This window comes from Paenibacillus sp. P4_A7, from assembly GCF_056402455.1.
This window is the reverse complement of sequence record NZ_JBFUHJ010000001.1, coordinates 1-57,671: the sequence shown is the minus strand read 5'-3', so window position 1 is coordinate 57,671 and position 57,671 is coordinate 1. Positions and strand designations below refer to the sequence as shown.

General features: G+C 46.3%; 43 protein-coding genes, 3 pseudogenes and 2 riboswitches (1 of these 48 running past the window's edge). Of the genes and pseudogenes, 36 read left to right on the top strand and 10 right to left on the bottom strand.

All coding sequences use genetic code 11. The annotated features are described in order from the left end of the window. The 10 genes and pseudogenes from AC1DWN_RS00230 to AC1DWN_RS00185 all read left to right on the top strand — a co-directional run. Nucleotides 1-5,945: the 3' portion of an RHS repeat-associated core domain-containing protein gene (locus AC1DWN_RS00230; RefSeq protein WP_477556934.1), read on the top strand. The gene continues 295 nt to the left of window position 1, outside the view; the window shows 5,945 of its 6,240 coding nt (coding positions 296-6,240); the start codon falls outside the window, past its left edge; it ends in the stop codon at nt 5,943-5,945. Nucleotides 5,946-5,976: 31 nt separating this feature from the next. Further along, nucleotides 5,977-6,327 (top strand): hypothetical protein, encoded by a 351-nt coding sequence (locus AC1DWN_RS00225; RefSeq protein WP_477556933.1) that lies wholly within the window; start codon nt 5,977-5,979, stop codon nt 6,325-6,327. A gap of 541 nt (nt 6,328-6,868) precedes the next feature. Next, nucleotides 6,869-6,979, top strand: a pseudogene (locus AC1DWN_RS00220) (RHS repeat-associated core domain-containing protein); the annotation flags it as partial. Then, complete coding sequence (locus AC1DWN_RS00215) at nt 6,953-7,606, top strand: DUF3238 domain-containing protein (protein ID WP_477556932.1); 654 nt, start codon at nt 6,953-6,955, stop codon at nt 7,604-7,606. The pseudogene AC1DWN_RS00220 and the gene AC1DWN_RS00215, both read left to right, overlap by 27 nt. A 5-nt stretch (nt 7,607-7,611) precedes the next feature. Further along, complete coding sequence (locus AC1DWN_RS00210) at nt 7,612-8,007, top strand: DUF6843 domain-containing protein (RefSeq protein ID WP_477556931.1); 396 nt, start codon at nt 7,612-7,614, stop codon at nt 8,005-8,007. A gap of 340 nt (nt 8,008-8,347) precedes the next feature. After that, nucleotides 8,348-8,827: a HEAT repeat domain-containing protein gene (locus AC1DWN_RS00205; RefSeq protein ID WP_477556930.1), complete on the top strand. Its 480-nt coding sequence runs from the start codon at nt 8,348-8,350 to the stop codon at nt 8,825-8,827. Nucleotides 8,828-9,181: 354 nt separating this feature from the next. Continuing rightward, nucleotides 9,182-9,868, top strand: coding sequence for a hypothetical protein (locus AC1DWN_RS00200; protein WP_477556929.1), 687 nt, complete (start codon nt 9,182-9,184; stop codon nt 9,866-9,868). A gap of 329 nt (nt 9,869-10,197) precedes the next feature. Beyond that, complete coding sequence (locus tag AC1DWN_RS00195) at nt 10,198-11,565, top strand: extracellular solute-binding protein (RefSeq protein ID WP_477556928.1); 1,368 nt, start codon at nt 10,198-10,200, stop codon at nt 11,563-11,565. A gap of 337 nt (nt 11,566-11,902) precedes the next feature. Further along, complete coding sequence (locus AC1DWN_RS00190; protein ID WP_477556927.1) at nt 11,903-16,570, top strand: OmpL47-type beta-barrel domain-containing protein; 4,668 nt, start codon at nt 11,903-11,905, stop codon at nt 16,568-16,570. 694 nt (nt 16,571-17,264) lie between these two features. Beyond that, on the top strand, nt 17,265-17,426 hold the full coding sequence (locus AC1DWN_RS00185; RefSeq protein WP_477556926.1) for a hypothetical protein: 162 nt from the start codon (nt 17,265-17,267) through the stop codon (nt 17,424-17,426). Nucleotides 17,427-17,976: 550 nt separating this feature from the next. On the opposite strand, the gene AC1DWN_RS00180 is transcribed toward AC1DWN_RS00185, so the two are convergent. The 3 genes from AC1DWN_RS00180 to AC1DWN_RS00170 all read right to left on the bottom strand — a co-directional run bounded on the left by AC1DWN_RS00180 (nt 17,977) and on the right by AC1DWN_RS00170 (nt 20,910). Beyond that, nucleotides 17,977-18,957, bottom strand: coding sequence for a phosphotransferase (locus AC1DWN_RS00180; RefSeq protein ID WP_477556925.1), 981 nt, complete (start codon nt 18,955-18,957; stop codon nt 17,977-17,979). Between the two features lie 137 nt (nt 18,958-19,094). Beyond that, nucleotides 19,095-20,462 (bottom strand): dicarboxylate/amino acid:cation symporter, encoded by a 1,368-nt coding sequence (locus tag AC1DWN_RS00175; protein WP_477556924.1) that lies wholly within the window; start codon nt 20,460-20,462, stop codon nt 19,095-19,097. Between the two features lie 292 nt (nt 20,463-20,754). Then, on the bottom strand, nt 20,755-20,910 hold the full coding sequence (locus AC1DWN_RS00170; RefSeq protein WP_475812392.1) for a DUF1540 domain-containing protein: 156 nt from the start codon (nt 20,908-20,910) through the stop codon (nt 20,755-20,757). Nucleotides 20,911-21,180: 270 nt separating this feature from the next. Next, nucleotides 21,181-21,281, top strand: a riboswitch (purine riboswitch). 120 nt (nt 21,282-21,401) lie between these two features. On the opposite strand from AC1DWN_RS00170, the gene AC1DWN_RS00165 reads away from it, so the two are divergent. The 4 genes from AC1DWN_RS00165 to AC1DWN_RS00150 all read left to right on the top strand — a co-directional run bounded on the left by AC1DWN_RS00165 (nt 21,402) and on the right by AC1DWN_RS00150 (nt 25,437). Then, the gene (locus AC1DWN_RS00165; protein WP_477556923.1) at nt 21,402-22,787 is read left to right on the top strand and encodes an NCS2 family permease; all 1,386 of its coding nucleotides are present in this window, start codon (nt 21,402-21,404) and stop codon (nt 22,785-22,787) included. Nucleotides 22,788-22,884: 97 nt separating this feature from the next. Then, the gene (locus AC1DWN_RS00160) at nt 22,885-23,652 is read left to right on the top strand and encodes a LamB/YcsF family protein (protein WP_477556922.1); all 768 of its coding nucleotides are present in this window, start codon (nt 22,885-22,887) and stop codon (nt 23,650-23,652) included. Nucleotide 23,653: 1 nt separating this feature from the next. Next, nucleotides 23,654-24,421 carry a 5-oxoprolinase subunit PxpB gene (gene pxpB, locus AC1DWN_RS00155; protein WP_477556921.1) on the top strand — a complete coding sequence of 256 codons (768 nt, stop codon included), beginning with the start codon at nt 23,654-23,656 and terminating at the stop codon, nt 24,419-24,421. Continuing rightward, nucleotides 24,418-25,437: a 5-oxoprolinase subunit C family protein gene (locus AC1DWN_RS00150; protein WP_477556920.1), complete on the top strand. Its 1,020-nt coding sequence runs from the start codon at nt 24,418-24,420 to the stop codon at nt 25,435-25,437. The genes pxpB and AC1DWN_RS00150 overlap by 4 nt, the downstream gene beginning before the upstream one ends. A gap of 438 nt (nt 25,438-25,875) precedes the next feature. On the opposite strand, the gene AC1DWN_RS00145 is transcribed toward AC1DWN_RS00150, so the two are convergent. From AC1DWN_RS00145 to AC1DWN_RS00120, 6 genes are all read right to left on the bottom strand, one after another. Continuing rightward, nucleotides 25,876-27,045 carry an aminotransferase class I/II-fold pyridoxal phosphate-dependent enzyme gene (locus AC1DWN_RS00145; RefSeq protein WP_477556962.1) on the bottom strand — a complete coding sequence of 390 codons (1,170 nt, stop codon included), beginning with the start codon at nt 27,043-27,045 and terminating at the stop codon, nt 25,876-25,878. A 14-nt stretch (nt 27,046-27,059) separates the two neighbouring features. Beyond that, nucleotides 27,060-27,989 carry a D-alanine--D-alanine ligase gene (locus AC1DWN_RS00140; protein ID WP_477556919.1) on the bottom strand — a complete coding sequence of 310 codons (930 nt, stop codon included), beginning with the start codon at nt 27,987-27,989 and terminating at the stop codon, nt 27,060-27,062. A 12-nt stretch (nt 27,990-28,001) separates the two neighbouring features. Beyond that, on the bottom strand, nt 28,002-29,450 hold the full coding sequence (locus AC1DWN_RS00135) for an aminotransferase-like domain-containing protein (RefSeq protein ID WP_477556918.1): 1,449 nt from the start codon (nt 29,448-29,450) through the stop codon (nt 28,002-28,004). A 358-nt stretch (nt 29,451-29,808) separates the two neighbouring features. Then, nucleotides 29,809-30,732 carry a proline dehydrogenase family protein gene (locus AC1DWN_RS00130; RefSeq protein WP_477556917.1) on the bottom strand — a complete coding sequence of 308 codons (924 nt, stop codon included), beginning with the start codon at nt 30,730-30,732 and terminating at the stop codon, nt 29,809-29,811. Nucleotides 30,733-30,835: 103 nt separating this feature from the next. Then, on the bottom strand, nt 30,836-31,912 hold the full coding sequence (locus tag AC1DWN_RS00125; RefSeq protein WP_477556916.1) for a phosphodiester glycosidase family protein: 1,077 nt from the start codon (nt 31,910-31,912) through the stop codon (nt 30,836-30,838). Continuing rightward, nucleotides 31,909-32,340 (bottom strand): hypothetical protein, encoded by a 432-nt coding sequence (locus AC1DWN_RS00120; RefSeq protein ID WP_477556915.1) that lies wholly within the window; start codon nt 32,338-32,340, stop codon nt 31,909-31,911. The genes AC1DWN_RS00125 and AC1DWN_RS00120 overlap by 4 nt, the downstream gene beginning before the upstream one ends. Nucleotides 32,341-32,616: 276 nt before the next feature. Between AC1DWN_RS00120 and msrA the strand changes: the two genes are divergently transcribed. Next, a complete protein-coding gene (gene msrA, locus AC1DWN_RS00115; protein ID WP_477556914.1) occupies nt 32,617-33,603 on the top strand; it encodes a peptide-methionine (S)-S-oxide reductase MsrA in 987 nt (328 codons plus the stop codon). Nucleotides 33,604-33,719: 116 nt separating this feature from the next. Continuing rightward, nucleotides 33,720-34,289 (top strand): nitroreductase family protein, encoded by a 570-nt coding sequence (locus AC1DWN_RS00110; protein ID WP_477556913.1) that lies wholly within the window; start codon nt 33,720-33,722, stop codon nt 34,287-34,289. Nucleotides 34,290-34,343: 54 nt separating this feature from the next. Here the strand turns inward: AC1DWN_RS00110 and AC1DWN_RS00105 are convergent, their stop codons facing one another. Next, nucleotides 34,344-34,673 (bottom strand): hypothetical protein, encoded by a 330-nt coding sequence (locus AC1DWN_RS00105; RefSeq protein ID WP_477556912.1) that lies wholly within the window; start codon nt 34,671-34,673, stop codon nt 34,344-34,346. A gap of 174 nt (nt 34,674-34,847) precedes the next feature. On the opposite strand from AC1DWN_RS00105, the gene AC1DWN_RS00100 reads away from it, so the two are divergent. The 20 genes and pseudogenes from AC1DWN_RS00100 to AC1DWN_RS00005 all read left to right on the top strand — a co-directional run. Then, nucleotides 34,848-35,273 carry a MarR family winged helix-turn-helix transcriptional regulator gene (locus tag AC1DWN_RS00100; RefSeq protein ID WP_477556911.1) on the top strand — a complete coding sequence of 142 codons (426 nt, stop codon included), beginning with the start codon at nt 34,848-34,850 and terminating at the stop codon, nt 35,271-35,273. Between the two features lie 26 nt (nt 35,274-35,299). After that, nucleotides 35,300-36,934, top strand: a complete 1,635-nt coding sequence (locus tag AC1DWN_RS00095) for an MDR family MFS transporter (protein ID WP_477556910.1) — start codon at nt 35,300-35,302, stop codon at nt 36,932-36,934. A gap of 310 nt (nt 36,935-37,244) precedes the next feature. Beyond that, nucleotides 37,245-37,343: riboswitch (purine riboswitch) on the top strand. 290 nt (nt 37,344-37,633) lie between these two features. Beyond that, a complete protein-coding gene (gene purE / locus AC1DWN_RS00090; RefSeq protein ID WP_475812383.1) occupies nt 37,634-38,119 on the top strand; it encodes a 5-(carboxyamino)imidazole ribonucleotide mutase in 486 nt (161 codons plus the stop codon). Beyond that, entirely contained in the window at nt 38,116-39,303 is a 1,188-nt protein-coding gene (gene purK / locus AC1DWN_RS00085) for a 5-(carboxyamino)imidazole ribonucleotide synthase (RefSeq protein ID WP_477556909.1), read from the top strand. Before purE ends, purK begins: the two co-directional genes overlap by 4 nt. A 7-nt stretch (nt 39,304-39,310) precedes the next feature. Beyond that, nucleotides 39,311-40,606, top strand: coding sequence for an adenylosuccinate lyase (purB, locus tag AC1DWN_RS00080; protein ID WP_477556908.1), 1,296 nt, complete (start codon nt 39,311-39,313; stop codon nt 40,604-40,606). 16 nt (nt 40,607-40,622) lie between these two features. Next, nucleotides 40,623-41,519, top strand: a complete 897-nt coding sequence (locus AC1DWN_RS00075) for a phosphoribosylaminoimidazolesuccinocarboxamide synthase (RefSeq protein WP_477556907.1) — start codon at nt 40,623-40,625, stop codon at nt 41,517-41,519. A gap of 654 nt (nt 41,520-42,173) precedes the next feature. Beyond that, nucleotides 42,174-42,419, top strand: a complete 246-nt coding sequence (gene purS, locus AC1DWN_RS00070) for a phosphoribosylformylglycinamidine synthase subunit PurS (protein WP_477556961.1) — start codon at nt 42,174-42,176, stop codon at nt 42,417-42,419. Nucleotides 42,420-42,423: 4 nt separating this feature from the next. Beyond that, nucleotides 42,424-43,119, top strand: coding sequence for a phosphoribosylformylglycinamidine synthase subunit PurQ (gene purQ, locus AC1DWN_RS00065; RefSeq protein WP_477556906.1), 696 nt, complete (start codon nt 42,424-42,426; stop codon nt 43,117-43,119). Continuing rightward, the gene (gene purL / locus AC1DWN_RS00060; protein WP_477556905.1) at nt 43,097-45,343 is read left to right on the top strand and encodes a phosphoribosylformylglycinamidine synthase subunit PurL; all 2,247 of its coding nucleotides are present in this window, start codon (nt 43,097-43,099) and stop codon (nt 45,341-45,343) included. Before purQ ends, purL begins: the two co-directional genes overlap by 23 nt. Next, nucleotides 45,325-46,809 carry an amidophosphoribosyltransferase gene (purF, locus tag AC1DWN_RS00055; protein ID WP_477556904.1) on the top strand — a complete coding sequence of 495 codons (1,485 nt, stop codon included), beginning with the start codon at nt 45,325-45,327 and terminating at the stop codon, nt 46,807-46,809. The genes purL and purF overlap by 19 nt, the downstream gene beginning before the upstream one ends. Before the next feature lie 71 nt (nt 46,810-46,880). Continuing rightward, a complete protein-coding gene (gene purM / locus AC1DWN_RS00050; RefSeq protein WP_477556903.1) occupies nt 46,881-47,924 on the top strand; it encodes a phosphoribosylformylglycinamidine cyclo-ligase in 1,044 nt (347 codons plus the stop codon). Next, entirely contained in the window at nt 47,924-48,535 is a 612-nt protein-coding gene (gene purN, locus AC1DWN_RS00045) for a phosphoribosylglycinamide formyltransferase (RefSeq protein WP_477556902.1), read from the top strand. The genes purM and purN overlap by 1 nt, the downstream gene beginning before the upstream one ends. A 281-nt stretch (nt 48,536-48,816) precedes the next feature. Then, on the top strand, nt 48,817-50,364 hold the full coding sequence (gene purH / locus AC1DWN_RS00040) for a bifunctional phosphoribosylaminoimidazolecarboxamide formyltransferase/IMP cyclohydrolase (protein ID WP_475812375.1): 1,548 nt from the start codon (nt 48,817-48,819) through the stop codon (nt 50,362-50,364). Between the two features lie 183 nt (nt 50,365-50,547). Beyond that, a complete protein-coding gene (gene purD / locus AC1DWN_RS00035; RefSeq protein ID WP_477556901.1) occupies nt 50,548-51,813 on the top strand; it encodes a phosphoribosylamine--glycine ligase in 1,266 nt (421 codons plus the stop codon). Between the two features lie 165 nt (nt 51,814-51,978). After that, nucleotides 51,979-53,019 carry a polysaccharide deacetylase family protein gene (locus AC1DWN_RS00030; RefSeq protein ID WP_477556900.1) on the top strand — a complete coding sequence of 347 codons (1,041 nt, stop codon included), beginning with the start codon at nt 51,979-51,981 and terminating at the stop codon, nt 53,017-53,019. 37 nt (nt 53,020-53,056) lie between these two features. Continuing rightward, on the top strand, nt 53,057-54,505 hold the full coding sequence (locus tag AC1DWN_RS00025) for an FG-GAP repeat domain-containing protein (RefSeq protein WP_477556899.1): 1,449 nt from the start codon (nt 53,057-53,059) through the stop codon (nt 54,503-54,505). 23 nt (nt 54,506-54,528) lie between these two features. Next, a pseudogene (locus AC1DWN_RS00020) lies at nt 54,529-54,894 on the top strand (response regulator transcription factor); the annotation flags it as partial. Then, nucleotides 54,886-55,413 carry a winged helix-turn-helix domain-containing protein gene (locus AC1DWN_RS00015; RefSeq protein WP_477556960.1) on the top strand — a complete coding sequence of 176 codons (528 nt, stop codon included), beginning with the start codon at nt 54,886-54,888 and terminating at the stop codon, nt 55,411-55,413. The pseudogene AC1DWN_RS00020 and the gene AC1DWN_RS00015, both read left to right, overlap by 9 nt. Further along, on the top strand, nt 55,410-56,804 hold the full coding sequence (locus AC1DWN_RS00010; RefSeq protein ID WP_477556898.1) for a sensor histidine kinase: 1,395 nt from the start codon (nt 55,410-55,412) through the stop codon (nt 56,802-56,804). Before AC1DWN_RS00015 ends, AC1DWN_RS00010 begins: the two co-directional genes overlap by 4 nt. A 671-nt stretch (nt 56,805-57,475) precedes the next feature. Further along, nucleotides 57,476-57,671, top strand: a pseudogene (locus tag AC1DWN_RS00005) (selenide, water dikinase SelD); the annotation flags it as partial.

Here is a 57,671-nt window from a genome sequence, read left to right as displayed (position 1 = left end):
ACACGGGTAAGTATCCAACCGAAACGAACAATATTTATACCTGGGATGGGCAAGTGAACGGTGAGCCGGTCGAAGAAGGCAGCTATGATATTCGGGTCACGCCGACAAAGTTTCCCAATTACGGCAATTCGGGCGAAGTGCAAATCATAAATCCGGTGCCTCCGCAGCCCAAGGGGCTGGAGATCGTGCCCATTAAGGGAAGCGAAGAGTATACGATTAGAGGAATTGCGGAGATCGGTACCACGGTTGAACTCAAAATGAATCGAATCCGAAGAGTGGGCAACGATACAACCGTCGATGACGGAGTCATTGAATCACTTGTAAAGGGAATTAAAGTTAATCCAAGAGAATCGAAATGGGCACTGGCCATACCGGTTAATGCATCCTACTTCAAGGATTTCCCTTTCCCCGAACGGACAGATAACCAGCCAGAGGACTATGTTGGTGAATGGGAAGTCAAGGTAAAGCTCCCCGCGTATGAAATCGCTGAAATTCAAGCCATCGCAACGAGAAGTTTCGACGGGAAGCAATCGGTCAAATCGGAAGCGCTGAAGGTGCTGAGGTATAAGGCTCCAGCATGGAATATTAACTGGGCGGTTGTGGCCAGCTATTATTACAATGTGATTGAGAAAGAAGCTATCGTTGAGAAAATCGGCCAAATAGCCAGCTTCAACGGATTTCCTGTAGAGGATTGCAACGATCAAGTTTGCTATGGCAAGATCGATGAAGGTGTTAACCTGCTGATCATGAACCCGCGGCAAGCCGGTGAGATTGGCAGGGAAGACGACGATCGAATTCATGATGAATTTAAAAATCGCAATGGATATCCGATTCCAAAAGCGTTCGACCCTATCAACCTGGCAACAGGGGACTTCGTGTTCAGCCATTCGAATCTGAGCGTTCAGGCAGTCTTGCCGCTTGACCTTACGCTGACGTATCATAGCAGAGACAGCTATGACGGTGACTTTGGCGTAGGTTGGCATCATTCTTATGAGGGAAGATTGGAGTTCCGGGAGAACGGTATCATCTATGCGGTATCGCCGGAGGGTGCAAGCCATCTTTTTGAGTCAGTAGGAAATGGGCAGTACGCAGGGCAAAACGGCATATACGATACACTTGTAAAAAATCAGGATGGTACTTACATCCAGCAAACACCGCAGAGATGGTCCTACACCTATCGTAAAGACGGACTGTTGTACCGGATTGAAGATCCAAACGGTAATAGGATTCAGCTTACTTATTTGGGAAGCCTGCTTACTGATGTAGAGACGAATGGCGCAAAGCTGACGTTCACTTATGGCAACGGAGGGAAAGTCTCACGGGTGACCGATCATTCCGGACGCTATGCGGCCTATGAATATGATGCCGTTAATCATGATTTAACGGCGATGATTCTCCCGGATGGGGCAAAGATTGCATATGAATATGATGATGAGCACCACATAACCGGAATACAAAATCCGAATGAAACGGTCGCGCTCATTAATGAATACGATGAGCAGGACAGAGTCGTGCGCCAGCGGGATTTCGCGGGCATCTGGGGTAGCATCGAATATGACCCCGAACAGATGCAGACCGTGACGACGGATGCGCTTGGGCGGCAGACCGTCTATCATTATGACGAGCGTTACCGTAAAACGGCAATGACCTATGCGGATGGGACAACCGAGCGTTTCATGTACGACAAGCACGATAACCTGATTGTAATGACAGACCGGAGCGGCAAGGTCTGGGATTACATGTACGATCATTCAGGAAATCTGATTCGTGCCAAGGACCCGGAAGGCTACCAGACGGAAATCCGTTACAACGCCTTTAATCTGCCGGAAGAGATCGTCGATCCACTCGGACATAAGGCGTCGCTTGGTTATGACGGTAACGGCAACCTAATCGAGATTACTGACGCGCTAGGCGGTGTTTCCCGTATAGCGGTGGACGGACGAGGTATCCCTTTATCCGTTACGAACGCGAACGGCGAAACCACGAGTATCCAGAATGATGAGTACGGCTTTGCTCGCTTTATCACGGACCCGCTTGGCAATCGTCAAGAGATGATCCGCGATCCGCTTCACCGCGTCACTGGCTTGTTGGATGCGTTGGGACAGCGTTCGCAAATGGAATACGACCCGCGGGATAGGATCACCGCACAGATCGATGCACTTGGAAACACTGAACGGTTTGAATATGACAAGGATAGCAACCTGACCGGCTACACTGATGCGGCGGGATCACGCTCTGTCTACACCTATGACAGCTTCGCAAGAGTGATAGCAGTGACTGATGCTTTGGCTAATGTAACGCGATACGAGTATGATGCCGTAGGCAACCAGACGAAAGTAATCAGTCCGAACGGAGCCGAAACGGTCTACAGCTATAACGAGACCAATCGTCTTGAGTCGATCACCGAACCGGAGGGAAGTGTGAGCCTCTACGAGTATGACAATAACGGTAATGTGACACGATTCGTCGACCCGAACGGCGGTGAAACTAGAATCGAATACGATGGACGTAATCTTCCGCTGAAGGTGACTGATGCAGAAGGCGGCATATCGCTGATGAGCTATGATGCAGCCGGCCGATTGACACAGGAAACTGATCCGTTGGGCCACGCTGTCGGATACAATTACGACGCATTGGGGAGATTGCTTGAGCAGACAGATGCACTAGGGCAGAAGACGGCCTATACGTATGACAGCGCCAATCGCCTGATCCGGACCGTGAACCCAAGCGGCGCGATGTGGCAGCTCGATTACGACCCTCGCGGCATGCTTGTGAAGATAACAGATCCGCTCGGACAAGTATCCGAGATGACCCGGGATGAGCTTGGCCGGGTAACCGGCTCCATCGACGAAGCAGGGAAAACGACGACTTATCGCTATGATGCGCTCGGACGGGTGACCTCTTTGATCAATCCGCTTGGTCATTTAACAGAGATGGCCTACGACTCCCGAGGTTCATTAACGGTCCTGAAGGACGCTAAGGATCAGAAAACGGAATATGGCTACGATCCTCTCGGACAGCTTAATAGAGTGACCAATGCGCTGGGAGCTACGACGTTATACGGTTATGACGCCATGGGTAATATCGCGTCGAAGACGGATGCCCTCGGGCGCATGACGAACTATGAATATAACCTGAACAGCCAACTGATCCGGGAGATCGGTCCAGAGCAGCGCATGACAGAGCTGATGTACGATAGCCTTGGGAATATGTCGGGCATGAAGCTGCCAGATGGTGAAACAACCCAATATAACCATGACCTGTTGAGCCGCCTAACGGGCGTTCTCTATCCGGACGGTAAGCAAGTCGGCTACGAATACGACGCAGCCGGCCGCAGGACGCTAATGACCGATGAGCTGGGCACGACATCGTATACTTACGATGAGTTGAACCGTTTGACAGCAGTGACCGATCCGTATCAACAGACGGTTCAATACGGATGGACGCCTACCGGGCAGCGGAGCAAAGTCATATATCCAGACGCCACTACTGTCAGCTATCAATATGATTTGCTAGACCGAATGACGGCTGTCACGGATGCGGAGGGCAGAGTCACAAGCTACGCTTACGATGCACGGGGCATGCTCATCTCCAAGGGGCTGCCAACCATGGGGCAAAGCAACTACCGCTATGACGATGCAGGACAATTGCTTGAGCTGAGCCATCGGAATCAATTTGGTAAAGTGATGGAGCAATTAACGTACGCCTATGACCCTGTAGGCAATCGGATTCAGAGTGGGCGTCTCTCGGACGGCAATGATGAGGATGATGCAGGCGAGAACGACAGTCAGGAACGTGTAATAACGGACTATGCGTATGATGCGTTGAATCAACTAGTAGGCGTCCAGACGCAGAACGGCTTGGCAGCGGACCTATCGGTATCCACTAACTACCATTATGACGCGGTAGGGAATCGACTTGCTAAAACAAGCGTATGGGGGGATGTGACCGATACCGAGTCCTATACGTACGATACAGCGGATCGTCTCTTGCAATGGACGAATGGCAGTGAGATGAAAGACTACACTTATGACCCTAGGGGTAATCTGCTGCAGGTTATGCAGAAGAATCTACAACTTCCGGAACTGGACACGATGATGTCAGTAACGTCATCTGTGTATGATCCGGCAGAACCGGTCAATGGCAATGAGTCTGGTGATCCAAACTTGGCAGATGACTCATACATCGACTCTTTGACTGCTTTGAGTGAACCGCAATGGTCCGAATCAGAAGTAGTTGAGCGCTATGTATGGAACGGAGCAAGCCGACTAATTGAACAAATCAACAGCCAAGGCGACATGACGCGATATGCGTATGACGGTGACGGCAATCGGATGAAAATGACGATTGATTATGCCCATGGCCCTAACGGTAATGGTAACGGCAATGGTAATGGTAATGGTAATGGTAATGGTAATGGTAACGGCAACGGTAATGGTAATGGTAATGGTAATGGTAATGGTAATGGTAACGGTAACGGTAATGGTAATGGTAATGGTAATGGTAATGGTAATGGTGGCAATGGCAACGGAAACGGAAACGGAAACGGAAACGGAAATGGCAATGGCAATGGCAATGGCAATGGCAATGGCAATGGTAACGGAAATGGCAATGGTAACGGAAATGGCAATGGATCGGCTAATTGCCATGTAGTGCCGCCCGGGTTTGTTCCGCCGGGGTTAGCCAAGAAGTGCGGTCAGACCGATGAAGAGTATCCGGATATGCATCCGGGCGGTCCACGTGATGGTTGGGAGAAACAGCAAAAGAAAAAGCATTGGGAACTCTACTACACCAATGACGTCAGTTTAGCGCTGCCTGAACCGCTGCAAGTAACGGAGGCAGACAGCACGAAGTGGAAACAATCGCATGTGTATGGTGCAGGTGGCGAACGTCTGAGCATGACCTATCTGCCAGCGTATGATGCAAACAACGGTTGGGAGAAAACCCCAGGTGAGGGCGGTGCGGAACCGGGTACACAGCCTAAGACGCTCTGGTATCTGCAGGATGCCCTTGGCAGTACAATCGGACTTGCGGAAAAAGACGGACGTGTGTCTGCACGCTACCACTATGACGAATTTGGTGTTATGTTGGACAGTAAGAAGTCCGACTTGAACTGGCCGGGTCCAGACAGCTTATTTGGGTACACGGGTCTGGGTTATGATTATAGCAGTGGACTCACGTATGCAAGGGCACGTTACTACCAGCCGGAGTTGGGGCGGTTTATAAGTGAGGATACGTATAAAGGGGAACTGACGAATCCTCTCAGTCAGAATCTTTATACGTATGTGCATAATAATCCATTGATCCATACAGATCCCTCTGGTCACATGGCACATAAACTGCTAAATATGTTTCTATCGGATTTTATCGGTGGAAAAGAAGATGGAACGCAATACACTAATGCGGAACTTTCAATTGCAGTAATAGAAGCTAATGGTGATGATTCTATTTACACAGCATTTCATGAGATCGCTCAGATTCAAGCGGCTAAGCAAATTGCAGCCGCCACAGGAATGAATACGCAATTAGAATATCATATAGAGGAAGAAGTTAAATGGTTACCGAATAAGCATTACTGGGCGGATATTGTATCGGGTAGTCTGCTTTGGGAAGTGAAGCCCAAGAAATGGAGCAAGGGGCTTGGGGATAGTAGTGATGGAAAATACGAGAATGCAGAGAAACAATTACGGAAATATCAGTCTGTAAGGAGTGATCTCAAGAGGGGACATCAGATAAATGATATTGATAATATTGACGTTCATGGAAGTTTGAAAATGAAAGTGGAGTCAGTTGATAAAGGGAAAATTGTTTATTCATTCCACTATTATAAAGATGATAAAAGGATTAATGTAACTACGGCAGGTGCAAAGGCTTATATAGAGAAGGCGTATTTTGGAGATAATGGTATCAAGCGGATAAAGATTCCCGGCCGACGTATTAGGTAAGAGAGTTTACAAATAGGAAGGTGATAGTTTTGTGAAAAAAGTATTGATAATAGTCGCAATGTCAATTTTATTTGGACAAACGGGTAATGATTCAGATAAAAAATTTATAAAAAAGGCCGTTGAAATTATCGATATACTTGTGGATGCTATTGGACATGCTGATAGGTTTACAAAAGAGGAAACGATCAAATTAAACAAATTTTCCGATTTAGAGCTAACCGGAGAACCATCGAAGATACAGAAAAGTATTCTTGATGTGTATGTAAAGTACTTATTAAATGTTCGTCCTGAGAAAATAGAGAAAATTGACGATGAGCCACTGATTAAAGAATACCTCCGAAAATTGGAGGAAATGAGAGGGGAACTTAACTCTTTATCATAAAAAATATATTTGTGCAATTCTTGCCACATGCGAGTTTATACTCCATGTGGTTTCTTTTTGTCTTTTTTACTCCCACCCAGTGCTGAATGAAGCGGGCGGCTAAGCCCAATCGAACAGCCCTGTATGAAACTTTCTGTAAAAGGGCTGTACGCACATTTTACTTGAGATGTTTTTGGCAACGTTTATTTCAAGTGTTTTATCTGTAATTATATATTCAAAATTGTATTACTCTATTATGTTCGGTTTAGGCTTTTCACTTTTGTTAGGAATAGGCGTAATATTATGCGTCATTTCGAAAATAGTGTTAAATACAATGAAAATTACGAGAAAACCTGTTCTTATCATCGTTCATATTATTGTCAGTATCTCCTATATGATTATTTTGGGAGGTATTATGACGAAATCAATTATTATTGGATTGTTTATTGCTGTTAGAGTTTATATTTCCTAATTAATTGTAGATCGATTAATAAAGAATTGGAAATGATGTTGAATGAAAATATAAACCAGCGGGCTCTTCTATGCCTAAGCAAGATATTACCAGCCGGAGTTAGGACGGTTTATAAGTGAGGATACGTATAAAGGGGACACATGGAATCCGCAAAGTCAGAATACTTTTGCGTATGTGCATAATAATCCATTAAAATATATTGATCCTAGCGGTAATATAATTGTAGAGGTAACTTCAAGAACATACTTACCTTATAAAGAGATAAAGTCGCCAGTGCCTACTGAAAATATGTTTGGCAATACTACTTACTATCTTGGAGACAATCGTGTAATGACCGACTATAGTTCAAAAGCATTCCGTACCTCTCAGGAGTTTACGATAGACACAGAAAAAGGAACTGTAACAGTTGTGAATCAAATGGGCACCACCCATAAGGTTATACGTGATAACAAGACGGGTGAAGTTGAAAAAACTAAAGAAAAAACGCAGGTAATTAATTCGAAAACAATGGCAATGGAAAATGTTAAAGTGGATGCTAACGGTATTATTACGTTTAAAGCAACTATAAGTGCTTCAAACCCATTGGCCAAAATGTTTGGATTTAAGGTCGGACCGGACATAAACTATGAATATTATTTTAGTGTGAATCCCGAGGGTAAAGTGAATTTAAAAGGAACTAGAGATTTATTCCCTGCGTATGAGATATTTGTTAAAGTTGGAGAGGGGAAAGCTGAACTATATGATGACTCTAATCCATATGTACTAGGATCAAACCCGAATGATTTATTTGGTTTAACAAGAGAAAGCTTAATAATTACTGAATTCTGATGGAGGTGGAGGATATTAAGAAGGGGCTACTTTTTGTTTCAATTCTGATGATCGTCTTATTTCTAGTTTTTACAATTGTTAAATTAACTAAACCTAATCATGTATATTTTATTCCAAATGATTTTGAAGGTGAAGTTGAGATTAGATATAACCAACCTAACGGGGTGGAAATAAATTCGATTAATAGGAGAGTTTTATTTTATATACCTGTGAGCGGAGTATTATCTGTCTCAAACACAGAGCCTGAATATGGTTGGAGAGATGTTAATTATTATTATGTAAATAAACAGAATAAAATAATAAAAGAATTGTTCGTTAATCAAGAAATATTTGATGTTAGGCAGGAAAAAAGTGGAGGGAGCACACGTAAATTATTTACTGTAAATAATTCAGGTAGGTGAGTAAGGTGATGGTGGAAACTTTTATTTGATAATTAGAATTATTAATTATCTGTTGACTGTTGAGAGCGATAAGATAAATGATTAAAGCATTGACTTATTTGTAGGATGATAGGTCGGAATTTATTGAGGAGGAAGGTATGGGATATCAAACGTCCGAAACTGTCAGCATTTATCCAATCCACATTGGTAGCAGGTTATCATCAAATTGCTCAAGTAATTGCTGCTAAAGAGATATTTGCAAGAAAAGCATAATAATTTCGACAATAAGGATGAAATAAAAACAATCTATGATTACTGGACTTTAATTGGTAAACCTAAAGTTAAATAGGGGAGTGGTTTAGTGATAATTCAAAAATTAGAAAGTTATATCTATGAAGGTAATATTGAAGATGCTATCAAGATAGTTAAATTTATTGGTGAAACTAAAGATGAGGCATATTTGATTGTATTAATAAAGTACTTAAAAAATACAGAAGACAAATTATTAAGAAATGAAATTGCTATTGCTCTTTCTGATATTGGTAATAATGAAGCAGTTGATCCTTTGATTGAAATTTTAATAAATTCTAAAACTAAAGGAAGTAGGGGGACATTGTTATATGCATTAGAAAATCTTGATTATATTGCTCATATAGGGACTATAACAAGTTTTATTGATGACACTAGTATCGAAGTTAGTATGCAATCTTTTTTATTGTTTGAACTTGTTGCAGATAAACTTTCATACGATGAAAAAGAGGAATGTAGAAACATAATTGAATCGAAATTGAAGAATACTGAAAATGAACTTCTTGAAGAAGCACTAGAATTGTTAAAATAAGACTTATTTTTCTAGCCACATGTGAGTATATACTCTATGTGGTTTCTTTTTGTCTTTTTAGCAATAGCCCCACCCAGTGCCGAATGAATCGAGTGGCTAAGCTCAAAAGAACTTTTCATTTAGTTTGTACTTACAAAAAAAATAATTTTATAGCCTAAATAACGCAATAACGTTGCGATTAACAGGTAGATTATGGTCAGATACCACCATGATTGACCTGTTTTTTGTTATCTTCGTTTTCTTGCGTTATTTTCTATCTCAACTACCAAAAAGTTATTTCGCAACTAATTGGAAGGATAGCCCGACTATTATATTGTCAGGACTTAACTGAACATTTCACAAAGGGAAGGCAATGTGTTAAAGGTTAGCCACAGATTCCCTCGTCTCTATAATACAAGCGGCAAATCCGTCAAAAGTTGTAACGGTAATGGCAATGGCAACGGCAACGGAATCAGTAACAGTAACGGAAATTGGAACGGCAATGGTTCATCCAATTGCCATGTAGTGCCGCCTGGGTTTGTTCCGCTGGGGTTAGCCAAGAAGTGCGGTCAGACCGATGAAGAGTATCCGGATATGCATCCGGGCGGTCAACGTGATGGTAGGGAGAAACAGCAAAAGAAAAAGCATTGGGAACTCTACTACACCAATGACGTCAGTTTAGCGCTGCCTGAACCACTGCGAGTAACGGAGGCAGACAGCACGAAGTGGAAACAATCGCATGTGTACGGTGCAGGTGGCGAACGTCTGAGCATGACCTATCTGCCAGCTTATGATGCGAACAACGGTTGGGAACAAACCCCAGGCGAAGGCGGTGCGGAACCGGGTTTACAGCCTAAGACGCTCTGTTATTTGCTGGATGCCCTTGGCAGTACAATCGGACTTGCGGAGAAAGACGGACGTGTGTCTGCACGCTACCACTATGACGAATTTGGTGTTATGTTGGATAGTAAAAAGTCCGACTTGAACTGGCCGGGTCCAGACAGCTTATTTGGGTACACTGGTCTGAGTTATGATTATAGCAGTGGACTCTCCAGCGTATGAGGGATATATAAGTATAAATGGAGGAGCGTTTAACAACCTATATAAATTTAATCCAATTACAAAAAGCAAAGATGGAGTAGTTACCTCAGGAGATTTTAATGGTTTGTTTGGTGAATATACTCGTGGAATCTATTCAACAGGGGGCTGTCCCGAAGCAGAGTAATCTGCTAGGGGCAGCCTTCTTCGTTGAGAGTATGAGAAATGATAGACTCTGGTTTATATATTATGCGTTGTGGTAATCATTCTATCATTTTTGTATACTATATATGAACCAGGAGTTGTCAGGAATATAAAAGAGATTTTAAATCATGCTTTAAGGAGCAGGTAAGATGGCTAAACCGGACCGAAATACATTTCAGAATCGATTGAATGAGCTGCTGAGTTCCATACGTCGGAACATTGTGAGCGGAACTTACAAGCCCGGCGATTTTCTGCCAGCGGAGACGGCTTTGGCGGACCAATTCCAACTCAGTAAAAATTCCGTACGCATTATATTGGAGAAGCTGAGAGAGGAAGGGCTCATCATCAAGCTTCCTAGAGTTGGCACCCAGGTAGCTGCGAGGCCTCAGCAGAAGGTAGTTCGCTTCGGCGTTTACCCTTCGCTGTATGAGGAAGCGAATATAGGCGAGCTAATTGAAAGGTTCGAGAAGGCTCACCCTTCCATCAGGATAGAGCAGTTAAAGCTGCCATACTTTCAGGCAGAAAGCACGAAACAGCTGCTGCAGTCAGGCATTGTGGACGTGATTACATTGAATCACACGGATTATTTACATTTTCAAGAGTTTAAGAATCTGCATGTGCTCGAACACTTTACTCCTCAGCAAGAGGTGTATCCTTTCCTGAATGCCTTATTCGCAACCGATGAGGGAACAGTAGCCGTGAGGCCGTTTATCTTTTCTCCAGTAGTGCTTTGTTACAATAAAGAACATTTCCAGCAGCGTCGGCTGTTCGAGCCGGACAGCAGCTGGGATTGGCAGGATCTGCGCGAAGCACTGGGCAAAGTCGCTGCCCCCAACCGCTTCGGCTTGTACTTTCACATATCCTCCTATACGCGTTGGCCGATCTTCTTCTTGCAGAATCAAGCGAAGTTCCAGAGAGACGAAGAGGGGCTTCTGTCACTCACCGACCCGGATGCGCTTAGTTTATTGCGCTTCCTTCGTGAGCTGATTCATGAAGAGGGGATGTTCCCGCTCGTGATGTCGTTCGGGGAGCATGATGCGGAGAAACTGTTCAAGCAGCAAAAGGTCTCGGTTATTCTCACAACCTATTATCGTTTGAATCAATTAAGGGATGCAGAGTTTCCGTTCGATATTGCCCAGCTTCCCAAATCCCGCTCCCATGACACGCAGCTTCTGACCACTGGCATTGCGGTAGGAGCAATGTCCGCTCAAAAGGAGGAGGCCAAGTGTTTCGCGGAATTCCTGCTGTCCGAAGAAAGTCAGACCTTCATCCGACGTCATTCGTTCAGTCTGCCATCGAATAAATGGGTGACGGAGACGACTCAGCCTGAACTACCGAACAAGCCTGCACGACTCGAGCTCCATAGGGAGCTTATTCCCCACTATGCGACTCATGATCGTCTGCAGCTGTCTTTTGATGAGATACAGATACTGGGCGGTTGCTTGGGACAGTACTTTTCCGAATTGGTCGATGAAGAGGGATTAATTCGTTTATTCAATAAACAGTTGAAGTTGTAAAAGGAGCTTATTTGATGCAGAAGTAAGCAAAAAAAGGCCTGGGCGAAGGTGTATTCCTTCACTCAGGCTTTTTTTTTATTTTTTTTGGAACTACAAAAAACCAATTGACCTTAAAAAAATGCATATGCTATTATGAATACAAAGTTACATATACTACATATGAACCACGATGAAATCGTTTTCAGTCAAGACGGACACTAGGGAGGATGATTATAAGGACGTGGTTGCAGTAGATCCCGGATTCGTTCCCGTAATTTGAGGAAGGACGTATAAAAAACCGTCTCGTTCTGTAAGCGTCACCATTCAGTGTTAGATCTTTATATAAGGAGCTGAGAAAATGTTATCCAAACAGGTCGTAAAAAAGTCGCGTAAACTGATGACCAAAATGTTGGTCGCTATTTTAGGAATATCATTATTCGTTCCCATCTTGCCCCAAACAACGGTCGAGGCGGCACCAACTCCCGTAGTTCCGTTGCTATTCTCTTCGCCAGAAGATATTGGTCCAATGGTCACCTCACCTAAAGCGTCAGATGCTGTTTTTGGAGTAGAGGATGGCAAGCAGGTTATGTACACAACCGTAACAGGTGATCCGGGACTATTTAGCGTAGTGGATATGGAAAATTACAGCTTGATCCGCACTGTTCCGTTACCTGAAGGGGGCAGTTCAAACAGTCATGTGATCGATTCTAAAGGGCAAGTATATATGGGTTCAAAAAATGGACTATACCGCTACTCCCCTGTCACTAAACAAGCAGAGAGACTAGCAGGCATAGCAGGTGCAAGCGAATTATACGGACTCTCAGTTGATGAACATGACAATATTTACGGAGGTACATTTCCGACAGCCAGTATTTTCAAATATGACACTACCGCAAACAAGCTCACCGTATTTGGCCGGATTTCAGAGGGCAAGGATTATATAAGAGCGGTAGCTTACTATGATGGGTATCTGTATGCAGGTACTGGAGCCGTCGGTGAATTGTATAAAGTCAACCCGAACGACGGCAGTAAAGTACTCATTCCTTTTCCAAACGTTCCGCAGTATACAGAAGAAAAAGTTATGCAACTTTATTCCATTAGTATCGTGCGAAATTATATGTTTATTCTATTGAGTTCACAGAGATTGCTCATTTATGATTTGGATGCTCAAGCTTGGCTGCCCGAGTGGTCATCGGTGGAAGATCTCGATAGATATTACCGAGGGATGCACGTCTCGCCAGAGCTGGATGGAAAAGTGTATTTAGGCATGGAAGGGAAAATTCAGACATTCGATCTGGAAACGCGAGAAATTACACCGACTAATCTTGAATTCTCTACGTACCTTCGCCAACCGGGATGGGTTGAGATGAATGATCCTGAACTTCCCGGTAAATCACTTGCTACGGTCTTAACTAATGGCGGGATTTCGGTACTGAACTTTACGACCAATACTGTAAAAACTTTTGAACCCGTTGTACCTGGAACACCCGTATCTATACAATCCTTGGAGTTAGGTCCTGAAGGTTTGTTATACAGTTCTGGTTATCTGGGTGCTTATGGAGCGCGCTATAACATCGAGACTGGTACCAAAGAGTTGTTCAGTATGGGGCAAGCTGAGGGAATGGCTCCATATGGTAACAAAATGATGTTTGGAGTATACCCGGCTAGTTTTATACATGAGCTAGATACAACTCTTCCACTAGAACTGAATATTAATCCGAAGATCATTCATCATATTGAGGATCAACAAGATCGTCCATTCGTGATGGTAACGGGTGATGATTTGTTATTCAATGGAACCATCCCGAAACTGGGTGAACTAGGTGGTGCTCTTACGATCTACGACGGTTCGACCTGGGAAACTCATCGAAATGTCGTACAGAACCAGAGTATCATGGGGCTTGCGTACAGAAAGGGTGCGGTCAAAGGCGAGGGTTTATTGTATGGATCTACCACGGTATGGGGTGGCTTAGGAATAGAACCAAGCGCGCCAGAAGCAAAAATGTTTGTTTGGGATGTTAAAACGAAGAAAGTAATAAAAGAGTTTACTCCACCTATTCAGCAGGCAGGTGGGGTAAAGCCAAAGGCAATAGGCGGATTGTCGTTCGGTCCGGATGGATTATTATGGGGGGCTGCCTATGGTACCCTGTTCGCAATGAATCCAGATACTTATGAAATTGTTAAACAGAAAGAGATTATTTCGACCAATTGGGTATTCGGTCACTATTGGGTTCCGGTGAAACTGCGTTGGGACAAAGATGGCTTCTTGTACACGACTCTAGGCAGTACCGTAACGGTTGTGGATCCCAAAACAATGGCGCATGTAACCATTCCTGGAACCAAGACCAACCTTATGGTCGTAGGAAAAGATGGCAACATTTACTACAACGAAGCAGCCATATTGAAGAAAATTACTGTAACTCCAGGTAATCCACCAACTTACGTCGATGTGGAGGTTCCTGTAGTGAATGGCAACTTCGAGGAAGTAAATCAAGATGGTACAATTCCAGGTTGGGAACGGCTTGCATCTCATACGAGTGCTGCAAATTATGAAGTAACGAACGAGAAATCGAACGAAGGTACCCGCAGCTTGAAGATCACGGATACTTCGATTGAAGCAGAAACGGGTGTTATCTCTATTCCGTTTCCAGTCACCCCGGGTTTGGAGTATAAAGGGAAAGCTGATATTTACCTGAACAGCGGACGAACCATTTTTGCGATGAGATATTACGATTCGGAAGGGAAGGAAATCAAATTAACGCCGGCACCAGCGAACTACTTCACGTCCCCGAGCGGGCAGTGGGCCCAAGCAGAATTCAGTTCGATAGCGCCAGAAGGCGCGGTGACAGGCAAATTGGTCTTATTCTGCTCACTAGCTTGGATTGGCACCTCCTACTTTGATAATGTCCAAGTATATAAGAAGATGATAACGGATGCTCCGCCAGCAGGTCCTGTAACACAGGAACTTGATGTAGTGAATGCCGGCTTTGAGCAGCCGCTGAATGCGAACGGTACGATCGCGGGCTGGTCGATCCGCAAGCCAGAGACTCACGTTGGCAAGCAAGCCGCTATTGAAGTTTCATCGGATCAGGCGAAGAGCGGGAGCAAGAGCCTGCGGCTGTTTGATAATGAGACTGCTCTGGAGGTAGCGGTAGATTCTGGGTTAGTTCCTGTGATTGGAGGAAGAACATATACTTCATCCATGGATGTATTCCGTACCAGCAATCCACCAGGCCGCTCTTCCAATCGTCCCATTATGCAAGTTCGTTACCATGACGCAACGGGTAAAGAGATGGCAGTCGTTCCAGGTATTACGATGAGCAAGGAAGTAACGACAACGATTAATCAATGGGGTAATATGTCTCTTACGACTCCAGCACCGGCTGGAGCCAAATTCATTCGATTGATTATGGTTGGAGCAACAGCTTTTGTTGCATCCGCCTATGTGGACAATGCATCTGTAGCTACCGTAGTTGCCCCAGAGGAACGCACTGAGCTAACGTTGCGAAGAGAACCTGTTACTAATATAACCGAGGGAACGGATATTACTTTCAATGTGACTGCAACGAACGGTTCGACGATTGTGGTTAAAGAGGGAGACCTCATAGTGGCCCAAGCGAGCGGTGCGGGTGAGGATACACCAGTAACCGTGACGATTCCAGGTCCTGCAGCAGGTGCGCATAATTATAATGTTTATGCACATGTGATCGGTCTCGGTAAAAGCAAAGCTATTGAATTACCTCTTGTAACCGTGCAGGCAGATCAAACCGCTCCAACCATTACGATTGACGGGGTGGCTGAGGGTAAAGATTATACAGACACTGTTACGCCGACCGTAGCTGTATCGGATCAAGGCAGCGGTGTGAAACAGTTGACTGTATTGCTGGATGGAGAGCCGTGGGTGGAAGGTGCTGCCGTAACCGCAGCCGGTGCTCACACACTATCTGTAACGGCCGTGGACAAAGCCGGTAACACTGCTACAAGAGAGATCCATTTTAGCCTATATACGAGCACGATTCTTACAGTCGACAACGCGGTGGGGGGATATAGTGACGCTACGCAGCTTAATGCCAAGTTAATGGATCGAAGCGGTGCCCCTATAGTCGACGCAACAATCACGTTCCAAGTGAACGAAGAGGTTGTGGCTACGGCGCAAACAGATGCGCAAGGGCAGGCAACTGCAATGTACACTGTGGCAATCGGTACAACTAATACAACCAACGGGCATAACGTCATCAACGCTGTGCATATGCAGAATGAAAGCAAGTTCCTGCGTAGTGCAAGTAACACAGCACAATTGACGGTGAGTAAGGAGAACGCAATCATAGCCTATACGGGTGACCGTCAGGCAGTCGAGACGGGTACTCTGCTTCTCGCCGCACAAGTACAGCAAGAACAGGACGGAAGTCTTGGCAAGCTAGATGGATTGCCGATCAGGTTCATTGTTCGGTCCATTAGGATGGATGGTTCAATAGTGCCTGTAGTTGTACCAGGTTTACAGGAAATATATAGAACCGACAGTCAAGGGAATGTATCCGTCAATGTGTCGTTGCCTGCAGGGTTGTACGAAGTTCGTACGGAGCTTGTGGAGAATGGGTACTATATGAACGCGTCTGCGGTTACCGACGTGGCAGTAAATAATAAGACTGACATAGAAGTGAAGATTAATGGCTTTATCCATTTGCCGGCTGACAATATGTTCGGGCGCATCGGGAACAAATTGCATTTCGATGTTAAGCTGAGTCCGGAGAAGAAAGATAGATGGAGAATGCACGTTGAGCCGAAGGGTTTTGATGTGGATGTAACAGCTGTGGATTGGGTAATTGTCTCTGAAGGTAGCGCGTATCTGCAAGGCACGAAGAGAGTAGATGGTGAGGATTATACCGTGCGGTTGATCATATCGGAGGGTGGAAAAGGACAAAAAGAAGCCGTATCCATCCAGGTTTGGAACGGAAATGAACCTACAGGTGACCCTCTGATTAATCTAACAGCGGAGCTATCCGGAGAGATCAAAATCGGAAAGTAATATTCCGAGGTGGTAGCTTCCTAATAACCCATAAGAACAGAGCGGGATGCTTGTACAATATCAAGCATCCCGCTCTGTTTGTGTCTCGCAGCAGCTACTCAATCAGCTTAGAATCTTGAATGCGATCAGAAGCGGAGCTAGCCAGGTTCGCAAGATCCTGTTTGAATCCTTGCTTGATAGGGGGATATATGGATATACCATACAAAGGAGCTGAGAACACATGGCTGATTCAGGACTAAGTGATAAAGTAAAAGGCAATGTTTCTAAAGCTAAGGGTGAAGCGCAGGAGAAGATCGGTGAGTTGAAAGATAAGCTCGACTAGTCTTCGGCCTTCAATCAGTAAGAGGACGTTCAGCGCTCCCGCTCTTCGGGAGTTAAGAACGCCCTTTTTCTTATGATCATGTTGAAGCCTCACAGGGTCTTAATTTCACTCAAAAGAGAAATAATAGAATAGTTAAATTTGAAGTTACTACTTAGGTCTAGTATATTGTTCTCTCTGGAATCTGTAGTGTGATTTTCTACCTTCCACAAACGATATATCCGTGTTCTTTGCTGCTTCACTCCTGCTTTTTATGGAAGCTTGAATTTTAGGGGTACCTCGCGGACAATTAAGCCATTTTACTATTGTTTATTTGGGCCATTTCATTACTCAGGCACTAATTAGCCCATTGATTGGGAGCATCTAGCAGACGATATGAGTAAAGAAAAAAAATATAGTGCTATACAATCAACTAACGGGATTATTTTATTCAATGAAAAAGAGCTAGGAAAGGAGTTAACAGAAGAGGAAGCTTTGATCCTTCACGTAACTCGATACGATTTGGTTGGTGTTAATAAAATAAAAAGTTCTTTTTGAATTTTAACCATAAGGGATTGGCGGATTTGAAAATTTATATAACAATAGAACAACAAAAGGACACTTTCCTATGAAACTAATTAAAAAAATTTTACTTGAGATGTTTATGGCAACGTTTATTTCAAGTGTTTTATCTGCAATTATGTATTCAAAATTGTATTACTTTATTATGTTCGGTTTAGGCTTTTCACTTTTGTTAGGAATAGGCGTAGTGTTATGCATCATTTCGAAATTAGTGTTAAATACAATAAAAATTACGAGTAAACCTATTCTTATCATCGTTCATATTATTGTCAGTATCTCCTATATGATTTATTTGGGAGGTATTATGACGAAATCAATTATTATTGGATTGTTTATTGCTGTTAGTGTTTATATTTCCGAATTAATTGTAGATCGATTAATAAAGAATTGGAAATGATGTTTGAATGAAAATATAAACCAGCAAAAGATATCGTAGCCATTCATTTGAGCGCTAGGAATGATAAAGAGTTGGTATTATTAAAATAAGAAAGCTGACACCGATCGAGTACCGGTGCCAGCTTTTAGACTATACAATATGACTTTTACGAAACTCACTAATAAAACCTTCCAACCAGTCCTCGTTATAATCAATGGCACCGTTATCACTGATAAAAGCAACATCAAGACCCATCACCCAAAACCTTCGAGCTAGTACAAACAGTTCAACCGCCAATTCATCTTGGGCTGAAAATGCTCGAATCGATCTATATCCCGACATAACAGCATTCCAAAGCGGTTCTTGCTTATCCGCATGCTGCCGTTTCCTGGCTCGGACTTGTGCGAGGTCATAGGCACGCCAGCCTTTTGCAGACCATTCAAAATCGAGATGAGTAAAATATTTATTTTCCTCTATTGCATTATTATTTCCATGCATATCACCGTGGCATATGCCCCAATCCAATCCTTGTTTAGCAGCAGCGACTATCCGTTCTTTTAGATTACAAGCAAATTGCTGTAGAAAACGTGTAGCTTCGTGCATCTCGCCAATGTAGTTTACAATTCGATCTAATGATTGATCAATCAGAAAATGAGTATCTAAGTCATAACGAGGTTGATCTACAGCGACTTGGTCCATTGCTGCGTGTAGTTCAGCAGCAGACTGGCCGAATGCAAAACATGACTCCTCATCCTGCAGTCCGTTCTCTGTACCCTCAATATAGCGAAAAACGACAGCGATTCGTTTACCTTCCGCAGCATCCAGTACGGTATACCAGCTGCCGTCTTTTTTTACGATTGGTTCAGCTACCTTAGTATGTTCGGAGTTTAATTGAGCTTTTAGTTGATTTAATAAGGATAGCTCGTAGGAAACATCGCTTTCCTTGATCTCCTGACGGTACACACGAATGATATAAAATCCTTGAGAAGTACGCAATCTATAGGTATCATTTAACCCTCTAAGCCAATATAAACATTCACTCCATTGTCCGATGTCATATTGATCACTCAAATAATACGCCAAATATCTAGGGTCTACAACAGAACGTAAAGCAGTCGGTTGATTGTACATAATGTTACCTCTTAACTTTTTAGCTCCATCATATAATTTCCGGAACCTTAAAAGTAGGTAAAAAACAGTTATAAAACAATATGCCTGAACAAAGCAAAGACCTCAACCCAAAAAGGAGAGGCCTTATGATGCTTACCTTACACAGCGTTCAATACGATATCTTCTTCATCTTTTTTATTGAATGCATCGCGATCAAACTCACCTTCAGAATTTGCAACGAGTAGAGAAGTAACCGTTGTTCCTGTTGCATTCACGGCAGTACGGCCCATATCGATGAGTGCTTCTATGCCCGCTACGATGCCAATTCCTTCGAGTGGTAAACCGAGCGCCGTTAACACGACAGTCGTAGATATAACAGCAGGTCCTGGTACACCGGCAACACCAATCGAAGAGATAACGCTAACTAAGACGAGGATAATATAATCTGTCCCTGTTAGGGTGATGTCAAACACTTGTGCCGTAAATACAGCAACAATAGCTGGCCATATGCCGCCGCAAGCGTTGAAGTTGACGGATGCGCCTAGCGGAGCTACGAAGCTTGCAATTCGAGGAGAGACATGCAGACGCTTCGTAATGACTTCTAAATTGACTGGAAGCGTTGCATAGCTGCTTCGAGTCGTAAATGCGACAGCAATTGTCGGGTAGATTTTGCGGAAGAAACGAAGAGGATTAACCTTCGCCACAAACAGCACGAGACCACCAAACACAAGGACGAAATGTATAATCATGGCTACATAGGAGGTGATGATCACGCTGCCGAGTTCTTGCAGAGTATCCCAGCCATAACGGGCCGTCATTCCGGCAATTAGCGCGAACACACCATAAGGAGTCAAGCGGATAACAAATTTTACAACCTGATGCAGAATTTGTGTTAACGATTGAATAACATCACGTACAGGCTTTACGGCTTCAGCATTTTTAGAGCCTACTTTAATGATGGCAACCGCTAAGAAAATGGCGAAAATAAGCAATGGTACGACTTTTCCAGTAGCAGCTTCATTGAATGGATTTGACGGTACAAGGTCCAATATAACTTCTGAGAAAGTAGGGATTTCACGCGCAGTGAAGCCCTCAGGCACGGCTTGTTGAATGCCCTTTCCCGGATTCATTAGTAGAGCAACCGATAAACCGATTATTGAAGCAACAGCGGTTGTTCCAAGGAACCAGGCGAATGTTTTGAAGCCGATTTTGCGTAAGTAATCCAGGCTTGTTAAGGAAGAGATACTGTTCAGTACAAGTACGAACACAAGCGGAATAACAAGCATCCGAATCAGGCTGACATAGATGCTGCCGAATGTGGTGATTGCTTTATACTCGAAGTTTTCCAGACTCTGAAAGAAAATGCCTACAGCTATACCAATTGCGAGTCCGATAAGCACCCGTGTACCGAATCCGACTCTTTTACGTGCCAAGAAATATAGAATTGCGAATACAAACATAGCAGTGACAAAGCTGAACCAGTTTGTTTCAATAGCTAAAAGTAAATTGTTATCAATTTTATCCATCACTCAATTCCCCCTAAGCCCATCAAATTTATATGAATTACAAATTCAATTTACAGACATCAATAGTAAATGTCAAATGTTATTTTAAACTTATGAATGAGTATTAAATTTTATATCCGATAAAATTCTCGCGATCAGCTAACTAACTAATTAATGAAAATAAAAATGTCAGCTCAGTGATAATAATTCTCATATTAGGTTATAATACAGACAGAAAGTTATTACAAAGGCAAAAGGCATCCCGAAGGATGCCTAATCCTTAATCCATAAGCTATAATCTCGAACGAAAACCCTAAATTTTCGGTTCGAAGGTTTTGCAATCCGTTTCCCCTGAATCTGAAGCTTGTCTATTACGATTGTTCACAACGTAAATCGATGAAGCGTTACAAGCATTGCCTGGTGCCCAATACTTACATGAGTTTACTTCGCAAAGTACATCTTTAGCCATTGTTTTCACCTCCTATCTTTAGGATGGTCGAAGATGATGGCTTTATACATTTAACAGCCACAATATATCGACAGACTCCTCTGAGCTCACTCGTTTATCAAATAGCGCATAAAGCTTATTTGCCCCGTTTTTTTCAAGTGTAATAGGAGGATAGTCACAGCCTCTTGCGTAAAATGCGAATATTTTGGAGAATTAATGCCAATAATGTTCGTGTAATTTGCGAAAGTTGTTGACAAAACAGACATATTCTCTTTAATATTAAAAACGGAAAACAACAACAGCATATCTTTTCGTATAATCTCAAGAATCGGCTTGAGAGTCTCTACTCGGTCACCGTAAATGACCTGGCTACGAAATTGGCGGAAAAGCTTGCATCGGTCCTGCAAGTTTACTTTTCCCCTTTTTGCAGAGCCTAGGAGAGATGCGATATTCGCATTTTTTTCTAGGCTTCTTTGTTTGTTCCACCACAATTTTGGGAGGTAGAAATCAAAATGGAACGTTTCTTTCGCTTAAAGGAACACGGAACAAATGTCAGAACAGAGATTATGGCGGGGCTGACGACTTTCATGACGATGGCATACATATTGGCCGTCAATCCAATCATACTTACTCCAGCAGGTCTTGACTGGACAGCCGTATTTCTAGCTACGGCGCTTTCTGCCGGTATTTTCACAATCGCGATGGGTTTGTTCATTAACTTCCCAGTAGCGCTTGCGCCGGGCATGGGGTTAAATGCGTATTTTGCTTCTGTCATTATCGCTTCGGCGGCGACGGATTCTCCCATTTCACCAGCTATGGGTCTGACAGCTGTATTTATTTCAGGTATTATCTTCATTATTCTAACGCTTACACAAATTCGTCAAATGCTCATTACAGCTGTTCCTGACAGTCTGAAGCATGCGATTACTGTCGGTATTGGCTTGTTCATTACCGTTATCGGTTTGAAAAACAGCGGAATTATGACAATTGCAGTTTCAAGCTTCACTGACATTAAAGCAGGCGCTTTTACACCAGTGAGCGGTCCAGAAACGGTTATGCAGCTTGGCAGCTTCCACGATGGCACAGTTGTATTAACGGTTGTTGCTTTGCTTTTGATTGGCGTACTAATGGTGCTTCGTGTACCAGGCGCGATTTTGTTCGGTATTCTTGGCACAACGGTTATCGGAATTATTTCCGGTCAGGTTGATGTTAAAGCTGCATTCACTGGCCAAACATGGGTACCAGACTTCTCCACAATCAACTTCTGGCACTTTGACTTTGCGGGTGTGTTCGAGGTAGGTCTCGTAACCGTTATTCTTACCTTTACATTCGTTGAATTGTTTGATACCTTCGGTACGCTTGTAGGTACGGCGACACGCGCTGGATATATGAAAGACCCAGAAGAAGGCAAGAAACGTATTGGTAAAGCGATGTTCGTTGATGCTATCGGCGTTAGCGGCGGCGCAATGCTTGGTACAAGTACAGTAACAGCTTTCGTAGAAAGCTCGTCCGGTATCGCGCAAGGCGGACGTACGGGTCTGACTGCAGTAACGACTGGCGTTTGCTTCTTGCTTGCGATTTTCATTTCACCGATTGTAGCACTCGTTCCGGGAGCGGCAACAGCAGCGGCGCTTATTATTGTAGGCGTTCTGATGATGCAATCGGTTAAAGAAATTGATTTCTCTGATATGGTTTATGCGATTCCGTCGTTCTTGACGCTTGCATTCATGCCATTTACGTACAACATTGCTAACGGTATTTCGTTCGGTATCGTATCGTACGTATTGCTTGCAACGGTTGCAAATGTATYGGGTAAAGGTAAGTACAAGGTTCATTGGTTGATGTGGATTTTAGCGGTGCTTATTATTGGCCGATATGTATTTATGGGCGGCGAATAGAACGGACAATTAACAGTATAAGATGAGAAAGCAGCGCTGGACCGGCGCTGCTTTTTTTGTTATATAAGTACTTATAAGTATTGTAGGAAGGCAGGTGATGAAGTTGCTTCGAATTGATTTGAATTGCGATATGGGAGAAGGCTTCGGGGTGTACCAGCCAGGCTCGGACATTGAAATAATGAAGCATATTACTTCTGCCAATATTGCATGCGGGTTTCATGCAGGTGACGCCGCGACGATACGGACAACGGTTCGATTGGCGATTGAACATCATGTCGCGATAGGCGCGCACCCCGGGCTTCCCGACTTGGCGGGGTTTGGTCGGCGTGTTATGGAGATTACGCCTCAGGAAGCGTATGATATGACCGTTTATCAAATTGGAGCGGTATCGGCATTTGCGAAGTCAGAGGGTGGAGTATTGGTGCATGTGAAGCCTCATGGTGCTCTCTATAATATGGCGGCTCAAAGCAAACCTCTTGCCAATGCAATCGTAGAAGCGGTTTATAAAGTCGATCCGCAGCTTCTATTGTTTGGTCTTGCGGGCAGCGAGCTCATTAGGGCAGGTGAGAAAATCGGCCTGCGTACGGTTAATGAGGTATTTGCGGACCGCTCCTATGAAGCGGACGGAACGCTTACAGCGCGCGGGATGAGCGGAGCTGTAATCATTGATCCTATACTTGTGGCAGAGCAAGCTGTACGAATCGTTAAGGATGGAATCGTTCGAACAAGGCAAGGGACCGATATTGGCTTGAAGGCAGATACGATTTGCGTGCATGGTGATACACCGCATGCAATGGAGCATATTATTGGGCTGAGAACAGCGTTTAAACATGCAGGAATTTCTGTGCAAAAAGCGGAGGGATGACTTGAAAAATCCATTTCCTTTATCGCATAGTGCTCTCGAATATGAATTACTTCCTCTAGGCGATGCTGCCGTTATCATTCGCTTAGGCGAAGTGATGGAAGAGTCGCTCCAACGAAAAGTGACTGCTATAATCTCTTATTTGGAGCAAAGACCATTTCGCGGAATGATAGAATGTGTACCTGCATTCATATCGGTTACTGTTCATTATAATCCGTTTGAGGTGCTGAAAAGTCGTCTTCCTATGGAGTGGGAGCATGTTACTGTTTATGAAACAGTATGCGGGCGCCTGCAGACGGTGCTTTCGCAGCTCAAGCTTTCAGACGCGGATGTGGAACGAAGAATAATTGAAATTCCAGTCTGCTACGGCGGGCATTTCGGCGAGGATCTTGCTTTTGTAGCGGAGCATAACGGAATGAGTGAGGAAGAAGTTATAACGATACATAGCGGCGGCACATACTTAGTTTGTATGATTGGCTTTGCGCCAGGTTTCCCTTATTTGAGTGGAATGTCAGAGCGCATTGCAGCGCCTCGTCATGTAACGCCGCGAACAGTTATTCCGCGAGGAAGTGTAGGAATTGCCGGCGGGCAGACAGGCATCTATCCAATTTCAACTCCCGGAGGATGGCAGCTGATTGGCAGGACACCGCTGGAGCTATTCCGTCCGGAGCAGTCTATTCCAAGCTTGCTAAGAGCAGGAGATTATGTGAAATTCATGCCGATAACGAAGGAACAATATGATCTCTATTTGGATGGTGATAGTGAGCTATGAGCATCAAAGTGATCCGGCCAGGCTTGCTCACGACCATACAGGATTTAGGGAGATATCATTTTCAACAATATGGTGTTGTGGCGGCGGGAGTAATGGATACAGGGGCTGCACGCGCAGCCAATTACTTGGTTGGCAATGACGGAGTTGAAGCTGTCTTGGAAATGACGCTAATTGGCACGGAGCTGCTTATTCAAGAGGCTGTCGTAATAGCGGTATGTGGCGGTGATATGTCCGTTACCATAAATGGACAGCCGCTGCCATTATGGAGGCCTGTCCTTGCGGATGCGGGCGTCGTTATTAAATTTTCTGCAGCTCGGTCTGGATGCCGCTCTTATTTAGCGGTAGCGGGCGGCTTTGACGTGCCGGAAGTTATGGGGAGCCGCAGCACATATTTGCGCGGCGTCATTGGTGGATTTGAGGGAAGGACATTGAAAGCAGGAGATGTTCTTTTGATTAACAAGCCTAATGAGCTGTCTACTCGGATAATGAGCGCGCTTCTGGCAGAGCAAGCTGGAGCGGGATTTGGATCTGGATGCTATGCAGCACCCAACTGGCACGCGAGCCATTTTGCGATTGCAGGGAATTTTGCTGAACCGATTATTCGCGCCATGCCAGGTACTCATTATAATAGGTTTACGCCCGAAAGCCGGCAGGCTGTATTTAGTAAAACATATCGCATTGGGTTGCAGTCTGATCGGATGGGCTGTCGGTTAGAGGGTGAGAAGCTGCTGCTGAATTCGCCGATGGAGATACTGTCGGAGGCTGTTGCTAATGGAACGGTACAGGTGCCGCCAGATGGCAATCCGATCGTACTGCTTGCGGATAGGCAGACCACTGGCGGGTATCTGCGAATCGCACAGGTTGCATCAGTAGATATTCCCGTATTCGCCCAGCTGAGACCATGTGATTCCTTTCGGTTTGAGGAGGTAACGCTGCTAGAGGCGGAACGTCTTTATTTGGAAGGAGAGCGTGATTTGAACGTATTGAAAATGGCGATTGCTTTGAAATATAAGTAAAAGGGCTAAAATGAGGTAAGCCTCATTATTAATGAATATTCCCTCAGTAAATAAAATGACCGTAAACGGGGCTAAGCCGGAAATATCGTGTTACTGGTCGGGGAACCTTTACGGTAGGCGGGATTAAGTCGATTATCGCTGGTCCGGGAAACGGCGGGGGTGGAGCTCACGGCGTGGCCGGGGCGCAGGATCGAGGCAACGGCCCCGCAGAGAGCACGCTCACGCTCGCCTCGGCCGCGGTGAAGAGCGGAATAAGAGCGTTGTGCTCGCCCGGTTGATGACCGAGCAAGCTGCCGAGCCAGGGAGCCGTCGATCAGGCCGACCAGCTGCGTGGACGGGCCAAGCCGTCAGGCAAGCTGTTCCATATCAGAATGCTCGCCTGGAGGAACCTGGGCCCACCTCCTGCGGCTGCGAAAAATCTCCAGCCGAGTATTTGGTTCAGAGTGAACGAACGAAATGGTCGATTCGCTCCAGCGCCATTTCCAGCTTCGCTTCGGACACGGCGTACGAGCAGCGGAGGAACCCTTCTCCGCCCGATCCAAACACGTGGCCGGGTACGGCGGCAACATGAACTTCCTTCAGCAGGCGCATCGCGAACTGCTCGGAGCTAAGCCCCGTCTCGGCGATGGACGGGAAGGCATAGAAGGCCCCTTGCGGTTCGCGGCACGGTAAGCCGATTTGCCGCAGCCCCTGTACAAACAGCCGACGGCGACGGTTGAACGAGTCCATCATCTCGTCCTTGTCCGCCAATCCGTACCGCAGGGATTGGATCGCCGCGATCTGGCCTAACACCGGCGCGCACATGGCGGTGTACTGATGGATCTTGAGCATGGCGGCGATGAGCTCAGGGTGACCGCAGGCATAACCGATGCGCCAGCCGGTCATGGCGAATGCTTTGGAGAAGCCGCTGATGACGATTGTGCGCTCCTTCATCCCAGGCAGTGAGGCGATGCTCTCATGCGTCCGGCCGTACGTCAGCTCGGCGTAGATCTCATCCGAGATGACGACCAGGTTGTGGCGGCGGGCTAGATCAGCGATCGGCCGCCAGTCGTCCAGCGTCATCACGCCCCCGGTGGGGTTGCTCGGATAATTCACGAGGAGCACCTTGGAGCGCGGTGTAATGCTGGCCTCCAGAGCGGCAGCCGTCAGCTTGAAGCCCTGCTCGGCGATCGTCTCGATCCCCACGACCTTCCCTCCGCACAGCTCCGCGATCGGCGAGTAGGCTACATAGCCGGGAGCGGGTATGAGCACCTCATCCCCGGGCGTGAGCAGCGTGCGGAACGCCAAGTCTACCGCTTCACTGCTGCCTACGGTGACCATGATCTCACGAGTTGGCTCATAGGGAAGCTGGAAGCGGGAATGCAGGTACGCGGCAATCTCCTCTCGCAGCTCGAGCAGTCCGGCATTGGGCGTATACGCCGTCCGTCCTGCATCCAGGGCGCGCGTACAGGCGGCGCGCACATGCTCCGGTGTAACGAAGTCCGGTTCCCCGAGGCCCAGGGAGATCGTCTCGGGGTTCATCGCCCCCAAATCAAAGTAAGCGCGGATCCCCGATGGCGGCAGGGCGATGACATGCGGGGCGATCCAATCCTGGACTCTATTTTCCATTTCAGCCGATACCTTCATTGTGGAACACTCCCAGAATTCAATGTACGTGCAGGATAGGAACTCTTAATGATGCGATCGAGCAACTGATCGAACGGGATGCCTGCGGCGAGCGCGCTCTTGGGAAATAAACTGTTTCGGGTCATGCCTGGCAGTGTATTCACTTCGAGTACATAGGGATGACCGTCCACGAGCATCATATCGACGCGCGCGTACACCTCGCACTTCATCACCCGATAGCTAGCTAGCGCTGCATGCCGAACCCGCGCGTCCACATCCGCAGGCAGAGCGATCACGTGCTCCTCGGCTGCCCCATCGCTATACTTCGCCGTGTAGTCGAACCATTCGGAATGAACGGGAATGATGCCGATCGTAGGCAGCAGCTCTCCATCCAGGATCGAGCACGTTATCTCTTCCCCGCGAACACAACGCTCGATCAGCACCGCCTCATCCCATTGAAAAGCGGCGTGCACTGCTGAATGCAGCTCATCGGCAGAGGAAACCAACTGAATGCCGATGCTGGAGCCGCCGGAATTAGGCTTCACGACTACCGGATACCCCAGCCGCTCGACCGCTTGCGGCGAATAGTCGTCCAGGCTCTCCCAGATGAGCCAGTCGGGTGTAGGGATCCCTTCAGAGCGAAGCATCCGCTTCGTAATGTCCTTGTTCATGCACATGCTGCTGGCCAGCACTCCGCTGCCTGTATAGGGGATGCCGAGTGTCTCCAACGTCCCTTGCACTGTTCCGTCCTCGCCATACGCCCCGTGAAGCGCCAATAGCGCCAAATCCATTCCGCGGACCTGCTCCGCCAACGCTTCTGGCTCCGTCACGACGATGGTTGTGACCTCGTACTGATCGCGATTCAGATGAGCCAGTATTTCATGGCCCGTTTGCAGTGAAACTTCCCGTTCGGAGGATGGCCCTCCCATAATGACCCCGATTCTCATACCTGCACCTCGTTAGTTTCTTAGTTGTGTAGCCGCTTCGCCGATGATCCGGATCCCCTTGGTGATGTCTTCATCCGCCACTCGCGAGAATCCTAGCCGCATCGTGTTCTGGCCTTTGCCGTCGGTATGGAAGATGTCCCCCGGGGTGAAAATAACGCCCCTTCGTGAGCAGACTTCCAGCAATTCTCTTGTATGGAAGCTTTCCTCAAATTCGATAAACAGATGGAGGCCCCCGTCACCAGATAGACGGGTGTAAGGAATATGAGCTTTGCAGCATTCCAGCGTCCATTCGTATTTGCGCTTATAGACCGCTCTTGCTTTTCTGATGTATTTGTCCAGATTCCCGTTGTATAGATACTGGTAGAGGATCGCTTGATCAATGGTAGACGTATGAATGGTGCGAGCCCGCTTTAGGCTCTCCAAGTAGCCGATCAGCTCGCGATCCGCCAGCACCCAGCCTACGCGAAGCCCGGGGAACAGCACCTTGGAGAAGCTGCCAACATAGATGACACTATTGCCCTGGCCAGCCGCAGCGATGAGCGGCGACACATGTGACCCGGAATAGCGGAGCTCTTCATTGAAGCCGTCTTCAATGATCGGAACCTGATAGCGGGTCATTAATCTCATAAGCGCCGTCCGCTTCTCCGGGGACATGACGATGCCAGTCGGATTGTGGTACGAGGGAACGAAATAGGCGCAGTCGTACGTCCGCTCGTTCAATGCCTGCTCGAGTTCCCGTAGATTGATGCCATCCGGCTCCATACCGATCCCAGTAATGTCGAAGCCGTGCAGCCTGAAGTTTTTGATCGCCGTGTTGTGGGTCGGGTTCTCGCAGAGGATCGCTCCGTTCGGTCGGCTGAGAGCGGACAAGACGATGTCCAATCCTTCCGTGAAGCCGCTCGTGATGAGCAGATCCTTGTCTTGCAGGTCGACACCCTTGTGGCTCATATATTGCATTAAGTAATCGATCAGCGGTTTGTAGCCCTTCGCATAGCCGTAGTTCAGCAGCACATTGCCTTCCACGGCCATCCGGTCCAGGAAGGCGCGTTTGACCGGGTTCAGGTCGAATAGCTTCTCGTCCGGGGCGATGCTCGTGAAGGAGATCGTCCCCTTTTCTGAGCGAATCCCATGCTTCATCAGGTCCAGCTCTTCCGCGAGCGCGGCCCGATCGTTCAGACGCTTCTTCCACTCAAGCTTCCAGACAGAGGGCGCCGTGGTCGCGGACGAAGCCGCCACGAAGCTACCTTGGTTGTTCACCACGTAGAGAAAGCCATCCTCCTCCAAGCGGGTGTAGGCCTCGATTACGGAATTGCGGCTCACCTTCAGGAGCCCGCTGAGCTCGCGAGTGGAAGGGAGCTTCTGGTTCGCTTGAAGCGCGCCCTCCGTGATTAATCGCAACACATAGTCCATCACTTGAATGTACACCGGCCGATCCTTCACCGGCTCGAAAACATTAAACATCCTGTATCGCCCCCATAGTTATCATGGCATACAATACAGCACAATAAAAGAACCACGAACGATACTTTTTGGCAGGGGTGTGGTTCTTGGGAATCTATTAACTAGTCAATTTTTCATATGATTATAAGCTTTAACAGGTGGTGTTATTTGTATATCTGTGTAAAGGGGAGTTGGATGTGTCGGAATTGTTTGGGGGGGGAGTGGCTGGCCCTGGTTCTGCAGCTCATCGCTTTCAGAAGGCTGGGGGAGCTATCCGAGTTCATGGGCATTTCTGATGTGCTTATGCAAGGGGCTACTATGAAAAAGAATCATTTCACATCAAGCATTGCTTTCGAGCAAGCCCCTAAAAATCGCTTCACTATTTAAAGATATTCTTAATAACGAGCATAAGATTAGCAGGCTTTTCTGCGAGCCGCCGGGTGAAATACGGATACCACATCGATCCGTAAGGAACGTAGCAGCGTATCCGGTATCCATCCTTAGCTAACTGTGCTTGTGCGTTCATTCGCAAGCCGTAGAGCATTTGAAATTCGAAGGCATCTTTAGGAATGCCGTGCAAAGCAGTATATTGCTTGACCCAGTTAATAATCAGGTCATCATGTGAAGCGATCGCTGTGTAAACGCCGTTATCCAAATGCAGCTTAATGATAGCCTTGAAGTTTGAAATAACATCAGACGTTTTCTGGTATGCGGTATGCTGAGGTTCTTTATATGCGCCTTTCACGAGACGAAGATTAATGCCCTCGTCCATCAGCTCTGCGGCGTCTTTGGCTGTTCGATGCAAATAAGCTTGCAGTACAGTGCCTACACTAGTTAATCCTTCCCTATGAAGACGACGCACCATATCAAGCGTAGCTTGCGTATAGGGCGTATTTTCCATATCGATACGAACAAAGTTGTTATAGCGCATTGCTTGCTGTACAACATCCTGGATATTCGCGTAACAAGCCTCAGCATTTAGCGCAAGCCCCATTTGCGTCGGTTTTAAAGAGACATTAGCGTTCAATTTGCAGTCAGTGATACCTTCAATCATCTTCAAATATTGTTCCTTGTAATCGGATGCCTCGCTTAGCTTTGTAACACCCTCGCCAAGATGGTCGAGCGATGCACAAATACCGTGCTTATTTAATGCCTCAATTTGCTTGAGCGCACCCGTGAGATTTTCCCCGGCAATAAACCTGTCGGCAAGCTTCTTGCCATATGTGGTCGATAGCTTCTCTACAAATGGAATCCCGGCGATCGTCAGTATTGTTGTACGGTACCATTTCGTTCCGATGCCCATCAGCGTTACCCCTCATCCTGTCATAAGAGTCTGATTTACACAGTTCGGCGAGCTTGATAACAGTATATTCAATCATATAGACAATCGCGCACATCACGCCTATTTATTTGAAAAACAAAAAATTCGTCGGCAGCTTACGAAGCTGCTTGTCCGAGGGCTTATTAATAATTCGGCCGTTAAATATAAGTGACGAGGAACCGCCTCCATCGAGATTGTATCCATCAACTGCTCCATAACGCTGTAATAAGGTTTGCATTTCACTGAGCGTCGCGCCTGAGCTGCCCGCCTCGTTATAGCCATCGACTACAAGGAACAAAAGCTGATCATCTTTGTAGTTGGCTATAACTGTACGTGGCGCTCGTTTAGGGCTAGTTTGCCATTTGGTCGGTATAGCTTGAGTCGCTCCGCCGCGAAGCAGGACGGGAACAAAGGAGGCCCCGAATTTCGGCTTCTTCGCATCGAGCTGCTGCTGACTTGTGAATTTGCCTCCGATTAGCTCGTTTTGATCATTTAGTCCGACAAAAAATAAATCTGCACGCGTCGCTTCAAAGCCCGACACGTATTTACCATCTACAATAGTTGTACCAAGCGGGTAGCGTTTGCCTCCGCCATCGGCGAAACCACCTGCATTAACACCGGCGATCGCATTCGTACGTTTGACTGCCGCAAGTGTCGTTTCCGAACGTCCAAGCTCATCCCGACCCAGTGCCATTTTCATGGCGTCCTTCGATTTAAGTTTTACTTTCAGAGCGTAAGTAGGGAAGCTTTCCGTTTGTATGTAGAAGAGCTGCGCTCTAATCTTATCCGATTCAATCGTAGCGGCAGGCTTGCCAAGCTTTTGCGTAATGTTGCGATCGTAAATTTCAAGCGGCCTCATCGCCTGTGAAGCAGTCATTGCAGATATTTTGGCCATATCCGCATTGGTTTGTTTGTATAGCTTAATTTGTTTCTGAAGGGATTCTCGTGTGAGAGCCGCCGTTTCATGTGCTTGGTCAAGACCTTCAGCCGCCGTCTTAATAGCAGCAGGAGACTCTGTTGCTTGCTCGGTTTGCGCTTGAGGGAAAGCATCCTCTGATAATTGAATGACAATGTCGGATAATATCAGCCATAACATAATGCCGAGAAAAGGAGTACATGCGAGCAGAGCTGTACGGTTTAACGTTTTGACTGTTATGTTCATTTGAGCACATCCAAGCTTTTCTTCAGCTCATTCAGTTGCTTTTTCACTTCATTCAGCTGTGTATAAAGCTTGTTGCTGTTGTCGGTCTTGGAAGCGGCATTGTCTTTCGTGAAAGTAAGCAGCTCGTTAAGTGAGTCTACCTTCGTTTTCAGCTCGGCAAGATCGGCCAAGTAGCTCGCTTCCAGCTCTTGCATGCGGCCTTCATAGGATTGCTGCATAGCAGAAATCTGGCTCGCGGTTTGTCGCTCAATATCAGCGCCAATTTTCTGTTGAATACGGTCGGTATACCATTTGGCCCCGAATAGGCCGGAGCTAATAAGGACAAGCCATACACATATGAAAATGAGGAAGGTGCGGTTTCCTCTCTTTTTTCGTGTTTTTTGGCCATACTGAGTTGCTGTTCGTTGTTCCAGGTTTAAATCACTCATACTATTCATTCACCTTTCGTGTTGGTTACTTGCAACTGATGTGGATGAACGAACTGCAAGCTATGTTTCATAGACTTAGACGATCAAACGGTACAAAATGGTTGCAGATGTTTTCTTATTGTAACAAACGAATGGGAGGATGTCCCTTGTATAATGTGGTAAATTATTGAAATAATGCTGTGGCGTATCACTAATCTCAGGTTTTGTGATTACCCGCCATCGTCATGTATAATAGGAATACAGTTTTAAATTTTGAATTTTAGGAGGGTGATCAGCATGGATCAACCAATCACAAATACAAGTAACAACAATAATGAAGCGAAGGCAATGTTCGCAGGCGGCTGCTTCTGGTGCATGGTTTCACCTTTTGAAGAAATGCCAGGCATTATTTCGGTCGTCTCTGGTTATACAGGAGGCCATACCGTAAATCCAACCTATCAGGAGGTTTGCTCGGAAACGACAGGGCATACCGAAGCGGTACAAATTACGTATGATCCACAGGTGTTTCCGTACGAGAAGCTGCTTGATATTTTTTGGAAGCAGATTGATCCAACCGATGCTGGTGGACAATTCAATGACCGCGGGGAGTCGTATCGAACGGGCATCTATTTTTACACAGAGGAACAACGTGAACTTGCTGAAGCATCGAAGCAGGAGCTTGCGGCGAGCGGACGATTCGACAAGCCGATTGTTACGGAGATTGAACTAGCGAAGCCATTCTATCCTGCAGAGGATTATCATCAGGGTTATCATAAGTCGAATCCGTATCGTTACAAAATGTACCGTAAAGGCTCGGGACGCGATTCCTTTATAGCACAGAACTGGTCGTTTAAGAAGGATGCTGCTGAGCTGAAAAAGCATCTGACTCCAATACAATATGAAGTGACGCAAAACAGCGGGACGGAAAGACCTTTTACCGGCGAATATTGGGATCATACTGAAGACGGCATATATGTCGATATCGTATCGGGAGAGCCTTTATTCAGCTCACATGATAAATATGATGCTGGCTGTGGCTGGCCGAGCTTTACGAGACCGATTCAAGCTGCTTCTATTATAGAGCATACTGACAAGTCGCACTTTATGGTGCGGGTTGAAGTGCGAAGCAAAGAAGGAAATTCCCATCTAGGTCATGTATTCGACGATGGTCCTCAGTCTGCGGGCGGTTTGCGTTATTGCATTAACTCCGCTTCACTTCGTTTTGTATCAAAGGATAAGCTGGAGCAAGAAGGGTACGGCGAGTATTTGGTCCTTTTCAAGTAAAAACAATCATGAAATCGAAAATATAAACAACCATGAAACCAACAAATAAAACAGTGATAATCGAGTAGGATGCCTCGAAAGAGGTGTTCCTACTTGATCTGAGCGAGGAGCCGGTTATGAACGTTATAGAAGCGATCAAAACAAGAAGATCGATTGGTAGATTAAAGCAGGACCCTATTGACCGTACTATTATTGAGAGTTTGCTAGAGGCGGCAACATGGGCTCCGAGTCATCATAATACACAGCCATGGACGTTCATCGTCATGACGGGTGAAGGCAGAGCAAAGCTTGGAGAAGGATATGCACGCGTTGCTGCAGCAATTTCTGAGCTGACAGGAGAGCAGCTTGAAGAACGCCTTGGTAAGGAACGTTCGAAAGCTAATAGGGCACCTGTAGTAATTGCTGTTGTTTGCTCGCCATCGAATGATCCACGTGCTACGCTCGCAGAAGAGCTGGCAGCTGCCCAAACTGCTGTGCAAAACTTGCTGTTAGCGGCGCATGCGAATGGTCTTGGCGCCATTTGGCGTTCAGGTGATCCTATGTACCATCCGTTAATGAACGAGACTTTTGGACTTAGCGAGCAAGAGCAAATCGTTGGCCTTATTTATTTAGGATATCCGGATATGACTGCACCTGCTGCAAAACGTATCCCAGCAGCAGATAAGACGGTGTGGCTTGACGCGTAGCAGATAGAAATAACGATTGAGTGAAAGTAGACGCATTAAGAAATCTGATGGCGCTTAAGCGGCCATTGATTTTCTTGGTGCGTTTTTTTTCGCATCTAGTATCCACCCGATGTTCGGTATACCCGGATGCCGTGTGTTTCGTGCTACGTGTACCTGCACCACCCGCATGGCCGCGTGTCTTGTGCTACGTGTACCTGCACACCCGCATAGCCTAATCCTCGAATGCCAAGTGCCGCATGCTACCTGCATACCCGCTATGCCGAGTGCCGCATGCTGCGATCTACCCCCATCCCCCATTACTCCTTTATAAGTAGCTAATTCACGCTTGTTTGTATATAACTCGTGGGAGCTAGGATGCTCGTCCACAACCACATGCGGATACATAAAAATCCTGCTCTGTATTTATGGGCAAGCATCCATTTAGTTTATTATTCCATATTGACTATTTTTGTGTGAAAATATATAGTAGTAAATACTTGATTTATAATTAGTTTAGCTGTAAGATATTTTTTGTTAAAGATTTTGTGCGGCAATCAGCATGCCTGAAGGAGGGATGAAATGACGAATAAAACGGAACTTTTTGAAGTTGCGTCATATTTTAGATTAATACTAAAGAGCATTACGCATGAATGGRAAAAGAATTCGATTCAAAACTTTTCAATGACACATTTTAAAGTGCTTTATACCCTAAGCTGTGAAGGTCAGATGAAGGTGTCTGATTTAGCGGATTCTATTGGTCTTACACCCGGCGCGATAACTGGTGTCTCTGATAAATTGTTGGCTGATGGGTATGTGGATCGCGTTAGAGCGGAGGATGATCGGCGGGTTGTATATATTGAATTGACTGAAAAGGGCAGAGAAATGATGGAGACTGTTCTAGAATCACAGAAAGAAACGATATCTACTTTTTTTCACAGCTTACCGGATGAGGATATTCAGCATTTGAAACGGATTTTCGGTCAAATGCTTGCAAAAATAGAATAAAACATAAAAAGAGGAGTAAACCTGCTATGGAACACTTATCAAGTAAACGTAAGTTAAGCATTATGATAGCTATTATGGCTGCGATGTTTTTCTCAGCCATAAATCAGACTATCGTTAGTACGGCGATGCCAAGAATTATCGCGGAGCTAGGCGGAATGGACTTATACACATGGACTATTACCATCTATATGCTGACTTCGACGATCGCAACCGTGCTCGTTGGGAAATTATCTGATATATATGGTCGTAAGCCATTTATATTAGTCGGTATATTATTGTTTATCGTTGGTGCATTTATGTCGGGTATGTCCACCGATGTTTACCAAATGATCACTTACCGAGGCATTCAAGGTCTTGGTGCCGGTATTATTATGGCTACAGCCTTCACAGCAGTTGGTGATTTGTTCGCGCCTCGTGAGCGTGGCAAATGGACAGGAATAATGACCGCTGTATTTGGTTTTTCAAGCGTAATCGGTCCGACACTTGGTGGTTATGTTGTTGACCATATGGCTTGGCATTGGGTGTTTTGGATCTTCTTACCGCTTGGTGTTGTCGCTTTTGTCATGATATTGATGCTGTTCCCAAAAACAGAGCGCAAACAATCAGAGTCGATTGACTATTTAGGATCATTCTTTCTTATTACAACAATTGTACCTATGCTGCTTGCCTTTACTTGGGCCGGCTCGAAGTATGCGTGGACTTCATTCGAAACGCTTGGCTTGTTCGGGATAACACTTGTATCACTAGTGATCTTCATTCTTGTGGAATGGAAGGCGAAAAGCCCGATCATGCCTTTGCACTTTTTTAGAAATGGTGTCGTTACGCTTTCCAATATTATCGGATTTCTCATGAACTTTGGTATGATGGGCGCACTCATCTATATTAGTTTCTTCGTTCAAGGTGTGCTTGCTATCTCACCTACTTATGCTGGTTTTGTAACAATGCCGATGTCTATCGGTATGGTTATTACAAGTGCAATTGGCGGGCAATTAATAAGTAAAACAGGGAAATACAAACGTTTTGCGCTAATCGGTATGCCGATTATGATGCTTGGTATGATCATAATGGTATTCATGAATAGTGTGTGGATGGCTGTACTGGCAATGATTATTTTCGGTCTAGGCCTTGGTCTTGGTATGCCGGTATTCTCATTAACTATTCAAAACGCAGTTCCCCATAAGGAGCTTGGAGCGGTTACAGCTTCCATGCAGCTGTTCCGTAACCTCGGCGGTACAATCGGGATTGCGGTAATGGGTACTGTGCTTGCTACTAGTATGAAAAATAATTTGACTGAGGCGGTTCAATCCGGAAAAGGGCCGGATATGACTAAGCTCGATCCAGAGATGCAGAAGCAATTTGCTGCATTTGCTAATCCGCAGACGCTGACGAACCAGCCAGCGCTTGAAAAGCTTCATCAGAGCTTGCCTGAAGGTGTGCAGCAGGAATTCACGAAATTTGTGGATATGATGCGTGATGCGTTAGGCTCATCGTTGTCTACCGTGTTTTTAGCTGGAACACTTATTCTTGGTGTAGCTGTAGTTATAACGTTCTTCTTGAAAGAGATACCGCTTCGTACAACAAATGAAGCGCCTGGTACGGTAAAGCCCGAACAGGAAGCTAAGAAGCGTACTACAGGAGAACTAGCTTCAAGCAGCAAATAATGAATTGGACTTATAATTGATCTATTATGCGGAAAAATAGGAGGGACAGGGGACGCTGTATGGCGCCATCCTGTCCCTTCTTTTTCTATTTGTTGTTATCTCCTTATATTCGGCAGCTAACGGACCTGTCGGATAACGCTCGGTGGTTCATTTGTTTTGATGAATCACCTATTTTTGGGCATACTGTTCTGATTTTCCGATTAATATACACAAAAAAACGAACCTTTATAAAAGATTGTGTTTTAATGTTCGTATTTCATTGACAGTAGTTTGGTGATTAGATAAACTAGAATAGGTCTGAGGCGGAGTATACTGCCCCATTCTGAAGGTTCGTATATTTTCGGGAGAGGCCCGAATGTTTCTACCCGAAAACCTTAATTTTCGGACTACGAGCATAATGAATCACAGATAGAAACGATAGCAGTGTTAAAATGGCATTTTTACGGTGTGAACAGGGCGTTTCTTTTTAGAAATAGCACGATGTTGACACTAATGCTRTTCGTGCGTCGTTTTAATGTATTCATTGAAGTGAAGCCCTATTTGATTTTGCTTTTAAGTAAATGAGGGTTTCTGCTTCGGCTCCGGTCCTGCGGCATTCCTATTTGATGGTTGCTGACGGGATTTTTCTGTTTTAACAAGGCATTATAGGATCATAGTTAAATGGTTTATACTCTTATATACGAAAGTGGGTTTGATCTCATGTCTGCGAAAGTAGGCGTCATCATGGGTAGTAAGTCGGATTGGGACACAATGAAATTGGCCTGCGACATTTTAGAGGAATTACAAATTCCTTATGAGAAAAAAGTGGTTTCGGCGCATCGAACGCCTGATCTCATGTTTGAATATGCAGAAACTGCTGTAGCGCGGGGGCTTAAGGTCATTATTGCGGGAGCCGGTGGAGCTGCACACTTGCCCGGCATGGTCGCTGCAAAGACGATTTTGCCGGTCATTGGCGTTCCTGTGAAGTCGTCGAATTTGAGTGGACTTGATTCTCTGCTGTCGATTGTACAAATGCCAGGAGGCATACCGGTAGCAACGGTGGCAATCGGCAATGCGGGCGGCACAAATGCAGGCTTGCTTGCAGCGCAGATGATCGGAGCATTTGATCCTGAGATACAAGCACGCGTTGAGGCTCGTCGCGAGCGCGTGAAGCAAGAGGTTCTTGAAAGCAGCGAGACGTTATGAGTAATGGAGCAGACAAGCAGAACGAAAGTGAGACAATGAAGACATTGCTGCCAGGCAGCACGATAGGTATTCTTGGCGGCGGCCAGCTTGGCCGGATGATGGCGAATGCAGGTAGCGCGATGGGTTATCGCTTCATTGCGCTTGACCCAACGCCGGATGCACCTTGCGGTCAGGTAGCGGAACAAATTATTGCTGCTTATGACAATCGTGAAGCGGCAAGAGAACTAGCAAAGCGTTCCGATGTCATTACGTACGAGTTTGAAAATGTTGATGCTGAAGTAGCGGCCATGCTAATGGAGGAATCCTATGTTCCTCAGGGCAGCAAGCTTCTATATACAACGCAGCACCGGCTGCGCGAGAAGCAGGCCATTGAAGCTGCAGGGGTGCGAGTAGCTCCGTATTGTGAAGTTCGTAGCGTTGAAGAGCTTCGCGAGGGAGTAGCGCGCTTCGGAATGCCTTGTGTACTGAAGACAGCAATGGGCGGCTACGATGGCAAAGGTCAATGGGTCATTCGCAGCGAGAGCGAAATTACAGAAGCATACGAGACGTTATCACGTGCTCGCGTTCAGCTAGTGCTGGAGCAGTTCATTCGTTTTGACAAGGAGTTATCAGTTATAGCGGCGCGAAGCCCGCAGGGTGAAATAAAAGCATTCCCCGTAGCGGAAAATATTCACGTCGACAATATATTGCATTTATCCATCGTGCCAGCACGTATTAGTGAAGAGTTGCAACGTGAAGCAGAGCATCTTGCCATGCGAATTGCGGAAGGACTTGGCGTTGTTGGACTGATAGCGGTGGAGTTGTTCGTGACAGCGGACGGTGAGTTGTATGTAAACGAGCTGGCTCCAAGACCACATAACAGTGGACATTATACGATGGAGGCTTGCCGGACATCGCAATTCGAGCAGCATGTACGTGCGATTTGCAACCTGCCGCTTGGTGACACAACGTTGATGAGCCCGGTTGTCATGGTCAATGTGCTAGGTCAGCATGTTGAGCCGTTGCTTGCTTTAATGTCTAAACATGATGAATCAGCAGAGCGGCTTCAAGCGGCACCTAAGGTTCATTTGTACGGAAAAAAGGATGCCGTTGTAAAACGGAAAATGGGACATGTCAACGTGTTGGCGAAGGATACAGATACTGCGCTTAGCTGGATTGAAGAAACAACTATTTGGAAGGTGTGAATGATTGATGTTAGAGCGTTACAGCAGACCGGAAATGAGAGCAATTTGGACAGAAGAAAACAAATTCAAAGCTTGGTTAGAGGTTGAGCTTTGCGCATGCGAGGCTTGGGCTGAGCTAGGCGCCATTCCGAAGGAAGATGTAGTAGCGCTTCGCGCTTCCGCTGATTTCGATATCGATCGTATCTATGAAATTGAGCTGGAAACTCGCCATGACGTCATCGCGTTCACTCGCGCTGTATCGGAGAAGGCTGGTCCAGAGGGCAAATGGGTGCACTACGGCCTAACATCAACAGATGTTGTTGATACTGCTCTTGGCTACTTGCTGCTTCAAGCTAACGAAATTTTGGTCAAAGACATCGAGCGTTTTATTGAGATTCTTCGCAATAAAGCGATCCAATATAAAGATACTCCTATGATGGGACGTACTCACGGCGTTCACGCGCAGCCAACGACTTTCGGCTTGAAAATGGCGCTTTGGTACGAGGAAATGAAACGTAACCTAGAGCGTTTCCATCATGCAGCTTACGGTGTACAGTTCGGCAAAATGTCCGGTGCTGTTGGAACGTTTGCAGATATCGATCCATTCGTTGAAGGATTCGTTTGCAACAAGCTTGGCATTACAGCTGCTCCAATCTCGACACAAACGCTTCAACGTGACCGTCATGCTGAATATATGGCGACGCTCGCTCTAGTTGCTTCATCACTAGACAAGTTCGCAACAGAAATTCGTGCTCTTCAGAAGAGTGAGTTCCGTGAAGTGGAAGAGCCATTTGCAAAAGGTCAAAAGGGTTCATCAGCAATGCCGCATAAACGCAACCCAATCGGCTGTGAAAATATTTCCGGTCTGTCCCGCGTTATTCGCGGACATATGGTTACAGCTTACGAGAACGTACCGCTTTGGCATGAACGCGACATTAGCCATTCATCGGTAGAACGGATTATTTTGCCGGATGCGACTATGCTTCTTAACTACATGCTTAACCGTCTTGGCAACATCATTAACAATCTTCAAGTGTTCCCTGAGAACATGAAGCGCAACATGCAAGCGACATACGGCGTACCATTCTCCGGCCGTGTACTGACGAAGCTGATCGACAAAGGATTCAGCCGCGAGAAGGCATACGATACGGTTCAACCGCGTGCTATGCAAGCTTGGGAAACACAACAGCAGTTCCGCGATATCGTTGGAGCTACGGAAGAGATTACAAGCGTACTTTCCACAGAAGAGATTGATGATTGCTTTAACCCGGCATGGCATTTGAAGCATGTAGATACCATTTTCACACGTCTTGGATTGATCTAAGAAGGAGGCTAGCCTGATGACTGCAACAACGCAAGCTTTATCAACTGCTGTCGATTATGTAAAGGCTCCACTTATTTATAAAGGTAAGGTTCGCGAGCTTTATGATCTTGGTGAGCATTACCTGATCGTTGTTACTGACCGCATCTCGGCATTTGACTACGTTCTTGATCCTGCTGTTCCGGATAAGGGGAATGTGCTTAACAGCCTGTCCGCTTACTGGTTTGAACAAACGGCTGATATCCAGACAAACCACGTTGTTCACACAGATGTGGAGAAGCTCGGAGATATCGTTACAGAGCCAGAGTTGCTCAAAAATCGTATCATGGTTACTCGCAAAGCTGAGCGCATTGACATCGAATGTGTCGTTCGCGGCTATATCACAGGCGGTGGTTGGAGACAATACCAACAAACGTCTGCGATTAACGGAATTGAGCTGCCAGCGGGTATGCGCAAAAACGAACGTTTTCCAGAGCCAATCTTCACTCCGGCAGCGAAAAACGACGTCGGACATGACGAGGATATTCCATTCGAAAAAATGTCCGAGCTAGTCGGAGCTGAGCTTGCGGAAGAGCTTCGCGCACACAGCATCAAGCTGTATGCATTCGCTCATGCTTATTGCGCGGAACGAGGTATTATCCTTGCCGACTGCAAATTCGAATTCGGTCTTATTAACGGCAAAGTCATCCTGATCGACGAAATCTTTACGCCGGACTCCTCACGCTTCTGGGCACAAGGCAATTACGCCCTAGACATTGAGATCGACAGCATGGACAAAGAACCAGTGCGCACTTACTTGCTCGGCTCCGATTGGGACCGTGACAGCAAACCAGCACCATTGCCTGACTCCGTAGTAGCCGAAACAACGGCACGCTACCGCGACATCTATCGCCGCTTAACCGGCGTTGAACTATAAAGCCCAGCAGCCAGCAAAGCGCGGCTGCTAATCTCTACAGCGTCGAGCAAAGCATCGACGGCACAAAAGAAACAGCCAGCAAAGCGCGGCTGTTAATCTCTACAGCGTCGAGCAAAGCATCGACGATACAAAGAATCAGCCAGCAAAGCGCGGCTGTCAATCTCATCGTCGAGCAAAGCATCGACGAAGCAAGAAATCAGCCAGCATAGCGCGGCTGATCCAAACTAAAGCATGCAGCCAGCGAGAGCGCTGCTGCACAACAACAACAAACAGAGCTTAAGCATCGCATAAAGCTCGCAACGCACAAAAAGAAGCTTTAGCATCGCGCAAAGCTCGCAACGCACAGGCAAAGCGCGCTAATCGCGGCGCTCGCTACGTTACAGCGGCCAGCGCTAAAGCGCGCTGCCGCAAGTAACTTGCTTCACCGACCACCCTCACAGGGGTTTCACCTGTGAAAATGTGTAAGCTCGGAGAGCGAGGGTTGTTGCCGGAGAGCGACAGCGATCGCTTCTTGAAGCCCGGGAAATTACCGCTCAGCGTGTAATCGAATTTCCCGGCTTCAACAGCGACGCAGGCAATAACCCACGCGCCCGAGCGACCATCACATTTTCATCTGTACTCCCCTTTGAGGAAAACTCACATTTCCAGGAGGCTATTATGAAGGCAACCGTATACGTCACCATCAAACAAAACGTTTTGGATCCACAAGGAACAGCTGTGCAAGGCGCACTACACACACTTGGTTTCTCTGAAGTCGGCAAAGTTCGCATCGGCAAATATTTAGAGCTTGAACTTGATACAACTGACCGTGCAGAAGCGGAAATCAAAGTAAAAGCAATGTGCGAGAAATTGTTCGCGAACACAGTTGTTGAAGATTACCGTTTTGAGCTGGAGGGATAAGACGATGAAGTTTGCGGTACTCGTATTTCCTGGCTCCAACTGCGACATCGATTGCTACAAAGCAGTGGAAGATACAATCGGCCAGTCTGTTGACTACGTTTGGCATACAGCCACAGATCTATCAGCGTATGACGCTATTCTAGTGCCTGGAGGCTTCTCCTACGGCGACTACCTGCGCTGCGGCGCGATTGCCCAGTTTGCGGCAGTTATGAGTGAAGTGAAAAAAGCAGCTGAAGCAGGCAAGTATATCCTTGGCATCTGCAACGGTTTTCAGATTTTGACTGAAGCTGGCCTACTGCCGGGCGCTCTAATCCGCAACAGTGGACTGAAATTCCGCTGCCACCAAGCTCAGCTTGAAGTAGTGAACAATAAAACAGCATTTACGAATCAATATTCGCAAGGCGAACTGATTAATATACCGATCGCGCACGGTGAAGGCAACTACTTCTGCGATGACGCGACACTTGCTGAGCTTAAAGCAAATGATCAAATTGTTTTCCGCTATGCGGGAGACACGAATCCGAATGGTTCGATTGAAAATATTGCAGGTATCAGCAATAAAGCGGGTAACGTTGTGGGCATGATGCCGCATCCAGAGCGCGCGATTGATCAAATTCTTGGCTCGGAAGATGGCAAACGGATGTTTACATCGATTTTGAATGCATGGAGGGAACAACATGGCGCAGCAGTTAACAGCTAAAGAACCGACGGCAGATCAAATCGCCGATCAACGGATTTACAGCCAATTTGGCGTATCCGATTATGAATTTGAGCTTATTTGCGGCTTTCTCGGCCGTAAGCCGAACTACACGGAGATTGGCGTATTCAGCGTCATGTGGTCAGAGCACTGCTCTTACAAAAACTCTAAGCCTATTTTGAAAAAATTCCCGATCACAGGACCTCGCGTACTTATGGGACCTGGTGAAGGCGCGGGTATCGTTGACATCGGCGATAATCAAGCGGTCGTATTCAAGATAGAATCGCATAACCATCCATCCGCGGTTGAGCCTTACCAAGGCGCAGCAACGGGAGTGGGCGGCATTATCCGTGATATTTTCTCCATGGGCGCTCGTCCGATCGCATTACTGAACAGCTTGCGTTTTGGCCGTCTGGAAAATGAACGTGTTAAATATTTGTTCGAAAATGTTGTCAGCGGTATTGCTGGCTACGGTAACTGTATCGGTATTCCGACGGTTGCGGGCGAAATTATGTTTGATGAAAGCTATGAAGGCAACCCGCTTGTTAACGCAATGTGCGTGGGTCTTATCGATCATGATAAAATCCAGCGTGGTGTCGCTAAAGGGATAGGCAACCCGGTATTCTATGTGGGACCTGCTACTGGACGCGATGGTATTCACGGCGCTACCTTTGCATCGGTTGAGCTATCCGAGGAATCCGAAGAAAACCGTACTGCGGTTCAAGTCGGCGATCCATTCATGGAGAAGCTTGTAATGGAAGCAACACTAGAGTTAATCGATTCCGGCATCGTAGTCGGTATTCAAGATATGGGCGCTGCTGGTCTTACTTGCTCCAGTGCGGAGATGGCTTCCAAAGCGGGTAATGGCCTTGAGCTTTACCTTGACGAAGTGCCACAGCGTGAGACTGGTATGACACCTTACGAAATGATGCTTTCTGAATCCCAAGAGCGTATGCTCTTCGTTGTTGAGCCGCATCACGAAGCTCAAGCAATGGAAATTTTCGAACGTTGGGGCATTATTTGTGCCAAAGTTGGTAAAGTAACGGATGACGGTCGTCTTCGTTTGTTCCACCAAGGCCAAGAAGTTGCCGATATGCCGGTTAAAGCGCTCGTTGACGAGTGCCCAGTATACGACAAGCCTTCGAAAGAGCCTGCTTACTATAGCGAAAATGGCGCTATCGACACAAATGATTTTGCTGAAATTACAGATTTGACTGGCGCTTTGGAGAAGGTACTTGCTTCCCCAACTGTGGCTAGCAAAGAGTGGGTTTATAATCAATACGACTACATGGTTCGTACATCTACTGCTGTTCAACCAGGTTCAGATGCGGCAGTTGTTACGATTCGCGGCACACGCAAGGCGCTTGCGATGACAACGGACTGTAACGGGCGTTATGTATACCTTGATCCTGAGGTAGGCGGACGTATCGCGGTTGCGGAAGCAGCTCGTAATATCGTTTGTTCCGGTGCACAGCCGCTGGCTGTTACGGATAACTTGAACTTCGGTAACCCGGAGAAGCCGGAAGTATTCTGGCAGCTTGAGAAATCAGCTGACGGTATGTCAGAAGCCTGCGTCATTCTTGATACACCTGTTATCGGTGGTAACGTGAGCTTGTATAACGAGAACGCTAAAGGAGCTATTTACCCGACACCAGTTATCGGTATGGTCGGTCTCGTGCATGATACGGATCACATTATGACACAAGGCTTCAAAGCAGAAGGCGACGTTATCATTCTCGTTGGCGAGACGAAAGCGGAGCTTGGCGGAAGTGAATTGCAATATGTAATGCAAGGCGCTCCTTCTGGTCGTCCTCCTGAAATTGACCTAGCTACAGAGAAGAAAGTACTAGATACAGTTCTTGCAGCTATTCAAAAAGGTCTTGTAGCTTCAGCGCATGACTTGTCTGAGGGCGGTATTGCGGTTGCTGTAGCTGAATCTTGCATTAGCGGACGTCTAGGTGCACAGGTTGCTCTTACTTCTGAGTTACGTGCAGATCACCTCTTGTTCAGTGAATCACAATCACGTATTTTGCTGTCAGCTAAGCCAGAACAAGCTGCTGCATTGCAAGCAATGCTTACAGAGCAAGGTGTTGTTAACACACAAGTCGGTACAGTTCAAGGCAGCAACCTAACTATCAGCATCAACGGAAAATCCGGCATTCAAGCGCCGGTACAACAACTGGAGAAGGTCTGGAAGGATGCGATTCCATGTCTGATGAAAAAGTAAGACAGGAGCCTCTGCTATGGACGGGAGACTACTATAACGAAGGCATTGGCCGTGACGATATGTTTGATAAATTGCGTGAAGAATGCGGCGTTTTCGGGGTATTTAATCTCCCCGAGGCGTCCAACCTTTCTTACTATGGTCTTCATGCGCTTCAGCATCGCGGCGAAGAAAGCGCGGGTATTTGTACGGTTGATACGAGCGATGGCAATAAATTTGCTTATCACCGCGGAATGGGACTTGTTAAGGAAGTTTTTGATAAAGATAAGCTTGATACTTTGGCGGGTGACCGTTCGATCGGGCATGTTCGCTACTCGACAGCAGGAGAAAGCAAGCTTGCCAACGCTCAGCCGCTAATTTTCCGCTATCGTGACGGCGACCTTGCGGTTGCTACGAACGGTAATATCGTAAACGCTCCGGAAATTCGTCGTGAGCTGGAAATGCAAGGCTCGATCTTCCAAACGTCCAGCGACACTGAGGTTATTGCCCATCTCATTGCACGCTCTTCTAAGGATTTCGAGACGGCTGCTAAGGAAGCTTTGCAGCGCCTTATTGGCGGATTCGCATTTTTGCTTATGACCAATGATAAGCTGCTTGTCGCAGCTGATCCGCACGCTCTACGTCCGCTCGTTATGGGACGTATTGGAGAGGGGTATGTATTTTCCTCAGAATCCTGTGCGTTTGAAACGATCGGTGCAGTTTATGAGCGTGACGTACAGCCAGGCGAATTGCTTATTCTCGACAAGGACGGTATGCGCGAGGATCGTTACGCTGAGGTTGACCGCCGCGCGACATGTGCGATGGAATATATCTATTTTGCTCGACCGGATAGTGACATTAATGGTATTAACATTCATATGGCGCGCAAACGTATGGGGCGTCAACTGGCATCGGAATCATTCGTTGATGCGGATATCGTAACAGGTGTTCCCGATTCAAGTATCTCAGCCGCGATTGGTTATGCAGAGCAAACGGGCATTCCATACGAGCTGGGCTTAATCAAAAATAAATATACAGGCCGGACCTTCATTCAGCCTTCTCAAGAGCTTCGCGAGAAGGGCGTGAAGATGAAGCTATCCGCTGTTCGTAAAGTGGTAGAAGGAAAGCGCGTCGTCATGATCGATGATTCGATCGTGCGCGGCACGACATCACTTCGTATCGTGAACCTGCTTCGCGAAGCGGGAGCAACTGAGGTGCATGTGCGGATCACATCTCCGCCATTCAAAAACCCTTGCTACTACGGCATAGATACACCTGATCGCAAGGAGCTTATCGCTTCTTCTCGTACGATTGAAGAGATTCGGAAGCAAATCAATGCGGACACTTTATCATTCCTAAGCAACGAAGGCTTTGTTGAGTCAGTTGGCGGCAATGACGGGGCGTACAATCGCGGTATGTGTCTAGCATGCTTCGATAACGACTACCCAACACCAGTTAACGAAGAGTCAGACAAAAGCTGCAGCTGTTAATTAAAATAAAAAAAATGATTATCCCTATGGAGCGATTGCTGCTCCTAAACCAGTTAAGGAGTTGACCGAAAGTGTCAGAAGCGTACAAAAAAGCCGGCGTCGATATAGCGGCGGGCAACGAAGCGGTTGAACGTATGAAGAAGCACGTAAAGCGGACTTACCGTCCAGAGGTGCTGGCAGAGCTTGGTGGCTTCGGCGGACTATTCAGCTTGAACAAAGACAAGTACGATGAGCCCGTGCTGGTATCCGGTACGGATGGTGTCGGAACAAAGCTGAAGCTTGCTTTTGCAATGGACAAACATGACACGATTGGCATCGATGCTGTAGCAATGTGCGTAAATGACATTATCGTACAAGGCGCTGAGCCTTTGTTTTTCCTTGATTACCTAGCTTGCGATAAAGTAGTTCCTGAGAAGATCGAAGCGATCGTTAAAGGGATTTCGGAAGGCTGTATTCAAGCGGGCTGTGCACTAATTGGCGGGGAAACGGCTGAAATGCCAGGTATGTATCAAGGCGGAGAATATGATATCGCAGGCTTTACTGTTGGTATTGTGGATAAGAAGAAAATGATTGATGGATCCACAATTGCTCCAGGTGATGCAGTTATCGGCTTCGCTTCGAGCGGTATTCACAGCAATGGCTTCTCCCTTGTTCGCCGCTTGCTGCTTGAGGATGCTGGCTATACGCTGGACCAAGAGCTTGCAGAGCTTGGCGGTGCGAAGCTTGGCGATGTGTTGATCGAGCCTACACGCATCTATGTGAAATCAGCACTTAAGCTGGTTGAGCAGGTTGAAGTGAAAGGCATGGCGCATATTACAGGCGGCGGATTTATCGAAAATATCCCTCGGGTGCTTCCTGATGGAGTGAACGTGGATATCGAATACGGCTCATGGCCGATTCTCCCTATATTTGATCTTATGCAAAATAAAGGCGACATTACAAATCGTGATATGTTCACGACTTTCAATATGGGTGTAGGTCTAGTAGTGGTTGTTCCAGCTGATCAAGCAAATGAAGCAGTGCGTATTGCTAATGAGCTTGGTGAGCAAGCGTATCGTATTGGAACCGTTACGGAAGGAAATCGCATCGTTACCTTTACAGGAGCGAGCGTATAATGGGAGCACTGCGCATCGCTGTTTTCGCTTCGGGAGAAGGTACCAACTTCCAAGCGATTGTGGATGCGGTGCAGGAGGGGAAGCTCGATGGGACCATCGAGCTTCTTGTCTGTGACAAGCCTGCCGCTCCGGTAGTCGGTCGTGCCTCACGCGCAGGCGTCGACACGTTCCTTTTTACACCAAAGAACTATCCGTCCCGTGAAGCTTACGAGACGGAAATTATAGCGGAGCTTCAGCGCCGCGGCATCGAGCTGATCGTGCTGGCTGGCTACATGCGAATCATCACACCGGTGCTCGTTGAGCCGTACTATGGCCGGATGATTAACATTCATCCAGCTCTATTGCCGTCTTTTCCCGGCGTGAACGGCATCGCGCAAGCGCTCGAATATGGCGTCAAGCTGACCGGCGTCACCGTCCACTATGTGGACGGCGGCATGGACAGCGGGCCAATCATCGCGCAGCGCGCAGTCGAAGTGGCTGACGCGGATACAGAAAGCTCGCTCGCCGTTAGGATCCACGCAGCCGAACAAGCGCTGCTGCCACAGGTTATCCAGCATATCGCGCAGGGCCGCGTCTCACTGGATGGTCGTCACGTGACAGTACGCGCTTAACTAGCTGCTCATTCGTTGGCTAGACAGTCGATCCGTATTATTAAGCTGTTATTAGCACATGTGGATAAGTAAGTTTTCTTAGTTTAGATAAGTTATACACATGTGGACAACGCACCCGTCTCATTCAATTAACCATCTGTGGATGAAAGTTTTCATTACTGGAGTTAGTCGCTTGTGGATAAAACCACTAATGAAGCTCTTAAACACTATAGACGCTATAGATAAGTTCTATTATTAATCTTAATAAAACAAGCTTTCAATTAGATGAGGAGGGAATTCGCATGGCTATTCGCAGAGCATTAATCAGCGTTTCCGATAAAACTGGAATCGTGGAGTTTTCCAGAGAGTTGGCGAACCAAGGCGTACAAATTATTTCTACAGGCGGCACTTTCAACCTGCTGCAAAAAGAAGGCGTTCCGGTAATCGGTATTTCTGACGTAACGGGCTTCCCAGAAATTATGGATGGACGCGTTAAAACATTGCACCCAGCCGTACATAGCGGTTTGCTTGCAGTGCGTGATAACGAAGAACACCAAAATTCGATGAAGGAGCTTGGTTTCGATTATATCGACCTCGTAATCGTAAACCTTTACCCTTTCAAAGAAACGATTGCTAAGCCAGATGTTTCATATGAAGATGCTATTGAAAATATCGACATCGGTGGTCCTACTATGCTTCGTTCCGCTGCCAAAAACCATGCTTTCGTAACGGTTGTTGTAGACGCGGGAGACTATGGAACGATTATTGAAGAAGTAAAAGCACAAGGCGACACAACGCTTGAAACTCGTAAGCGTCTTGCTGCAAAAGTGTTCCGTCACACAGCTTCTTACGATTCACTTATTGCAGATTACCTCTCCAAGCAAATGGGCGAGCCGCTTCCTGAGACTTATACGGTTACTTATGAGAAGGTACAAGATCTTCGCTACGGCGAAAATCCGCATCAAAAAGCTGCATTCTACAGCAAGCCGCTTGCAGCATCTGGCAGCGTAACAACAGCTGAGCAGCTGCATGGCAAAGAGCTTTCTTACAATAACATTAGCGATGCAAATGCTGCACTTGCGATTCTTAAGGAATTTGACGAGCCTGCAGTAGTAGCAGTTAAACATATGAACCCTTGCGGCGTAGGAATTGGTGCAACGATTCACGAAGCGTATCAAAAAGCATACGCGGCTGACCCTACATCGATTTTTGGTGGAATTGTAGCGGCTAACCGTACGATTGGCGCGGACACTGCTGAGCTGCTAGGCGGTATTTTCCTAGAAATTATTATTGCACCGGACTTTACTCCTGAGGCGCTTGATGTGCTGACGAAGAAGAAAAACATTCGTTTGCTTAAGCTAGGTCAGTTGACTGCAGCTGGCGAACGCAAACCAGAATGGAATGTAACGTCGGTTGACGGCGGCATGCTTGTGCAAGAGAGCGATGTGCATAGTGTGAAAGAAGAAGACTTGCAGGTTGTAACAAACCGTAAGCCAACTGAAGAAGAAATGAAGCAATTGCTGTTCGGTTGGAAGGTCGTTAAGCATGTGAAATCGAACGCGATTTTGCTAGCGAAGGACGATATGACTGTTGGTGTTGGAGCTGGTCAAATGAACCGTGTTGGCGCTGCTCGCATTGCAATTGAGCAAGCTGGCGAAGCGGCAAAAGGTTCAGCGCTTGCGTCTGATGCGTTTTTCCCAATGGGTGATACGGTTGAGCTTGCAGCAAAAGCCGGCATTACAGCAATCATTCAGCCAGGCGGATCGATTAAAGATGAAGAGTCGATCGCAGCTGCAAACGCGCATAACATCGCGATGGTTCTTACAGGCGTTCGTCACTTTAAACACTAATTAGTTTTATAGAGAGAGACTTATTACGTTTCATTTGATAGTGCCTTACCATTAATGAGCTTACCTCACTAATTCCGTAAAAGCCTCATCCTCAGATTGAGATATACCTCAGATAAAATGAGGACGGCAGAGTCTGAGCTTTAATATTCCTGAAACTAATGAGTTACTTGGAGGTAATTTGCTATGCGCATATTGGTCATTGGTGGCGGCGGACGTGAGCATGCAATCGTCTGGGCGCTGAAGAAAAGCGAGAAGGTTAAAGAGATTTTTTGCGCGCCGGGAAATGCAGGCATTTCCCAGCTTGCGACATGTGTGCCGATTGCGGTAGGGCAGTTCGATGAACTGATCCATTTTGCTAAGGAAGCACAAATCGATCTCGTATTCGTCGGTCCGGATGATCCGCTTGCGGACGGAATCGTTGACGCTTTTGAAGCGGCTGGTATCCAAACGTACGGACCTCGCAAAAACGCGGCGGAAATCGAAGGCAGCAAAATCTTCATGAAAAATTTGCTGAAAAAATACGATATTCCAACTGCAAAATATGAGACCTTCACAGACTATGAGTCAGCTTCGGCATATTTGCACAAGCAATCCGCTCCAATCGTTATTAAAGCTGACGGTTTGGCAGCAGGAAAGGGCGTAACCGTTGCGGCAACTCTTGAAGAAGCGGAGCAGGCTCTGCGCGAAATGATGGTTGATAAAGTATTTGGTGAAGCGGGCAGCCAAATTGTCATCGAGGAATGCCTCGTAGGACAAGAAATGTCGATCCTTGCATTCGTTGACGGAGAGACGGTTCGTGCGATGGTTCCTGCGCAGGACCATAAGCCGATTTTTGACGGGGATAAGGGTCCAAACACAGGCGGTATGGGTACGTATACTCCACTTCCACATATCGATCAAGCGATCATTGACGAGTCGATCGCGAACATCATTATTCCAACTGCTAAAGCAATGGTTAGTGAAGGACGTCCGTTCCGAGGTGTTCTGTTCGCAGGTCTCATGATTACGAAGGATGGTCCGAAAACGATCGAATTCAATGCGAGAATGGGCGATCCAGAAACTCAGGTTGTACTGCCGCGTCTGAAAACAGATTTGCTTGACATCGTTCTGGCATCGTTTGATGGCAGTTTAGATCAAATAGATATTCTGTGGAGTGAAGAAGCGGCAGTTTGTGTCGTTATTGCATCGGAAGGTTATCCAGCAGCTTATCCGAAAGGCCGCGTTATTACAGGTCTTACGGAAGCGGAAGCACAAGGCGCTCTCGTATTCCACGCGGGTACAGCGGAGAAGGATGGACAGTTCGTCACCAATGGCGGACGTGTGCTTGGCGTCGTAGGCCGCGGCCGAGATATTGCAGAAGCGCGTGCGCGTGCTTATGAAGCGGTCAGCGTTATCGATTTCGAAGGAAAGCAAAGCCGTACGGATATTGCTGCTAAAGCACTCTTGTAAAAGCTCAATTTCAATTACAATAAGCTCAAATGATCAATGAAAATTGATCATTTGAGCTTTTCTGCTAAAATGTCAGAAGAACTCGAAATATGTTACTAATTTGTAACTCTATTAATCTTCTATTCCTATAAAATAAAGCTATCACAGGAATAGAAGGTGAACGATTTGGAGAAATCAAAAAAACGTCGTAGGAGATTAGGAATTCTGATCTTATTAGCAGCAATAATGGTTTGGGTTGGGGGCTGTGCTATTGGTCAGCCGGTAGGTTTGTCGACACTCAATCCAGTAGGCGGAGAAACACATGTAAACAAAGGAAATAATGAGCAAGGGAAACAACCGAATGCAGGAACAGAAGATGGTTCAAAAGTCGTAGTTGATAAAGATTCGCCAGACGGAGCAGTAGTCAATGGCAATTTGGAGAAGCCTAGTGTTGATGAGGGCAAAAAACCTGTAAATAATCAAGCAGATGGCGATGTGGATAAATCACCTCCAACTGACAAAAATAATGGCTCAGAAACTACGCCTCCGAAGACGGATAAGACAGAAACGGACAAGCCAGAAACGGATAAGACAGAAACGGACAAGCCAGAAACGGACAAGCCGGATAAGCCAGACAAGGTTACTCCAAGTGATAAGAAAAAAATCGTTGCACTTACCTTTGATGATGGACCTGATACCCGTCATACAACGGTCATATTGGATATCCTAAAGGAAAAAGGTATTAAAGCGACTTTCTTCTTAGTAGGTACGCAGGTAGCTAAGTATCCGGAGGTTGTGAAGCGCATAAATGACGAAGGACACGCAATCGGCAATCATTCTTATGATCATAAAGATTTATCCAAGCTAAGTGAACAACAAGTTATAAGCGAAATGACTAGAACGGATGATCTGCTTAATGAAGCACTCGGCTTTACGCCAACGCTGTTCCGCGCTCCTTATGGCGCCGTTTCAAATACACTCAAAAATGTTCTTAAAACAAATGGCCGCGAATTAATTGGCTGGAATGTGGATACACGCGATTGGGCAGGTACATCAATTTCAGACATGCGCCACATGATAAAGCATGATACGAGGCCGGGCAGTACAATATTGATGCATTCTTTTGGCAATAAGCATGTTAAAAACACGGTAGAAATGTTGCCTGATGTTATTAAGGATTTACAGGATATGGGCTATTCGTTCGTTACATCTGACCAAATGCAATAGACTAGAGGCGAGCGTAAAGCACGAGGAGGCAGTAAATTTGGTTGAGGCTGATTATTTGAAGGCCAAAGATAGACGAAGGAGAATGATCCGACCCAGCATTATACTAGGTGGGGTCATTCTTCTTGTCTTTCTGGCAACAGGCTGCCGTTATACGATGACACCGGGGGATCTACTGCAGAAGCCGGCTATATCATCAGACAAGCAGGCAATATTGAATGCTTTAGAAAAAGCGCTTCCTGTCTACAGCAAGCTTACGCTGCCGATTAGAGAGGATATGAAGGAGGCCATCCGTTTTGTAGATATTGACGGAGATGGCACGACGGAAGCGATCGTATCCTACTACAACGAATACAGCACCCCAGAATTAATGGTGTTTAAATATGCGGCAGACATGTGGAAGCCTTGGGTACTCGTACAAGAGCCGCTTGCACGTCAAATCGCTTGGTTGAAGATTGAGGATCTCGATGCAGATGGACAAATGGAGCTCATAGTCGGATGGATCGGCGCGTTTGATAGTCCGAATGTGCTTGATGTTTATTCTTTTAACTCGAAGCCTATTCGGAATGAAACGGGAAAGCTTGTGCTTGAACCGATTGAATCATTACCCTACTCCTATGCGGAAACAGGCGATCTAAACAATGATGGAGCAGTAGAGCTTGCTGTTATATCTGAGATGGGTACGAAACAGGAATATGACCTGCCAGAGTATGATCTAACTCTTTATAAATGGAAGGATAACCGGTTGGCGAAATGGATTGAAGTGCCGGTAAATAACGAGGTTAACAGTTATGAACGATTGATTATGGGACGGGTGTCACCGCTGCATAATGGTATTATTTTGGAAGGGTCTGTGGGTGCTCATAGCTCTTATACCGCCATGTATGCATGGGAGAGAGGAAAGCTTCGACTTGTCTACCCAGTAGAGTCGTCAGCTGATGGAGGATTTACAGGGACACCTACGCGCAGCTCTGATATTAATGGTGATGGAATAATAGAGCTGCATTGGACAAGGGAAGCCCCCGGATATCCGAATACTTCTTATGCAGATTCCAAGTGGATCAATGAATGGATGCAATGGGATGGTCAAAATAGTTTTGTGAAAATTACGGAGGAGTTCAGCGACTATGGCTATGGCATTCAACTGCGCATACCAGACCAATGGATCGGTCGCTATACGATGAGCAATGCAGATGATGAGCAATTTGCTGTCGTGAATATCGATTATTGGAATAAGGAAACTGATCTTACATCGAAGCTGGCCACCTTATACGCTGTGCCGCAAAAACAGTGGGAGGAAGTAGAATCTGAATGGAAGCAACAGTCGCGTTCAACCAAGGTTTTGCTCAAGGACAGCGGCAACGTCTACGCTATTTCGTTCGTGAAGGAAGCTCCGATTGATTGGACTGCCGAGGAGCGGCAAGCGTTCAGTAAGATGATGGAGGTGGAAGACCAGCTCGTTTCTTCTTTGACAGTTCGAAAAAACTAGCAGAGAAGAGCAGGCTGTAACTTATGCGAATTTTATTGTTAGAGGACGAGGAGTCAATCCGCGGATTTGTGCGAATCAATCTGAAACGAAACGATATGGAAGTAGTCGAAGCTGAAAATGGTGAGGATGCACTTTCATTTGCAGATACAATGGGACCGTTCGATATCGCGCTGCTGGATGTTATGCTTCCGACAATTAGCGGATTTGAGGTTTGTGAGCAGCTTCGCGAGCGATATCCGCGTATGGGAATCATTATGTTGACTGCGAAGTCGCAGGAGGAGGACAAGATTTACGGATTGGAGCTTGGGGCTGACGATTATGTACAGAAGCCGTTTAGCCCAGGGGAGCTGATAGCAAGAATTAAATCTTTGTATCGGAGAATGAAGCCGGGACTTGAATCTGTAAATACAGAGGTTAGCGCAGCCATAGAGGTCAATCCGTCATTACCAGTGAAGCATGAGGAACAAGTGGATCGAGAGGGTCATGCCATTGCTCCAAACAGCGCCCAGGCTCAAGTGCAAATATCAACACAACCAATTGCTCAGCAAAGTATAGCGCCTATGCCAATGCGGTCAGAGACTTCGATAAGGGCTCATTTGGAGCTGAACGTAAATCCATTTCGACTATCGGTGGCCGAGCGGAAATTGTGGAAGAATGAAATCGAAATTATTTTAACGCCTACAGAATGGACGCTTGTACGTTTGTTGATGGAACGCGTTGGAGAGAGTGTGAGTCGCGATCATATCTTAACCGAGGTATGGGGACGTTATTATGTAGGTGATTTAAAGGTTGTTGACGTAAACATTCGCAGAATTCGACAAAAAATTGAATGTAATCCGTCTGAGCCATCTTTTATTGAAACGGTATGGGGCTACGGCTATCGCTGGAAGAGGGGCATAAACGAATGAGGAGCTTGCAAGCGAGAATGGTGTGGAGCTATTTGCTGCTCATCGTGCTTGTTGTCAGTGTGCTTGGCGGTGCCTTCGCGGCTTTGATGTGGAATTATTATTACGGAGGAGCGCATAGCTCAGTGAAGCAGCGGGCCGAGTCGGCACTAACGCTGCACAGCCGCTCATTATCTTCACTTACAGTGGAGGATCAGGCGGATTATTTACTGCAATATATGGTTGAAGGCGGAACGGGTCTGCAATTGCTGGACAGCACAGGCCAAGTGCGTATTGATTCGGACGGCTTTGCCCCTAATATTAACTATACGACACCGGATGTGAAAAGCGCGATTTCCGGATCGACAGGAAGCTGGAGAGGCGAAGATCCTTATTACGGGCAAAGGGTATTATCGGTCACCATTCCGTTATGGAATGATAAAAGAGTCGTATCCTTGCTTCGCTATTCAGTCTCACTGGAGCAGGTAGATGCAACAGTCTACTTAATAATTCGAATGGCAGCATTGGTGGGAATCAGTGTTGTTCTATTATTTCTTGGTTTAAGCTTATTTTTAGCACAACGGATCGTACAGCCTATTCGTGAATTGACACGTGCTGCCCGGTACATGGCAGATGGTGATTGGACGCGCCGCGCCTTGCGAAGAAGCGATGACGAGATCGGTCAGCTAGCAGAAACATTTAATACGATGGTTATCGAATTAAACAAACGAGAGAAGCTAAAAGATGATTTTATTTCATCTATCTCGCATGAGCTGCGCACACCGTTGACTTCGATCAAAGGATGGAGCGAAACGCTAAGAGATAGCAAGCCGTCCGATGATGATGAAGAGGTTAAGCTAGGGTTAATGATTATTAGTAAGGAGACCGAGCGTCTATCTGGTCTCGTAGAGGACTTGCTTGATTTCTCCAAGCTTTCTGCACGAACGATGGAGCTTCATACCGAGGTACTTGATTTTAATGGTCCGGTGAAGGAAACCGTACGTCAGCTCGCTGTTCGTGAGGAGCAGACACGTGTACGATTATTACCCACCTATGTAAAAGGCCCAATCCTAGTGTGCGGAGATGCGAACCGATTGAAGCAGGTGATCATTAACTTGATTGATAATGCGTTTAAGTTTACAGAAGCGGGTGGTACGATTCGGATCGTAACGCTGGTTGAACAGGATTATGCTCTGTTGAAGGTTTCTGACACAGGGGTGGGAATTGATGCGGATGATTTGCCGCTTGTGACAGATAAATTTTATAAGGGAAATACGATGCAGGGCGGCTCTGGATTAGGTCTCGCGATTTGCAAGGAGATCATCGAGCTCCACGATGGTCAGCTTACCATTGACAGCGAACGCGGAGCAGGTACGATCGTTACCATACGTCTGCCGCTTATTCGTGAAGAGTAGCCACAGACAGGTAGTTATTCTTTATAAAATAGCAAGCTTTTGTTTGCTATCACGTAGAAAATTGCTACGGTAACCCCGATAACCAGCAGGGTAGCGAGCCAATGCTCCTGTAACCATGCAATCCATAATGGCATTTAAGTACCTCCTTAAAATTTTGCTGTGGCAGAATGACTTCGAAAGGTTTTTTGTGAAAAACCAACTTCGAAAGAATACGCTTGTATTTTGTCATTACCAAGTAGTATGTCCCTCATTCGTTTCATGTATTTAATGGGTGGCACAAGCTAGGTCATACAAGCATATAGTTAGACTAAATAGAAACATGATGCCGGAACAGGGCGTTATGTTTCTATTTATGTTTTTATTTGCAGTAAGCTTTCTTTTTTTTCGACAAAAACTGTGTTAATCTCAGGTATTGACATCAAAGATGCAATAGAAGGAGCGAATGATGGACCACAGGAAGTACTGGTCACAGCTGTTGATTACTTAGGCGCGCTGATTCGAATGCGGGTGAAGTAAATTGCTTGAACTAAACGGCATAATTAAAAGGTATAATGGAGATAAAACATCTGCTATTGATCAGATCGATTTACATATTAAGACTGGGGAATTCGTCGCTGTGCTTGGACGAAGAGGACGGCACTATCTACTAAACTCTGAAGGGAATGAGATGAATGTCTGAAACAAATAAGATTAAATTGACAAGTCTATCAAGCAAAGGGGGATGYGGTTGCAAAATAGGTCCTGCAGATCTTTCCGAGGTTCTTCGGAATCTTCCCGTATCTGAACCGAACCCTAACTTGCTTGTTGGACTAGATACAAGTGATGATGCGGGTGTATACAAGCTAAGTGATGAGCTAGCACTAGTAC

What these genes read in the sequence shown, in the direction of transcription:
- AC1DWN_RS00195 (WP_477556928.1), top strand. Translation starts at nt 10,198, where the DNA reads ATGGCTAAACCGGACCGAAATACATTTCAGAATCGATTGAATGAGCTG.
- AC1DWN_RS00190 (WP_477556927.1), top strand. Translation starts at nt 11,903, where the DNA reads ATGTTATCCAAACAGGTCGTAAAAAAGTCGCGTAAACTGATGACCAAA.
- AC1DWN_RS00185 (WP_477556926.1), top strand. Translation starts at nt 17,265, where the DNA reads ATGAGTAAAGAAAAAAAATATAGTGCTATACAATCAACTAACGGGATT.
- AC1DWN_RS00180 (WP_477556925.1), bottom strand. Translation starts at nt 18,957, where the DNA reads ATGTACAATCAACCGACTGCTTTACGTTCTGTTGTAGACCCTAGATAT.
- AC1DWN_RS00175 (WP_477556924.1), bottom strand. Translation starts at nt 20,462, where the DNA reads ATGGATAAAATTGATAACAATTTACTTTTAGCTATTGAAACAAACTGG.
- AC1DWN_RS00170 (WP_475812392.1), bottom strand. Translation starts at nt 20,910, where the DNA reads ATGGCTAAAGATGTACTTTGCGAAGTAAACTCATGTAAGTATTGGGCA.
- AC1DWN_RS00160 (WP_477556922.1), top strand. Translation starts at nt 22,885, where the DNA reads ATGAAGTTGCTTCGAATTGATTTGAATTGCGATATGGGAGAAGGCTTC.
- AC1DWN_RS00150 (WP_477556920.1), top strand. Translation starts at nt 24,418, where the DNA reads ATGAGCATCAAAGTGATCCGGCCAGGCTTGCTCACGACCATACAGGAT.
- AC1DWN_RS00145 (WP_477556962.1), bottom strand. Translation starts at nt 27,045, where the DNA reads ATGGAAAATAGAGTCCAGGATTGGATCGCCCCGCATGTCATCGCCCTG.
- AC1DWN_RS00140 (WP_477556919.1), bottom strand. Translation starts at nt 27,989, where the DNA reads ATGAGAATCGGGGTCATTATGGGAGGGCCATCCTCCGAACGGGAAGTT.
- AC1DWN_RS00135 (WP_477556918.1), bottom strand. Translation starts at nt 29,450, where the DNA reads ATGTTTAATGTTTTCGAGCCGGTGAAGGATCGGCCGGTGTACATTCAA.
- AC1DWN_RS00130 (WP_477556917.1), bottom strand. Translation starts at nt 30,732, where the DNA reads ATGGGCATCGGAACGAAATGGTACCGTACAACAATACTGACGATCGCC.
- AC1DWN_RS00125 (WP_477556916.1), bottom strand. Translation starts at nt 31,912, where the DNA reads ATGAACATAACAGTCAAAACGTTAAACCGTACAGCTCTGCTCGCATGT.
- AC1DWN_RS00120 (WP_477556915.1), bottom strand. Translation starts at nt 32,340, where the DNA reads ATGAGTGATTTAAACCTGGAACAACGAACAGCAACTCAGTATGGCCAA.
- msrA (WP_477556914.1), top strand. Translation starts at nt 32,617, where the DNA reads ATGGATCAACCAATCACAAATACAAGTAACAACAATAATGAAGCGAAG.
- AC1DWN_RS00110 (WP_477556913.1), top strand. Translation starts at nt 33,720, where the DNA reads ATGAACGTTATAGAAGCGATCAAAACAAGAAGATCGATTGGTAGATTA.
- AC1DWN_RS00105 (WP_477556912.1), bottom strand. Translation starts at nt 34,673, where the DNA reads ATGTATCCGCATGTGGTTGTGGACGAGCATCCTAGCTCCCACGAGTTA.
- AC1DWN_RS00095 (WP_477556910.1), top strand. Translation starts at nt 35,300, where the DNA reads ATGGAACACTTATCAAGTAAACGTAAGTTAAGCATTATGATAGCTATT.
- purE (WP_475812383.1), top strand. Translation starts at nt 37,634, where the DNA reads ATGTCTGCGAAAGTAGGCGTCATCATGGGTAGTAAGTCGGATTGGGAC.
- purK (WP_477556909.1), top strand. Translation starts at nt 38,116, where the DNA reads ATGAGTAATGGAGCAGACAAGCAGAACGAAAGTGAGACAATGAAGACA.
- purB (WP_477556908.1), top strand. Translation starts at nt 39,311, where the DNA reads ATGTTAGAGCGTTACAGCAGACCGGAAATGAGAGCAATTTGGACAGAA.
- AC1DWN_RS00075 (WP_477556907.1), top strand. Translation starts at nt 40,623, where the DNA reads ATGACTGCAACAACGCAAGCTTTATCAACTGCTGTCGATTATGTAAAG.
- purQ (WP_477556906.1), top strand. Translation starts at nt 42,424, where the DNA reads ATGAAGTTTGCGGTACTCGTATTTCCTGGCTCCAACTGCGACATCGAT.
- purL (WP_477556905.1), top strand. Translation starts at nt 43,097, where the DNA reads ATGGCGCAGCAGTTAACAGCTAAAGAACCGACGGCAGATCAAATCGCC.
- purF (WP_477556904.1), top strand. Translation starts at nt 45,325, where the DNA reads ATGTCTGATGAAAAAGTAAGACAGGAGCCTCTGCTATGGACGGGAGAC.
- purN (WP_477556902.1), top strand. Translation starts at nt 47,924, where the DNA reads ATGGGAGCACTGCGCATCGCTGTTTTCGCTTCGGGAGAAGGTACCAAC.
- purH (WP_475812375.1), top strand. Translation starts at nt 48,817, where the DNA reads ATGGCTATTCGCAGAGCATTAATCAGCGTTTCCGATAAAACTGGAATC.
- purD (WP_477556901.1), top strand. Translation starts at nt 50,548, where the DNA reads ATGCGCATATTGGTCATTGGTGGCGGCGGACGTGAGCATGCAATCGTC.
- AC1DWN_RS00015 (WP_477556960.1), top strand. Translation starts at nt 54,886, where the DNA reads ATGAAGCCGGGACTTGAATCTGTAAATACAGAGGTTAGCGCAGCCATA.
- AC1DWN_RS00010 (WP_477556898.1), top strand. Translation starts at nt 55,410, where the DNA reads ATGAGGAGCTTGCAAGCGAGAATGGTGTGGAGCTATTTGCTGCTCATC.